At 45.1% G+C, this 57,671-nt stretch carries 52 protein-coding genes, 16 tRNA genes, 4 rRNA genes and 1 other RNA gene (2 of these 73 cut by a window edge); 31 read left to right on the top strand and 42 right to left on the bottom strand.

The annotated features are described in order from the left end of the window. The 9 genes from L0992_13940 to L0992_13900 all read left to right on the top strand — a co-directional run. Positions 1–648 (top strand): 16S ribosomal RNA (locus L0992_13940) (it extends 907 nt beyond the left edge of the window). A gap of 67 nt (positions 649–715) precedes the next feature. Then, positions 716–792: transfer RNA gene (locus L0992_13935), tRNA-Ile, on the top strand. Between the two features lie 14 nt (positions 793–806). After that, positions 807–882 (top strand) — tRNA-Ala (locus tag L0992_13930). Positions 883–1,190: 308 nt separating this feature from the next. Then, positions 1,191–4,082, top strand: a 23S ribosomal RNA gene (locus tag L0992_13925). A gap of 135 nt (positions 4,083–4,217) precedes the next feature. Continuing rightward, positions 4,218–4,333: ribosomal RNA gene (gene rrf, locus L0992_13920) — 5S ribosomal RNA — on the top strand. 74 nt (positions 4,334–4,407) lie between these two features. Beyond that, positions 4,408–4,484, top strand: a tRNA-Thr gene (locus tag L0992_13915). Between the two features lie 42 nt (positions 4,485–4,526). Next, positions 4,527–4,642: ribosomal RNA gene (gene rrf, locus L0992_13910) — 5S ribosomal RNA — on the top strand. The 16S, 23S and 5S rRNA genes sit together here with 4 tRNA genes alongside, the layout of an rRNA operon. Before the next feature lie 30 nt (positions 4,643–4,672). Then, positions 4,673–4,749 (top strand) — tRNA-Asp (locus L0992_13905). A 1,015-nt stretch (positions 4,750–5,764) separates the two neighbouring features. Further along, on the top strand, positions 5,765–6,160 hold the full coding sequence (locus L0992_13900) for a DUF2391 family protein (protein ID XGB66780.1): 396 nt from the start codon (positions 5,765–5,767) through the stop codon (positions 6,158–6,160). Positions 6,161–6,484: 324 nt separating this feature from the next. On the opposite strand, the gene L0992_13895 is transcribed toward L0992_13900, so the two are convergent. The 16 genes from L0992_13895 to mutY form a co-directional block, all read right to left on the bottom strand. Further along, a tRNA-Asn gene (locus L0992_13895) sits at positions 6,485–6,560 on the bottom strand. Between the two features lie 29 nt (positions 6,561–6,589). Next, a tRNA-Thr gene (locus tag L0992_13890) sits at positions 6,590–6,665 on the bottom strand. 36 nt (positions 6,666–6,701) lie between these two features. Further along, positions 6,702–6,777 (bottom strand) — tRNA-Asn (locus L0992_13885). A 24-nt stretch (positions 6,778–6,801) separates the two neighbouring features. Next, positions 6,802–6,877: transfer RNA gene (locus L0992_13880), tRNA-Thr, on the bottom strand. Positions 6,878–6,933: 56 nt separating this feature from the next. Continuing rightward, a tRNA-Phe gene (locus L0992_13875) sits at positions 6,934–7,009 on the bottom strand. Positions 7,010–7,245: 236 nt separating this feature from the next. Further along, positions 7,246–8,871: a methyl-accepting chemotaxis protein gene (locus L0992_13870; protein XGB66779.1), complete on the bottom strand. Its 1,626-nt coding sequence runs from the start codon at positions 8,869–8,871 to the stop codon at positions 7,246–7,248. A 368-nt stretch (positions 8,872–9,239) separates the two neighbouring features. Then, positions 9,240–9,315, bottom strand: a tRNA-Asn gene (locus L0992_13865). Positions 9,316–9,371: 56 nt separating this feature from the next. Continuing rightward, positions 9,372–9,447, bottom strand: a tRNA-Phe gene (locus tag L0992_13860). A 7-nt stretch (positions 9,448–9,454) separates the two neighbouring features. After that, a tRNA-Thr gene (locus tag L0992_13855) sits at positions 9,455–9,530 on the bottom strand. 67 nt (positions 9,531–9,597) lie between these two features. Next, positions 9,598–9,673: transfer RNA gene (locus L0992_13850), tRNA-Asn, on the bottom strand. A 56-nt stretch (positions 9,674–9,729) separates the two neighbouring features. Then, a tRNA-Phe gene (locus L0992_13845) sits at positions 9,730–9,805 on the bottom strand. A gap of 7 nt (positions 9,806–9,812) precedes the next feature. Next, positions 9,813–9,888, bottom strand: a tRNA-Thr gene (locus tag L0992_13840). A 74-nt stretch (positions 9,889–9,962) separates the two neighbouring features. Next, positions 9,963–10,038, bottom strand: a tRNA-Phe gene (locus L0992_13835). Positions 10,039–10,141: 103 nt separating this feature from the next. After that, complete coding sequence (gene mltC, locus L0992_13830; GenBank protein ID XGB66778.1) at positions 10,142–11,275, bottom strand: membrane-bound lytic murein transglycosylase MltC; 1,134 nt, start codon at positions 11,273–11,275, stop codon at positions 10,142–10,144. A 69-nt stretch (positions 11,276–11,344) separates the two neighbouring features. Continuing rightward, entirely contained in the window at positions 11,345–11,617 is a 273-nt protein-coding gene (locus L0992_13825; GenBank protein XGB66777.1) for an oxidative damage protection protein, read from the bottom strand. Between the two features lie 28 nt (positions 11,618–11,645). Continuing rightward, the gene (gene mutY / locus L0992_13820; GenBank protein XGB66776.1) at positions 11,646–12,707 is read right to left on the bottom strand and encodes an A/G-specific adenine glycosylase; all 1,062 of its coding nucleotides are present in this window, start codon (positions 12,705–12,707) and stop codon (positions 11,646–11,648) included. A gap of 165 nt (positions 12,708–12,872) precedes the next feature. Here mutY and trmB point away from each other — a divergent pair, with 165 nt between their 5' ends. Both trmB and glsB read left to right on the top strand, forming a co-directional pair. Next, positions 12,873–13,592: a tRNA (guanosine(46)-N7)-methyltransferase TrmB gene (gene trmB, locus L0992_13815; protein ID XGB66775.1), complete on the top strand. Its 720-nt coding sequence runs from the start codon at positions 12,873–12,875 to the stop codon at positions 13,590–13,592. Positions 13,593–13,779: 187 nt separating this feature from the next. Continuing rightward, positions 13,780–14,700, top strand: coding sequence for a glutaminase B (gene glsB, locus L0992_13810; protein XGB66774.1), 921 nt, complete (start codon positions 13,780–13,782; stop codon positions 14,698–14,700). Between the two features lie 118 nt (positions 14,701–14,818). Here glsB and hemW read toward each other — a convergent pair whose 3' ends face one another. From hemW to L0992_13775, 7 genes are all read right to left on the bottom strand, one after another. Next, complete coding sequence (hemW, locus tag L0992_13805; GenBank protein XGB66773.1) at positions 14,819–16,006, bottom strand: radical SAM family heme chaperone HemW; 1,188 nt, start codon at positions 16,004–16,006, stop codon at positions 14,819–14,821. Beyond that, the gene (locus L0992_13800) at positions 16,006–16,605 is read right to left on the bottom strand and encodes an XTP/dITP diphosphatase (GenBank protein XGB66772.1); all 600 of its coding nucleotides are present in this window, start codon (positions 16,603–16,605) and stop codon (positions 16,006–16,008) included. The genes hemW and L0992_13800 overlap by 1 nt, the downstream gene beginning before the upstream one ends. A gap of 46 nt (positions 16,606–16,651) precedes the next feature. After that, positions 16,652–17,083 carry a DUF4426 domain-containing protein gene (locus L0992_13795; GenBank protein ID XGB66771.1) on the bottom strand — a complete coding sequence of 144 codons (432 nt, stop codon included), beginning with the start codon at positions 17,081–17,083 and terminating at the stop codon, positions 16,652–16,654. 28 nt (positions 17,084–17,111) lie between these two features. Next, a complete protein-coding gene (gene yggU / locus L0992_13790) occupies positions 17,112–17,402 on the bottom strand; it encodes a DUF167 family protein YggU (protein ID XGB66770.1) in 291 nt (96 codons plus the stop codon). 29 nt (positions 17,403–17,431) lie between these two features. Beyond that, on the bottom strand, positions 17,432–17,989 hold the full coding sequence (locus tag L0992_13785) for a YggT family protein (protein XGB66769.1): 558 nt from the start codon (positions 17,987–17,989) through the stop codon (positions 17,432–17,434). A gap of 58 nt (positions 17,990–18,047) precedes the next feature. Continuing rightward, positions 18,048–18,866, bottom strand: a complete 819-nt coding sequence (gene proC / locus L0992_13780) for a pyrroline-5-carboxylate reductase (protein XGB66768.1) — start codon at positions 18,864–18,866, stop codon at positions 18,048–18,050. Positions 18,867–18,950: 84 nt separating this feature from the next. Continuing rightward, the gene (locus L0992_13775) at positions 18,951–19,655 is read right to left on the bottom strand and encodes a YggS family pyridoxal phosphate-dependent enzyme (GenBank protein ID XGB66767.1); all 705 of its coding nucleotides are present in this window, start codon (positions 19,653–19,655) and stop codon (positions 18,951–18,953) included. A gap of 26 nt (positions 19,656–19,681) precedes the next feature. Between L0992_13775 and L0992_13770 the strand changes: the two genes are divergently transcribed. Further along, positions 19,682–20,719, top strand: coding sequence for a type IV pilus twitching motility protein PilT (locus L0992_13770; protein XGB66766.1), 1,038 nt, complete (start codon positions 19,682–19,684; stop codon positions 20,717–20,719). 14 nt (positions 20,720–20,733) lie between these two features. After that, positions 20,734–21,843, top strand: coding sequence for a PilT/PilU family type 4a pilus ATPase (locus L0992_13765; protein XGB66765.1), 1,110 nt, complete (start codon positions 20,734–20,736; stop codon positions 21,841–21,843). Between the two features lie 89 nt (positions 21,844–21,932). Here the strand turns inward: L0992_13765 and L0992_13760 are convergent, their stop codons facing one another. The 9 genes from L0992_13760 to metK form a co-directional block, all read right to left on the bottom strand. After that, positions 21,933–22,094: a hypothetical protein gene (locus tag L0992_13760; GenBank protein XGB66764.1), complete on the bottom strand. Its 162-nt coding sequence runs from the start codon at positions 22,092–22,094 to the stop codon at positions 21,933–21,935. Positions 22,095–22,192: 98 nt separating this feature from the next. After that, positions 22,193–22,615, bottom strand: a complete 423-nt coding sequence (gene ruvX, locus L0992_13755; GenBank protein ID XGB66763.1) for a Holliday junction resolvase RuvX — start codon at positions 22,613–22,615, stop codon at positions 22,193–22,195. A gap of 54 nt (positions 22,616–22,669) precedes the next feature. Beyond that, the gene (locus L0992_13750) at positions 22,670–23,233 is read right to left on the bottom strand and encodes a YqgE/AlgH family protein (protein XGB66762.1); all 564 of its coding nucleotides are present in this window, start codon (positions 23,231–23,233) and stop codon (positions 22,670–22,672) included. Positions 23,234–23,342: 109 nt separating this feature from the next. Beyond that, a complete protein-coding gene (gshB, locus tag L0992_13745) occupies positions 23,343–24,293 on the bottom strand; it encodes a glutathione synthase (GenBank protein ID XGB66761.1) in 951 nt (316 codons plus the stop codon). Between the two features lie 9 nt (positions 24,294–24,302). Further along, positions 24,303–25,034 (bottom strand): 16S rRNA (uracil(1498)-N(3))-methyltransferase, encoded by a 732-nt coding sequence (gene rsmE, locus L0992_13740; protein ID XGB66760.1) that lies wholly within the window; start codon positions 25,032–25,034, stop codon positions 24,303–24,305. A gap of 153 nt (positions 25,035–25,187) precedes the next feature. After that, positions 25,188–25,919: an endonuclease gene (locus tag L0992_13735; GenBank protein XGB66759.1), complete on the bottom strand. Its 732-nt coding sequence runs from the start codon at positions 25,917–25,919 to the stop codon at positions 25,188–25,190. A 151-nt stretch (positions 25,920–26,070) separates the two neighbouring features. Beyond that, entirely contained in the window at positions 26,071–26,571 is a 501-nt protein-coding gene (locus L0992_13730) for a SprT family zinc-dependent metalloprotease (GenBank protein XGB66758.1), read from the bottom strand. Between the two features lie 79 nt (positions 26,572–26,650). Next, positions 26,651–27,448, bottom strand: a complete 798-nt coding sequence (locus L0992_13725) for a DUF2189 domain-containing protein (GenBank protein ID XGB66757.1) — start codon at positions 27,446–27,448, stop codon at positions 26,651–26,653. Positions 27,449–27,816: 368 nt separating this feature from the next. Beyond that, a complete protein-coding gene (gene metK, locus L0992_13720; GenBank protein XGB66756.1) occupies positions 27,817–28,971 on the bottom strand; it encodes a methionine adenosyltransferase in 1,155 nt (384 codons plus the stop codon). 358 nt (positions 28,972–29,329) lie between these two features. Here metK and tkt point away from each other — a divergent pair, with 358 nt between their 5' ends. The 6 genes from tkt (at position 29,330) to L0992_13690 (ending at position 37,384) form a co-directional block, all read left to right on the top strand. Continuing rightward, a complete protein-coding gene (gene tkt, locus L0992_13715; protein ID XGB66755.1) occupies positions 29,330–31,324 on the top strand; it encodes a transketolase in 1,995 nt (664 codons plus the stop codon). A 214-nt stretch (positions 31,325–31,538) separates the two neighbouring features. Next, the gene (epd, locus tag L0992_13710; protein XGB66754.1) at positions 31,539–32,588 is read left to right on the top strand and encodes an erythrose-4-phosphate dehydrogenase; all 1,050 of its coding nucleotides are present in this window, start codon (positions 31,539–31,541) and stop codon (positions 32,586–32,588) included. Between the two features lie 166 nt (positions 32,589–32,754). Beyond that, entirely contained in the window at positions 32,755–33,918 is a 1,164-nt protein-coding gene (locus tag L0992_13705; GenBank protein XGB66753.1) for a phosphoglycerate kinase, read from the top strand. Positions 33,919–34,073: 155 nt separating this feature from the next. Beyond that, a complete protein-coding gene (gene fbaA / locus L0992_13700) occupies positions 34,074–35,150 on the top strand; it encodes a class II fructose-bisphosphate aldolase (protein ID XGB66752.1) in 1,077 nt (358 codons plus the stop codon). Positions 35,151–35,528: 378 nt separating this feature from the next. Further along, on the top strand, positions 35,529–36,395 hold the full coding sequence (mscS, locus tag L0992_13695; protein XGB66751.1) for a small-conductance mechanosensitive channel MscS: 867 nt from the start codon (positions 35,529–35,531) through the stop codon (positions 36,393–36,395). A gap of 467 nt (positions 36,396–36,862) precedes the next feature. Continuing rightward, positions 36,863–37,384: a TetR/AcrR family transcriptional regulator gene (locus tag L0992_13690; protein ID XGB66750.1), complete on the top strand. Its 522-nt coding sequence runs from the start codon at positions 36,863–36,865 to the stop codon at positions 37,382–37,384. A 66-nt stretch (positions 37,385–37,450) separates the two neighbouring features. Here the strand turns inward: L0992_13690 and L0992_13685 are convergent, their stop codons facing one another. Beyond that, entirely contained in the window at positions 37,451–38,080 is a 630-nt protein-coding gene (locus tag L0992_13685) for a LysE/ArgO family amino acid transporter (GenBank protein XGB66749.1), read from the bottom strand. A gap of 142 nt (positions 38,081–38,222) precedes the next feature. On the opposite strand from L0992_13685, the gene L0992_13680 reads away from it, so the two are divergent. Beyond that, on the top strand, positions 38,223–39,119 hold the full coding sequence (locus L0992_13680; GenBank protein ID XGB66748.1) for a LysR family transcriptional regulator ArgP: 897 nt from the start codon (positions 38,223–38,225) through the stop codon (positions 39,117–39,119). A 110-nt stretch (positions 39,120–39,229) separates the two neighbouring features. Next, positions 39,230–39,943 (top strand): oxidative stress defense protein, encoded by a 714-nt coding sequence (locus L0992_13675; GenBank protein XGB66747.1) that lies wholly within the window; start codon positions 39,230–39,232, stop codon positions 39,941–39,943. Between the two features lie 117 nt (positions 39,944–40,060). Here the strand turns inward: L0992_13675 and serA are convergent, their stop codons facing one another. The 5 genes from serA to zapA all read right to left on the bottom strand — a co-directional run bounded on the left by serA (position 40,061) and on the right by zapA (position 43,418). After that, a complete protein-coding gene (gene serA / locus L0992_13670) occupies positions 40,061–41,290 on the bottom strand; it encodes a phosphoglycerate dehydrogenase (protein XGB66746.1) in 1,230 nt (409 codons plus the stop codon). Positions 41,291–41,551: 261 nt separating this feature from the next. Then, positions 41,552–42,208, bottom strand: coding sequence for a ribose-5-phosphate isomerase RpiA (gene rpiA / locus L0992_13665; protein XGB66745.1), 657 nt, complete (start codon positions 42,206–42,208; stop codon positions 41,552–41,554). 101 nt (positions 42,209–42,309) lie between these two features. Next, the gene (locus L0992_13660; GenBank protein ID XGB66744.1) at positions 42,310–42,909 is read right to left on the bottom strand and encodes a 5-formyltetrahydrofolate cyclo-ligase; all 600 of its coding nucleotides are present in this window, start codon (positions 42,907–42,909) and stop codon (positions 42,310–42,312) included. A 6-nt stretch (positions 42,910–42,915) separates the two neighbouring features. Then, positions 42,916–43,098: non-coding RNA, 6S RNA (ssrS, locus tag L0992_13655), on the bottom strand. 11 nt (positions 43,099–43,109) lie between these two features. Then, positions 43,110–43,418, bottom strand: coding sequence for a cell division protein ZapA (gene zapA, locus L0992_13650; GenBank protein ID XGB66743.1), 309 nt, complete (start codon positions 43,416–43,418; stop codon positions 43,110–43,112). Positions 43,419–43,726: 308 nt separating this feature from the next. Between zapA and L0992_13645 the strand changes: the two genes are divergently transcribed. Genes L0992_13645 through L0992_13635 form a run of 3 tightly spaced genes read left to right on the top strand, consistent with a single transcriptional unit; the run spans position 43,727 to position 46,740 of the window. Then, positions 43,727–44,302: a YecA family protein gene (locus tag L0992_13645; GenBank protein XGB66742.1), complete on the top strand. Its 576-nt coding sequence runs from the start codon at positions 43,727–43,729 to the stop codon at positions 44,300–44,302. A 24-nt stretch (positions 44,303–44,326) separates the two neighbouring features. Further along, entirely contained in the window at positions 44,327–45,505 is a 1,179-nt protein-coding gene (gene ubiH, locus L0992_13640; protein XGB68739.1) for a 2-octaprenyl-6-methoxyphenyl hydroxylase, read from the top strand. Between the two features lie 11 nt (positions 45,506–45,516). Beyond that, positions 45,517–46,740 carry an FAD-dependent 2-octaprenylphenol hydroxylase gene (locus L0992_13635; GenBank protein XGB66741.1) on the top strand — a complete coding sequence of 408 codons (1,224 nt, stop codon included), beginning with the start codon at positions 45,517–45,519 and terminating at the stop codon, positions 46,738–46,740. Positions 46,741–46,839: 99 nt separating this feature from the next. Here L0992_13635 and L0992_13630 read toward each other — a convergent pair whose 3' ends face one another. The 3 genes from L0992_13630 to ygfZ form a co-directional block, all read right to left on the bottom strand. Beyond that, positions 46,840–47,046 (bottom strand): DUF1107 domain-containing protein, encoded by a 207-nt coding sequence (locus L0992_13630; GenBank protein XGB66740.1) that lies wholly within the window; start codon positions 47,044–47,046, stop codon positions 46,840–46,842. Between the two features lie 562 nt (positions 47,047–47,608). Further along, positions 47,609–48,070 (bottom strand): YbaK/EbsC family protein, encoded by a 462-nt coding sequence (locus L0992_13625; protein ID XGB66739.1) that lies wholly within the window; start codon positions 48,068–48,070, stop codon positions 47,609–47,611. A gap of 4 nt (positions 48,071–48,074) precedes the next feature. Then, positions 48,075–49,046, bottom strand: coding sequence for a tRNA-modifying protein YgfZ (gene ygfZ / locus L0992_13620; protein ID XGB66738.1), 972 nt, complete (start codon positions 49,044–49,046; stop codon positions 48,075–48,077). 166 nt (positions 49,047–49,212) lie between these two features. On the opposite strand from ygfZ, the gene L0992_13615 reads away from it, so the two are divergent. After that, a complete protein-coding gene (locus L0992_13615) occupies positions 49,213–49,473 on the top strand; it encodes a succinate dehydrogenase assembly factor 2 (protein ID XGB66737.1) in 261 nt (86 codons plus the stop codon). Positions 49,474–49,953: 480 nt separating this feature from the next. Here the strand turns inward: L0992_13615 and nadB are convergent, their stop codons facing one another. Next, on the bottom strand, positions 49,954–51,570 hold the full coding sequence (gene nadB, locus L0992_13610) for an L-aspartate oxidase (protein XGB66736.1): 1,617 nt from the start codon (positions 51,568–51,570) through the stop codon (positions 49,954–49,956). A 390-nt stretch (positions 51,571–51,960) separates the two neighbouring features. Here nadB and rpoE point away from each other — a divergent pair, with 390 nt between their 5' ends. From rpoE to lepB, 6 genes are all read left to right on the top strand, one after another. Further along, on the top strand, positions 51,961–52,539 hold the full coding sequence (gene rpoE / locus L0992_13605; GenBank protein ID XGB66735.1) for an RNA polymerase sigma factor RpoE: 579 nt from the start codon (positions 51,961–51,963) through the stop codon (positions 52,537–52,539). A 26-nt stretch (positions 52,540–52,565) separates the two neighbouring features. Then, positions 52,566–53,189, top strand: a complete 624-nt coding sequence (locus L0992_13600; GenBank protein XGB66734.1) for an anti-sigma E factor — start codon at positions 52,566–52,568, stop codon at positions 53,187–53,189. Then, positions 53,186–54,148 carry a sigma-E factor regulatory protein RseB gene (rseB, locus tag L0992_13595; protein ID XGB66733.1) on the top strand — a complete coding sequence of 321 codons (963 nt, stop codon included), beginning with the start codon at positions 53,186–53,188 and terminating at the stop codon, positions 54,146–54,148. Before L0992_13600 ends, rseB begins: the two co-directional genes overlap by 4 nt. Further along, positions 54,145–54,615, top strand: coding sequence for a SoxR reducing system RseC family protein (locus L0992_13590; GenBank protein XGB66732.1), 471 nt, complete (start codon positions 54,145–54,147; stop codon positions 54,613–54,615). The genes rseB and L0992_13590 overlap by 4 nt, the downstream gene beginning before the upstream one ends. Positions 54,616–54,752: 137 nt before the next feature. Beyond that, positions 54,753–56,546 (top strand): translation elongation factor 4, encoded by a 1,794-nt coding sequence (lepA, locus tag L0992_13585; protein XGB66731.1) that lies wholly within the window; start codon positions 54,753–54,755, stop codon positions 56,544–56,546. Between the two features lie 245 nt (positions 56,547–56,791). Further along, a protein-coding gene (gene lepB, locus L0992_13580; GenBank protein ID XGB66730.1) for a signal peptidase I crosses the window boundary here: on the top strand, positions 56,792–57,671 show its 5' portion. 17 nt of this gene lie beyond the right edge of the window; 880 of the gene's 897 nt are visible here — the first part of the coding sequence; the start codon lies at positions 56,792–56,794; its stop codon lies off the right edge, out of view.

The following is a 57,671-nucleotide window of genomic DNA, read 5'->3' as shown; positions in this document are numbered from 1 at the left end:
GCAAGATTAAAACTCAAATGAATTGACGGGGGCCCGCACAAGCGGTGGAGCATGTGGTTTAATTCGATGCAACGCGAAGAACCTTACCTACTCTTGACATCCAGAGAAGCCAGCGGAGACGCAGGTGTGCCTTCGGGAGCTCTGAGACAGGTGCTGCATGGCTGTCGTCAGCTCGTGTTGTGAAATGTTGGGTTAAGTCCCGCAACGAGCGCAACCCTTATCCTTGTTTGCCAGCGAGTAATGTCGGGAACTCCAGGGAGACTGCCGGTGATAAACCGGAGGAAGGTGGGGACGACGTCAAGTCATCATGGCCCTTACGAGTAGGGCTACACACGTGCTACAATGGCGCATACAGAGGGCAGCAAGCCAGCGATGGTAAGCGAATCCCAAAAAGTGCGTCGTAGTCCGGATTGGAGTCTGCAACTCGACTCCATGAAGTCGGAATCGCTAGTAATCGTAGATCAGAATGCTACGGTGAATACGTTCCCGGGCCTTGTACACACCGCCCGTCACACCATGGGAGTGGGCTGCAAAAGAAGTGGGTAGTTTAACCTTTCGGGGAGGACGCTCACCACTTTGTGGTTCATGACTGGGGTGAAGTCGTAACAAGGTAGCCCTAGGGGAACCTGGGGCTGGATCACCTCCTTATACGAAGATACTTACGACGAGTGTCCACACAGATTGATTAGGTTTAGAAAAGTTAAGAGACGATATTGGGTCTGTAGCTCAGCTGGTTAGAGCGCTCGCCTGATAAGCGGGAGGTCGGTGGTTCAAGTCCACTCAGACCCACCAATATCGACCTAGATGGGGCTATAGCTCAGCTGGGAGAGCGCCTGCCTTGCACGCAGGAGGTCTGCGGTTCGATCCCGCATAGCTCCACCATCTTTAAGCGTTCTTGTTTGACAAAAAGTCTTACGAGAGTCTTTAAAAATGGTTTCGAAAGAAATCAAGCTCTTTAACAATTTGGAAAGCTGACTGATTGATTGCTTACGAGTAATTCAATCAAATTTAAAAGTTCTCAATGTTTATCTTTTGATAAACATAACAAACACATTCAAGTGTCTTGTATTCGATTCAAATTCGTTTGAATCACATTGAGTCCGGCAAACAGTCATTGAGAATTAACCCTTCTTAATGACAACCAAAAACCTTGGTTAGTTGCCATACACTAAGACCCTTTCGGGTTGTATGGTTAAGTGACTAAGCGTACACGGTGGATGCCTTGGCAGTCAGAGGCGATGAAAGGCGTAATAACTTGCGATAAGCCCAGATTAGGTAGTAATAACCTTTAAGTCTGGGATTCCTGAATGGGGAAACCCACTTACATAAGTAAGTATCCTGTTGTGAATACATAGCAACAGGAGGCAAACCGGGGGAACTGAAACATCTAAGTACCCCGAGGAAGAGAAATCAACCGAGATTCCGAAAGTAGCGGCGAGCGAAATTGGATTAGCCCTTAAGCTTTTAATGAGACAGATGAAGGCTCTGGAAAGTGCCGCAATAAAGGGTGATAGCCCCGTAATCGACATCTCATCATCAGTGAAAACGAGTAGGGCGGGACACGTGATATCCTGTCTGAATATGGGGGGACCATCCTCCAAGGCTAAATACTACTGACTGACCGATAGTGAACCAGTACCGTGAGGGAAAGGCGAAAAGAACCCCTGTGAGGGGAGTGAAATAGAACCTGAAACCGTGTACGTACAAGCAGTAGGAGCACCTTCGTGGTGTGACTGCGTACCTTTTGTATAATGGGTCAGCGACTTAATTTTAGTAGCAAGGTTAACCGTTTAGGGGAGCCGTAGGGAAACCGAGTCTTAACTGGGCGTACAGTTGCTAGGATTAGACCCGAAACCAGGTGATCTAGCCATGGGCAGGTTGAAGGTTGAGTAACATCAACTGGAGGACCGAACCGACTAATGTTGAAAAATTAGCGGATGACTTGTGGCTAGGGGTGAAAGGCCAATCAAACCTGGAGATAGCTGGTTCTCCCCGAAAGCTATTTAGGTAGCGCCTCGGACGAATACTACTGGGGGTAGAGCACTGTTAAGGCTAGGGGGTCATCCCGACTTACCAACCCTTTGCAAACTCCGAATACCAGTAAGTACTATCCGGGAGACACACGGCGGGTGCTAACGTCCGTCGTGGAGAGGGAAACAACCCAGACCGCCAGCTAAGGTCCCAAAGTATAGCTAAGTGGGAAACGATGTGGGAAGGCTCAGACAGCCAGGATGTTGGCTTAGAAGCAGCCATCATTTAAAGAAAGCGTAATAGCTCACTGGTCGAGTCGGCCTGCGCGGAAGATGTAACGGGGCTAAGCTATACACCGAAGCTGCGGCTACGTACCTTAGGGTGCGTGGGGTAGGGGAGCGTTCTGTAAGCCGTTGAAGGTGGTCTGTAAGGGCTGCTGGAGGTATCAGAAGTGCGAATGCTGACATGAGTAACGATAAAGGGAGTGAAAAACTCCCTCGCCGGAAGACCAAGGGTTCCTGTCCAACGTTAATCGGGGCAGGGTAAGTCGACTCCTAAGGCGAGGCCGAAAGGCGTAGTCGATGGGAAACGGGTTAATATTCCCGTACTTCTTACAATTGCGATGGGGGGACGGAGAAGGCTAGGTGGGCCTGGCGACGGTTGTCCAGGTTCAAGTATGTAGGCGGAAAGTTTAGGTAAATCCGGACTTTCTTAACGCTGAGATACGATGTCGAGCTACTACGGTAGTGAAGTCATTGATGCCATGCTTCCAGGAAAAGCCTCTAAGCTTCAGATTGTAAGGAATCGTACCCCAAACCGACACAGGTGGTCGGGTAGAGAATACCAAGGCGCTTGAGAGAACTCGGGTGAAGGAACTAGGCAAAATGGTACCGTAACTTCGGGAGAAGGTACGCTCTTATCAGTGAAGTCCCTTGCGGATGGAGCAGACGAGAGTCGCAGATACCAGGTGGCTGCAACTGTTTATTAAAAACACAGCACTGTGCAAAATCGTAAGATGACGTATACGGTGTGACGCCTGCCCGGTGCCGGAAGGTTAATTGATGGGGTTAGACTTCGGTCGAAGCTCTTGATCGAAGCCCCGGTAAACGGCGGCCGTAACTATAACGGTCCTAAGGTAGCGAAATTCCTTGTCGGGTAAGTTCCGACCTGCACGAATGGCGTAATGATGGCCACGCTGTCTCCACCCGAGACTCAGTGAAATTGAAATCGCTGTGAAGATGCAGTGTACCCGCGGCTAGACGGAAAGACCCCGTGAACCTTTACTACAGCTTGGCACTGAACATTGAACCTACATGTGTAGGATAGGTGGGAGACTATGAAACCGCGTCGCTAGATGTGGTGGAGTCGTCCTTGAAATACCACCCTTGTAGTTTTGATGTTCTAACGTTGGTCCCTGAATCGGGATTACGGACAGTGCCTGGTGGGTAGTTTGACTGGGGCGGTCTCCTCCCAAAGAGTAACGGAGGAGCACGAAGGTGGGCTAAACACGGTTGGACATCGTGTGGTTAGTGCAATGGCATAAGCCCGCTTGACTGCGAGAATGACAATTCGAGCAGGTGCGAAAGCAGGTCATAGTGATCCGGTGGTTCTGAATGGAAGGGCCATCGCTCAACGGATAAAAGGTACTCCGGGGATAACAGGCTGATACCGCCCAAGAGTTCATATCGACGGCGGTGTTTGGCACCTCGATGTCGGCTCATCACATCCTGGGGCTGAAGTCGGTCCCAAGGGTATGGCTGTTCGCCATTTAAAGTGGTACGCGAGCTGGGTTTAGAACGTCGTGAGACAGTTCGGTCCCTATCTGCCGTGGGCGTTGGAAAATTGAAAGGGGCTGCTCCTAGTACGAGAGGACCGGAGTGGACGAACCTCTGGTGTTCGGGTTGTCATGCCAATGGCATTGCCCGGTAGCTAAGTTCGGAATCGATAACCGCTGAAAGCATCTAAGCGGGAAGCGAGCCTTGAGATGAGTTTTCCCTGGCGCTATAAGCGTCCTAAAGGGTTGTCGTAGACTACGACGTTGATAGGCAGGGTGTGTAAGTGCTGCGAGGCATTGAGCTAACCTGTACTAATTGCCCGTGAGGCTTAACCATACAACACCCAAGGGGTTTTGTGGACTCAATAGAAATACCAAACGCTTGAATGAGTTTGAAGAGAGACTTTTAAATACAGTTTTCCAGATTATTTTGCCTTCAGTTTTAAAAAACTGAAAGTAAAAGCAAAATTTGCTTGGCGACCATAGCATTGTGGACCCACCTGATTCCATGCCGAACTCAGAAGTGAAACACAATAGCGCCGATGGTAGTGTGGGGCTTCCCCATGTGAGAGTAGGACATCGCCAGGCTTTAAATTTATTTTCACTTTTAAAAAAGTGAAAACAAAAAGTTTTCAGAATCGTTTTTAAATGATTTTTGAACTGCTGATATAGCTCAGCCCGGTAGAGCGCACCCTTGGTAAGGGTGAGGTCCCCAGTTCGAGTCTGGGTATCAGCACCACTATTTAGTTGATTTGATTCATCAAGTTAACAACAGAATTTGTTTGACGACCATAGCATTGTGGACCCACCTGATTCCATGCCGAACTCAGAAGTGAAACACAATAGCGCCGATGGTAGTGTGGGGTTTCCCCATGTGAGAGTAGGACATCGTCAGGCTTAAATTGCATTATGCTGAATAGACACTGCGGAGTGGTAGTTCAGTTGGTTAGAATACCGGCCTGTCACGCCGGGGGTCGCGGGTTCGAGTCCCGTCCACTCCGCCATTTATTTAGAAGCCTCGCTAGAAATAGCGGGGCTTTTTTTACATCTAAATTATAGTGCTTCGCCCTTCCATCTAATGAATTCCACATAAGGCTTCCCGTCCCCCATAACTCTTAGCCAACGCGTCCCCACTATTCCGTCATTTATCAGAAACCCCAATCCTACGACTAGAATCACATCATTTCTGATTCCAATTGTGGTTTGACACAAGAAAGACTTCAAACGCATGCAGCTCTTTAAGCTTACTGATCCAATACTCGAACCATACGACGTTGTAAGTTAGGTTAATGAGACTGTTCTGACTCAGTGCCCCCATTCAATACCTGAAACTATACGAGCATTACAACTCATCCTGCTTGCTCAGTGCTTGGAGTCTTCCTCGAGTACTAGCTAGCAGCCCTTCGTCTAGGGAACGTGACGAAGTGCCTATCAGTGAATCTAGAGGATAGCCTGATGTGTAATTAGGACTCCATCATGGAGGATTTTGCTAAGAACGTTAGAATCCTTAATGAGTCGACTTAATAGATCTTGTTATGCATTAATCTTAAACCACTCTCTATAGCATTAAGCACTTGGTTCGAAGTATTTCAAAGGGTGAAAGCGGACTAAATTTAGTTTGAAGGTGAGAGTCGCTAGGTTGAGCTCCCCAAGTGATGCCGGAAGAATATATAAACTAAGAAGTAGAGTATCCCTCGATCCGTGCCGTGATATTTATCACCCAACTGATTGAGATTATCGGGTTCTAGGCGCTGGTATCTTAGGATGTCTACCAGTCTCTCTTCGATTTCGATGTGTTTTTGACTCGATATTAAATTAGTTGTTCGACCGCTTTGTTCTGAACATATTGATTTCTTGCTGGTTAGTTCAAGCTATGTTTTGGTTATTGCGACTACTATGAAACTAAGAAATGTTATTGCTGTTTGCTTGGTAAGAATAGAAAATCCCCCAAGCCATCTGCGGATAGTTTTGTGATTATTTTAAGATATAGATAAAGCCTTAAACCTAGTGAGTAGAACTATGAAATTAAGTTTTAACTTTGAAGATGCGAGCCAAATCTTTGTGGGATCTTTTGCTTTGGCCGTGCCGATTTCTTTTTCTGAAGAGGCCTGGAAACTAGGGGAAACCTTGCCCACAGCTAACTTATTATTGTTGTTCCTGTTGTCTGCGGTGTTCCTTGGCTTTTATACCTATGAGAGTGTCTTTCAGAAAGATATTGTTGCTCGCCTGCCGGTCTTTATTTTTCGAATCGTTATTGCTTATGTGATGACAGCGTTGGTTGTTGCACTGGTACTGACTTGTTTGGACAAGCTACCTTTACTAAGCGATCCAATTGTATCGATCAAAAGGGTGATTGTAATTTCGATGCCTGCATCTATGGGAGCGATTGTAGTGGATAGTTTTGATAAAGAGTGACTCTGATGTCATTTCAATTTGAACAATCGACATAGCCTTTCTAGAGCCTATTTGATTCGCTCTAAAGCTTGTTCATTCCTATAGAACTAATCAACAGTAACGTAACTAACGAGTCCATTATGACTGGCTCTTTGTACAAATGGATAATCTGTTGTTAGTGGATCTAAAACGGAATTAAAGAGTAAAGCGTGATTAGCTTTGAAGGGGATTTAAAACTGTTGGTTTCTGGATTTAATGAGGCATCAGAAAGAGGAAGGGAAGCCATTGAAAAATCAAGATCTCCAGATGCAAGAAAGCCGCATCAGTGATGCGGCTTTCTTTAATTGGCTCCCCTTGCAAGACTTGAACTTGCGACATACGGATTAACAGTCCGCCGTTCTACCAACTGAACTAAAGGGGAATTGATTGTTTAGTCTCTAATCAAGAGAATGGTGCCGACTACCGGAATCGAACTGGTGACCTACTGATTACAAGTCAGTTGCTCTACCTACTGAGCTAAGTCGGCATCATGAATCAAAAAGCTTATGCTTGATGATTAACTTGGCTCCCCTTGCAAGACTTGAACTTGCGACATACGGATTAACAGTCCGCCGTTCTACCAACTGAACTAAAGGGGAATTATTCTTAAAGCTTTAAAGAAATGGTGCCGACTACCGGAATCGAACTGGTGACCTACTGATTACAAGTCAGTTGCTCTACCTACTGAGCTAAGTCGGCACGTAATATTTCTTTGTGCTTTACTGTTGTTGTCTAAGACACCAACAAATAAATTGTGGTGCCCGGAGGCGGAATCGAACCACCGACACGAGGATTTTCAATCCTCTGCTCTACCGACTGAGCTATCCGGGCGACGAGGTGTATTAAACGTGTTTTCGCGTTCTGGGTCAACATTAAATTGCAAAAAAAGTATTGTTTGATGTTTTTCTATACTTAGTGGGTTGTTTTTGTTCATTTGGCACGAAAAACCTAGGTCTAGCATGCCTTAAAAGAGAGCAAAACTTAGGTTAACTACACTGAATGGGTGCCGAAATAAAAAAAAGCACGTATGAAAACGTGCTTTTTTACTTAAGAATTTTATCGAGAGTTTAGTGTTTTACTTCAAACCTATTAACCCAAGCTTCTAATTCGTTAGAAAGAGAGGCGAGGGTTTGGGTGCTGTTGTGACTTTCTGTCACGACATTACTCAGTTGGTTGCCACTTTCTTCGATCATGTTGATACGTTTTGAAATATCATCGCTCACCTGAGTTTGCTCAGCCGCTGCTGTCGCGATTTGATGACTCATCGAGGAAATAGACTCCAGAGCGATAACAATCTGTTGTAGCGCTTCAGAGGCATTTTGAGACTCGGTTACGGTGCTCTCACTGGTTGCTGCACACACTTCCATGGTTTGAATAGCGTTACGAGAGCCTTCTTGAAGGTTATTAATCATCAATTGGATTTCTTTGGTGCTTGATTGCGTTCTACCTGCAAGGTTACGAACTTCGTCAGCAACAACTGCAAACCCACGACCTTGTTCGCCAGCTCGAGCGGCTTCAATCGCTGCATTCAGTGCCAATAGGTTAGTTTGTTCTGCAATGTCACCGATAACGTCGAGTACTTTCACAATGTTGTTTACATCGTTATCTAGGTTAGCGACAGCTTCACTTGCTGTACCTAGTTGGCCTGCTAGCCCTTGAATGTTGTCTACTGTGTTGTGAATAAGACGTTGGGTATGTTGGCTCTGTTTGTCTGCTTCATCAGTATTACGCGCCGTATCGCCCGCTGAATCGGCAACATTGTTAGCAGAAGAGGCCATTTCGGTCATTGCTGTCGCGATCATCTCAGTTGATTGCTGCTGAGTTTCAGTTAGTTGGGCAATAGAACCGGCACGATCTTCTACGCGTTGTAATTCGCCTCTTAATGCCAACATAGAAGCATTTAGGTTTGATACTAGCTCAGCTAACGATTTACTCATTTGCTGAACAGCGTGATAGATACTGCCGTTTATCGCTTGAGTTTCGAAAGAGGTTTGAATACGACCTTCAGCGACGGCTTGTACCGCTTCTCTTACATCTTTAGGCTCGCCACCAAGAAGCGCTAGCATGCGTTTAATGGAGACGATTAAGCTCGATAGGATAAGGCCAGCAATCACGACGCAAAGGAATAGCTGCCATTGAGCGGTAGACCAGAAACGAGCGTTAACTTCGTTGAAGCCAATACCAGTGCCCACAACCCAACCCCAATGCGGAGTCTTTTCTGCAATAGACAGCTTTTCTTCAATGGTTCCGTCTGGCAGCTTTTGCGTCCAGGTGTATTCAACGATCTGTCCAGTACGATTGCCAAGCACTCTTTGTATAAGCAGGCCAACGCTATTTCCATCACCGTCTTTAAAGTCATTGAAGCTGGTTCCATGCAGCTGTGGATCTAGCGGTGTCGCGACAAACGTCATGTTTTCATCTGCAACGTAGACGTATTCATTGTCTTTATAGATGTTGTTACGCAGTAGGCGAGTAGCAAGTTGTTTCGCTTGTTGCTCTTCTAGAGTGCCATCAATAGCCATTTTCTCGACTTCAGTAAGAATGCTGTATGCGCTCTTAAATAGCTCTGTAACGCGAGCTTTGTTGTCCATGTTGCTAGCGACTCTCAAGGTCCATAAACCAGTAGCAGTCAGCGCTAGCAGAGCGATCAAGATGATGCCCGATAATAAGTAAGCTTGCGTTTTTAATTTCATATTTCCCCGCGCAGCGATTCAATAATAAGTATTAGGTATATTTCATCGAATCTTAATCTAAGTCGTGTAGGGCAGATATCAGAAAGATATCAAAACATGATGAAGATTAAATTTACGAAGAAAAAAAAGTAACAGAACAAGAGCTTGTTTATTTTTGTGTGACTATGAACGAGTTTAAAAGTGTTGGTTTGCTGAATTGACGGAGTTTGGGGAGCAAGTTCGTGGGAAGTTAATTAAGAAGAAGATATTGTCGTGAGTGTGAAGAGGGGCTTTATAGGGATTATTAAGGTTAGATGCTGTGATCGAATAGATTTAGCTTTCGTTCGAAAGAAAAAAAGCCAAGTCTTTCGACTTGGCTTTCTTGAATGTGGCTCCCCTTGCAAGACTTGAACTTGCGACATACGGATTAACAGTCCGCCGTTCTACCAACTGAACTAAAGGGGAATTACTTGTCTCAACATCAGGTCTATTAAGACCATTATTTGTTAAGTATCAAATAATGGTGCCTCGAGGCGGAATCGAACCACCGACACGCGGATTTTCAATCCGCTGCTCTACCGACTGAGCTATCGAGGCAAAAGAATGGTGCCGACTACCGGAGTCGAACTGGTGACCTACTGATTACAAGTCAGTTGCTCTACCTACTGAGCTAAGTCGGCACACTAAATTCTTTGCTTGAAGAGTAAACTCTTCGTTAGAACCTCATTTAAATGAAGCCCTTTAAAATGGCTCCCCCTGCGGGACTCGAACCTGCGACATACGGATTAACAGTCCGCCGTTCTACCAACTGAACTAAGGGGGAATTACTTGTCTCAACATCAGGTCTATTAAGACCATTATTTGTTGAGTACCAAATAATGGTGCCTCGAGGCGGAATCGAACCACCGACACGCGGATTTTCAATCCGCTGCTCTACCGACTGAGCTATCGAGGCAAAAGAATGGTGCCGACTACCGGAGTCGAACTGGTGACCTACTGATTACAAGTCAGTTGCTCTACCTACTGAGCTAAGTCGGCACACTAAATTCTTTATGCTTTTGTCCGTGTTGCTACTCCCTGTTAAAGAGTGTTGACACCAACAAATCAAATCGTGGTGCCCGGAGGCGGAATCGAACCACCGACACGAGGATTTTCAATCCTCTGCTCTACCGACTGAGCTATCCGGGCAACGGAGCGCTATTAAACGGATTTTCTGCATAACCGTCAACACCTTTTTTGAAAATAATTAAAAAAAACGTTCGTTAGTTGTTTTTTTATTCAAAAGTGAGGCTTACGTTTTACCTTGGTTAAAATCTTTCTTGAATTTTGTTACTTTTTCTAGGTATCGGCGCGACTCTTTATTTGGGTGCTTCTTGGTAAGCGCCCAGTACGCTTGGCTAGGTTGCAGCGAGTTTAGGTCTCGCATTGCTCGCTTTCTGTCCTTACTGAAGGTATTGAGTACGCCACCAGTACCGCCGTTGTATGCAGAAATCATACTGTACTCAAGCGTTGTTGGGTGTTGCACGTCTTTCAAATAGCGATTTTTAAGGATGTAAAAGTACGCCGTGCCAGCATCAATGTTGTTTTCTGGATTGAATAAATACTCAGGAGTCGGCTCTCCAGGCTTGTTCTTTACCAGCTTAAATACGTCTCGACCTGCCGTTTTTGGTACGACTTGCATAAGACCATATGCATTTGCCCAACTCACCGCATATGGGTTAAAACTACTTTCTGTTTTGATGATGGCGTAAATCAAGTCTTCAGGAATGTCATAACGCTGAGACGCTCTGCGGACGATATCAGCATATTGATAACTACGCTGACTTGCGTGATCGGCCACCATAGGGATCTCAACGTAGTAGGCTTTTTTAAAGTCGACTTCTTTGGTTTTGAGGTTATTAGCGATCAGGTAATCAGCGAATTGGTTAGCGCGCCATGTCCATTGAATAGGCTTTTTCTCTTGGTCGACGACCTGATTGTAGAGGAAAGGTTTACCTTCTAATTTAATGCTTTTTGAAGAGAATAGGTCGACATGCGCCGGATCATCTGGCGTCAAAAGCGTCGTCATTATCGCATTCTTGAGGTGTTTTTTAGGCTCAGTTGAGGACACAGTTTCTACTGTGATCAGGCCTTCGCTAAAGTTTACTTCTGAACGACTCAAGTAATTGTCTATGTATTTCACATAGTTACTCTTACCTGCCATTTTTACTTCACTGCTGCCCCAGCGCTTTTGGATATTGCCAGAAAAGCTATTAATCAACGCATCCAGTGCTCCGGTGTCTTTTTCAAACTGACCAGGTAGCTCTGCCAAGTTGCTTACGAATCGGTTGGTCGGTTCGTAATTAACATCATAAATGCTTTCGACAAATTCACGGCTGCAGCCTGTTAACAACATTGCTGTTAGGAAGTAACTTAGCTTTTTCATAGTTCCTCATACAAAAATGACATCGCAGCGTTAACCATGATGTCATTAAAATTTGCTTAAATAAATGTCTTATTCGCTTGGTGGAGTATAGCCATCAATTACGACATCTTTACCTTCGAAAAGGAAGTTAACCATCTCAGTTTCAAGAAGTTTACGATGCTCAGGATCCATCATATTTAGCTTCTTTTCATTGATCAGCATTGTTTGCTTGCTTTGCCATTGTCCCCAAGCTTCTTTAGAGATGTTGTCAAAGATACGCTTACCTAAGTCACCTGGGTAAAGTTGAAAATCTAAGCCTTCAGCGTCTTTCTGGAGGCGAGCACAAAATACAGTGCGGCTCATAGTGGTTCCTCTTATCGCGTTCGTTGATTCAAACGTCGTCGTTCAGTTCAAAGGGTAGGCTCTCAATAAGCTGCTTCACAGGAGCGGCTAGGCCAATTTCTTCCGGTTTTGATAAGTTATACCAGAGACCTTTGGTCCCTTCCATTATCAAATCTGGTTGTTTATCTAATTTTACTAATACAGGTGTGATATCTAAGTGGTAGTGGCTGAAAGTGTGCCTAAACGCAATCATGGTCTTGATTGAATCTGTTTCAGTGTCTTTGATCGAGCGAAGATCTAACTGATGTTCGATCTCTGCGTTTTCATTTTGAGGGAAACAGAATAAGCCTCCCCAGATACCAGACTGAGGACGCTGTTCAAGCCACACTTGATTGTCGTGATAAAGAATCACAAACCATGTTTCTTTTACTGGTTTTTCTTTCTTAGGTTTCTTGCCTGGGAAGTCGAGTTGTCTATCAAGCTTCTTGGCTTCACACATGCTTTCAATCGGGCACAGAGTACATTTAGGCTTGCTACGAGTGCAAACCATGGCACCCATGTCCATCATCGCTTGATTGTACTTATCGACATCTTTCTTCGGAGTATGAGCTTCTGCATGCTCCCAAAGTTGGTTTTCAACCTTCTTTTGTCCTGGCCAACCTTCAACGGCAAAGCTTCTTGCAAGCGTTCGCTTCACATTGCCATCAAGAATCACATGAGGAAGCTTATGAACGGAAGACAGCACTGCAGCTGCAGTAGAGCGACCGATGCCCGGTAGCGCGTTCATCTCTTCGATAGACAGCGGAAAATCACCGCCATATTGTTCTGCGACGATCTTCGCTGCTTTATGTAGATTGCGAGCTCGTGCGTAATAACCAAGCCCAGTCCATAAGTGCAGCACCTCATCTTGTTCGGCGTTCGCTAGGTCAATAACCGTTGGAAAGCGTTCTAAGAAGCGCTGGTAGTATGGAATCACCGTAGCAACCTGAGTCTGCTGAAGCATGATTTCAGATAGCCAAACGGTGTAGGCGGTTTTGTTTTGTTGCCAAGGTAATTCTTTACGCCCGTAGGCGTCATACCACTTTAATATGGCGGTTGCGAAAGGAGTCACGACATGCTCTATGCTTTGCTATTATTAGAAGCGAAATTGCACCACACTTAACGTTGGATGTAAAACAGACAAATTGTGTGGGAATTTATCCACGGAAAGACTTGCACCGAAGGCAATTCTTTGGATAATCCCCGCTTTGATTAATCAATGTGCAGGCAAAAATCAATGAGTGAAGTGACCACTAACGAATATACTGAAGACGGCAAACTGGTTCGTAAGATCCGTAGTTTTGTTCGCCGCGAAGGCCGCTTAACAAAAGGCCAAGAGAACGCGATGAACGAATGTTGGCCAACAATGGGTATCGACTACAACCCAGAGCTTCTTAACTGGAAAGAAGTATTTGGCAACGATAACCCGGTTGTACTAGAGATTGGCTTCGGTATGGGTGCATCACTGGTTGAAATGGCAAAGAACGCACCTGAGAAAAATTTCTTAGGTATTGAAGTTCATAGCCCGGGTGTTGGTGCGTGTTTAGGTACAGCTCGCGATGCTGGCGTAACTAACCTGCGTGTAATGTGTCACGATGCTGTAGAAGTATTTGAACACATGATTCCAGATAGCAGCCTGCATACACTGCAACTGTTCTTCCCTGACCCATGGCACAAGGCTCGTCACCATAAACGTCGTATCGTTAAGGCTGAGTTTGCAGAGATGGTTCGCGGTAAGCTTCAACTTGATACTGGTATTTTCCACATGGCAACAGACTGGGAAAACTACGCAGAACATATGATTGAAGTGATGAACGTAGCTCCAGGCTTCGAGAACATCGCTGAAGATGGTGATTACATTCCTCGTCCGGATGAGCGCCCACTAACTAAGTTTGAAGCGCGTGGCCACCGTTTAGGCCATGGTGTTTGGGACATTAAGTTCAAGCGTACTAAGTAACTCCGAATCAAATTAAGTGAAGGGCAGTCCGACTTAGGATTTAACCCCTACACTTTATGGGATTGATTAAAGCCAACATTATTGTAATGTTGGCTTTTTTGTCCTTAGGCTTTTATTGCTATAAAGGCTTAAGGACAGAAAGTAACGTTACACCCCTACAAAAATAACAATATAGAAGTAAGCGCACATGAAACCAACTCAAGCTATTTTGGCCGAGATCTTAGACGAAGTTCGTCCCTTAATTGGTCAGGGAAAGGTCGCTGATTATATCCCTGCATTGGCACGCGTATCGAACCAGAAACTGGCGATTGCAGTATACACAAACGAAGGTGAGGTGATTCAAGCGGGTGATGCAGAGGAAGCCTTTTCTGTGCAATCCATCTCTAAAGCCTTGAGCCTGACCTTAGCTATGGTGTTATATAAGCCTGAAGAAATTTGGCAACGCGTAGGCAAAGAGCCTTCTGGCCAAGCCTTTAACTCTATGATTCAGCTTGAGATGGAGCATGGTATCCCCCGTAACCCGTTCATCAATGCGGGTGCTATTGTCGTAGCTGATCTACTACAAAGCCGCCTGTCAGCACCGAGACATCGTTTGTTAGAGTTTGTGCGTCAGCTATCGGGTGATACTCATATTGTGTATGACAAGGTGGTAGCGGCGTCAGAAATGATGCACAGCGATCGTAATGCTGCCATTGCTTATTTGATGCGTTCATTTGGTAACTTTGAGAATGATGTTATCCCAGTACTGAATAACTACTTCCATGCTTGTGCTCTTAAAATGACGTGTGTGGATTTGGCGAAAACCTTTAGCTATTTGGCGAACAAAGGTGTGTCGGTTCAAACCAAGAAAGAGATTATCACGCCAGTTCAAACTAAGCAGTTGAATGCTTTGCTTGCAACTTGTGGTTTGTACGATGGAGCTGGTGAGTTTGCTTATCGTGTTGGTATGCCGGGTAAGTCGGGTGTGGGTGGCGGTATTATCGCTATCGTTCCGGGAGAGATGACAATTGCTGTATGGTCTCCAGAGCTTGATCCTTCTGGTAACTCTCTTGCTGGTACTAAAGCGTTGGAATTGCTTTCAGAGCGAATTGGTCGTTCTATTTTCTAGAAGAAAGGTGCGAGATGCGAGTACAGATTTCGTCCTATAGAGCGCTTCGTTTCGAGAGGGGTTCATAAAACAAAAAGGGTTGACTCTAAAGCCAACCCTTACACAATAAATCTCGAATCTATTCGTCTTCTTCTGCCATAAAGGCTTCCAGCAAATCGTTGAGGAATAGCTTCCCTTTTTCTGTGATCTGCCAGTGCGTGTCGGTTTCATTCAAGTAACCTAGCTCTTTTGCCCACTCAATCGTTGAATGGACAGCGTCAAAATCAAGCCCCGTTGTATCAACGAAATCTTGTTTTGGACACGCTTCCATTAACCTAAAGCGGTTCATAAAGAATTCAAAAGGGCGGTCTTCATTTGGCACTTCAAACTCATCAGATAGGTAAGGCTTCACCATGTTCTGGTAAGCCGCTAAATAGCCTCTAGGGTGTTTAATCTTAGTCGTGCGAACAATGCGACCATCAGCAAAGCTTAGCTTGCCATGAGAGCCACAGCCAATACCTAGGTAGTCGCCAAAGCGCCAATAGTTAAGGTTATGCTGACACTGATAGCCGGGCTTGCTGTAGCCTGAAATTTCGTACTGCACATAGCCTGCGTCTGCGAGTTTCTTATGACCCAAGTCGAAAATATCCCAAAGGTCATCATCGTCAGGTAGCTTTGGCGTTTTGTAATAGAACATGGTGTTAGGTTCTATTGTTAGCTGATACCAAGATAAGTGTGGAGGATCGAGCTCGATCGCTTTGTCCAAATCAGCCAAGGCCTGATCAATGCTTTGATCGGGTAAGCCGTGCATTAGATCTAGGTTGAAGCTATTTAATTCGATTTTATGTGCTAAATGAGCGGCGTTAACCGCTTCATCTTGCCCATGAATACGGCCAAGTCTTTCCAGTTTCTCTTGCTCAAAACTTTGCACGCCCACCGAGATTCGACTAACCCCTGCTTTTTGATAACCGGCAAAACGCTCAGCTTCGATAGTTCCCGGGTTAGCTTCCATGGTAATTTCTATTTCAGGTTTGAACGGGATGCGCTGTTCAATACCTTGCAGCAATCGACCTATTCCTTCTGGAGAAAATAGACTCGGCGTGCCGCCACCAATAAAGATTGAGTGCAGTGGACGAGGTGCGCCATTGAGTTGGTATTTTTCGATATCGGTATCGAGATCCTCAAGCAGAGCATCGATGTACTCTTTTTCTGGAATCTCGGCTTTTAGAGCGTGTGAGTTGAAATCACAATACGGACACTTTTGTACACACCATGGGATGTGTACATAGAGACTAAGTGCTGGTGGTATAAGTGCTGTATCGTGCATTACAGAGCTTGCTCTTTGATTGCTTCGAATAGTGAAGCAAGGGCTTTACCGCGGTGTGAAAGCTGCTTTTTACGTGTAGATTCGAGTTCAGCAGATGCGCAGTTATCTTCTGGTACAAAGAATACAGGATCATAGCCAAAGCCATTCTCACCGTGCTCTTCAGTCAGAATGCGACCTTCCCATTTACCGTGACACACCAATGGTGTTGGATCGTTTTCGTGACGCATGAGTACTAACACACAGTGGAAACGAGCGGTACGCTTTTCAGTTTCCACACCTTGCATGGCATTAAGCAGTTTTTCAATGTTTTGCTTATCCGTAGCCCCTTCACCTGAGTAGCGCGCTGAGTAGATGCCCGGAGCACCCTTAAGGAAATCAACCTCTAAACCTGAGTCGTCAGCAATCGCTGGCAGCCCTGTCTCTTTCGCAGCATGGCGAGCCTTGATGATGGCATTTTCAATGAAAGTTGTCCCCGTTTCAGCGACTTCTGAAACGTTCAATTCACTTTGTGCGACCACGTCAAAACCAAACTCAGACAGAATGCCTGCCATCTCGCGAACTTTACCTTGGTTGCCTGTTGCTAAAACAATCTTGCTCATGGGAATGTGACTCTAATAAGTGAATAAATGAAAAGTAAGGGATAGCTTACTCTTCTATATAGAATTTCTGTGTGAAGCGCAGTGGGCCTGTGCCTTTCAAGCCTGCGTTAACATCGATGTTAAAGGTGATGTTCTCTTCGTGAGTTACAGGGAACTCAGCAAGGTAATAAATCGCATCACCTTCTTTGATTTCTCGAAACTTCAAAGTTCGGGTGTTTCCAACGAGGTTCTTCGCTGTTCCCGTAATTTTAGCCGTTGTAGCAGGCTTGCCTAGGGAAGCCTTGTCTAACACGCTGATGTTGAGGATTGCTGAGTATCCATTTCGCTTAAGTTTGTATTGCTTAGCGACTTGCGCAGTTAAAAACGTAGAATTAAAAGCCGAGTAATGAACCTCGACATCCTTAATGTTCTTAAACTGTCCTGCTGAGCTCGGTAAGGCAACAAGAGCGGTGAGTAGTGCTGTAATCCATAGACGCATAGTGACTCCAATAAATAGCAAAAAGCCATCATAGGATGGCTTTGACTTCAGTTGGGATTTGGCTTGGCGAGCATATTCGAACTTGCTTATGCCTACCTAGCTCTCCCTTCTCTATCTTAATTTGCCCTTTGGCGACCTTAAACTGTTTCGCAAGGTATTTCGCTAAATGGGCATTGGCTTTGCCATCAACCGGTGGTGCAGTAATGGCAATTTTCAGTTCTTCACCGTGCAAGCCGACAATTTTGTCTCGGCTTGCTTTGGGTTGGATATAGAGCCTAAGAAGAATATCGTCTTCCTCGGCCCAAACCGCTTTTGGCATCGTCAAAGTACCTAATGTTCGTACTTGAATTATAGCTGATACCAAATAGGACCAATCATGTCGCCCATTAGGAAGTTCGCAAATTGCAGAACAATGAACAGAACCAACACGCTTAGGTCGAAACCACCCATGTCTGGAAGGATACGGCGGATAGGTACTAGCATTGGCTCAGTCAGTTGATGGAACACGTACTCGATTGGGCTACGACCTTGGCTTACCCAACTTAGGATTGCACGGATAAGTAGAACCCAGAAAATTAAACCACCAGCCGCTTTGAGCAGAGAAAGTGCGCCAAAGATAAGGAAGCTAATATCGAAAACGGCAGCGCCGCCAGAGATAATAAGGTTTAGAGCAACGAACTTAAGTACACACAGCACATAAGCAAAAACAACCGTCGCCAGATCAAGGCTGCCAATTGATGGAATAACTCGGCGTAGTGGGGCAACAACCGGTTGTGTCGCTTTTACGATGAATTGTGAGAATGGGTTGTAGAAATCTGCACGTGATGCTTGTAGCCAGATACGCAAGATCACAACCATGATGTAAAGATCAAAAACGGTCGAGATCAGAAAGCTCATCGAGTTCATATTGTTTCCTTTTTCGGATTTACTTGTCGCTTAGGTATAAATTGAAGCGACAAAATGCTTAAAACAGTTTTTCCATCTCTTCAGCTCGAGCAACCGCCGCTTGCATGGCTTTTGCTACGATGTCTGATAGTTGATGTTCGTTAAACGTGCGCAGTGCTTCTGCGGTCGTGCCGCCTTTTGATGTCACTTGTTCACGCAGTGTAGATAATTCAGTATTTGGATTCGCTACCACCATCTCTGCCGCGCCTAATGCAGACTGCTGAACTAATTTACGAGCGGTTTCTTGGTCGAAACCTTGGTTGATTGCTTCTGCTTGCATCGCTTCCATAAACAGGAAAAAGTAAGCCGGAGCACTCCCCGCTGCCGCAATGATGTTATTGATACCAGACTCTTGCTCAACCCAGCTCACTTCACCTACAGCTTGCATCAGCTGAGATGCGAAGTCTTTATCATTTTGGCTGACTGTTGAATCGGCATAAAGACCGCTCATCCCTTTACCAAGCAGTGATGGTGTGTTTGGCATCACACGTACAAGGTTCAGTTGGCAGTTTAACATCTCATTGAGTCGATTCGCATTAATACCCGCGGCAATTGAGATAACCAGTTTGTTGCTAAAGTCGATGCTTTGTAAGGGTTTACATACATCAGCCATCATCTGTGGTTTCACTGATAACACAATAACGTCTGCTTGCTCAGCTGCGGCAATATTATCGCTGGTGGTATTGATGCCGTATTCTTGTTCTAACGGCAGCCTTCTGGTGTCTGAAGGCGCTGTCGCAGTAATCTTTTGCGCTGGGTAACCACTTACTATTAAGCCCGCTACAATTGAGCGAACCATGTTTCCCGCCCCAATAAAGGCGATGTTCTTATGTTCCATATATAAAATCCTGAGCGTGTCGCTGCGCGGTTCAAGCGAAGCGGTATCAATACTTATCGTCGATTTCTGGTTACTAACTAATTGCTACTTTGCGTAATCACGAGCACCAAATATGGCCGTTCCAATGCGAACCATGGTACTACCTGCCTCAACTGCTGCGTCCATATCACCACTCATGCCCATAGACAGGGTATCGATATCTGGATACTTCGCGGATAACTTATCTTTAAGCTCTGCCAGTTGAGAGAATGCATTAAGCTGTGATTGATAGTCAGAGACGTTTGCAGGAATCGACATCAATCCTCTTAAAGTGAGGTTAGGGAGCGACGAAATCAACTCCGCCAGTGCAAAAACTGTCTCTTCAGAAGTACCAGACTTGGACTCTTCGCCACTGGTATTCACTTGAATCAGCACCTGTAGAGGTGGAAGTTCGCTTGGACGTTGATCATTAAGTCTTTGCGCGATCTTATCGCGATCGACGGAATGTACCCATTGGAAGCTTTCCGCAATTGGGCGCGTTTTATTGGACTGAATTGGACCAATAAAGTGCCACTCTAAATTTAGGTTAGAATGTTGTTCTGAAAAGTGTTTTACTTTATCGACACCTTCTTGAACATAGTTTTCACCAAAGGCAACTTGGCCTCCGAGTGCGGCTTCTAGAATCGCATCAATAGGTTTAGTTTTGCTGACTGCTAAAAGTTGCACGGACTCTGGAGCTCGTCCGCACTTTTGCTCAGCACTACGAATCTGTGAGGTGATTTGTTCGATATTTTGTTGAATACTACTCATAGCTGACTTTACTTAAGGGAAAATAAATGGATATCACTGAGTTACTAGATTTTAGTGTAAAGCATAACGCGTCAGATCTACATCTTTCTGCGGGTGTATCTCCAATGGTACGTATAGATGGTGAAGTAAGGAAGCTTGGAATACCAGCTTTGAGTCATGCTGATGTGCATCGTTTAGTTTTTGAGATCATGAGCGATTCGCAGCGTGGTGAGTTTGAAGAAAAATTGGAAGTCGACTTCTCTTTTGAATTACCCAATGTTGGTCGTTTCCGTGTGAATGCTTTTAACCAAGCACGTGGTTGCTCAGCTGTCTTTCGAACTATCCCTGTAGAGATCCCTACTTTAGATCAGCTTGGTGCGCCTGAAATATTTGAAAAGATTGCGAACTACGAAAAAGGTTTAGTGCTCGTCACTGGCCCTACGGGTTCTGGTAAATCTACGACGCTCGCTGCGATGGTGGATTACGTAAACCGTAACCACAACAAACACATCCTGACGATCGAAGACCCAATTGAATTCGTTCATACCAACAATAAATGCCTTGTTAACCAGCGTGAAGTTCACCGTGATACTCACAGCTTTAAAGCGGCGCTGCGCAGCGCATTACGTGAAGACCCAGACGTTATCCTTGTTGGTGAGCTTCGTGACCAAGAGACGATCAGCTTGGCGCTAACCGCAGCGGAAACCGGGCACTTGGTTTTTGGTACTTTGCATACCAGCTCTGCTGCTAAAACTATCGACCGTATTATCGATGTATTCCCGGGTAGCGACAAAGATATGGTGCGTTCAATGCTGTCTGAATCGTTGCGTTCGGTCATCGCTCAGAAGTTGTTGAAGCGTGTTGGTGGCGGTCGTGTGGCTTGTCATGAAATCATGATGGCGACACCAGCGATCAGAAACCTGATTCGTGAAGACAAGGTTGCTCAGATGTATTCGATCATTCAAACGGGCGCAGCACATGGTATGCAGACCATGGAGCAAAATGCGAAGCAGCTAATGGCTCAAGGCTTGGTTGACTCGGAAGAGGTCGAGAGAAAGATCGAAATTGAAACCTCAATGTTTTAATCAAGGTGAACAAAATGGAATTGAATCAAATCCTTGAAGGGATGCTGTCTCAAAAAGCATCGGATCTTTATATCACTGTTGATGCACCTATCCTGTTCCGTGTGGATGGTGAATTACGACCTCAAGGCGATAAGCTGAATGCGGCTCAGGTTGCTCAATTACTTGATGCGATGATGGATCAAGACCGACGTGATGAATATCAGCAAACACGTGAAGCAAACTTTGCCATTGTGCGTGAGTTTGGTCGCTTTCGTGTCAGTGCATTCTTTCAACGAGAACTGCCTGGAGCGGTCATTCGACGCATCGAGACTAACATCCCAACCTTTGAGCAATTAAAGCTTCCTGATGTATTACAAGACCTTTCAATCGCCAAGCGTGGGCTTGTGCTGGTGGTTGGTGCAACTGGCTCTGGTAAATCGACCTCGATGGCTGCGATGACAGGCTATCGCAATACCAATCGTTCAGGTCATATCTTAACAGTTGAAGACCCGATTGAGTTCGTCCATGAACATAAAAAATGTATTGTGACTCAGCGTGAGGTAGGGCTCGACACCGAGAGTTATGAAGTCGCACTTAAGAACTCTTTGCGCCAAGCACCAGATATGATTTTGATTGGCGAAATCCGTAGCCGTGAAACCATGGAATACGCGATGACCTTTGCTGAAACGGGTCACTTGTGTATGGCGACACTGCACGCGAATAATGCCAACCAAGCGTTAGAGCGTATTCTCCACTTGGTGCCGAAAGAGCAGAAAGAACAGTTCCTGTTTGATCTGTCGATGAATCTGCGTGGTGTCGTCGCTCAGCAGTTAATCCGAGATAAGAATGGCAGCGGTCGTCATGGTGTGTTTGAGATTTTACTCAACAGCCCACGAGTGTCTGACTTGATTCGTCGCGGTGAACTGCACGAGCTAAAAGCAACAATGGCGAAATCGAAAGAGATTGGGATGCAGACCTTTGACCAAGCTTTGTATGATTTAGTTGTAGGAGGCAAGATCAGCGAAGAGGATGCGTTCCACAGTGCTGACTCCGCTAACGACTTACGCTTGATGCTAAAAACTAGACGTGGCGATGATGACTATGGGACTGGTGCTTTGGCTGGTGTGAAGATCGATATGGGGTAGATTCAGAGCTTAGAGCTTAGAGCTTAGAGCTAAATCTTAATACCAATAAAAAACCCGCTCCAAGGCGGGTTTTTTGTGAAGCGAATAAATTAGTGGTTTGCAAAACTGTTGTTATCGTTCGAGTAACCGCGTTCTTTTTCTAATTTAATTTTAGTTGGATATTGCTCGCCAGTATAACCAGCCGAACCACCACCCATTGAACTACATGCTGTTATTGCTAGAGCGGCGAAGATTGCTAGAATAATTTTCATGTGAACTCCCACGTTCTTATTTTGAATTGCATCGACATTACGATATGAAATTCGAGTGGGATCACAAGTTAGCTCACATTTTGCTCACTTATTTTTCGTTATGAATATTGTGCTTCAAACCAACTTTCCAAAATAACCACAGCTGATTGATTATCAACGTTGCCTTTGCTTAGTGCTTTGTAGCCACCCATGTCAAAAAGATCGGCTCTTGCTTCCGCGGTCGATAGCCTCTCATCATGCAGTTCAACATCGACACCAAAGCGTCCTTTGAGGCGGTTAGCGAACTTCTTTGCTCTAGGTGTGATGGTTGCTAGATCTTTACCGTGCAGGTCGGTAGGAAGGCCAACCACAATCAGATTTGGTTGCCATTCCTTAATTTGCTTTTCGATATCGTCCCAGTTTGGGATGCCATCTTTGGCTTTAAAGGCTTTCAGAGGGCTTGCTGTGCCTGTTATTTCTTGTCCAATCGCACTGCCGATACTTTTTGTACCGTAGTCAAATGCCATAATTGTTCGTGACATGGGGCTTCCAAATTAATCTGTGTTTGAGTGTTTATTTTATTGAGCTGAGTAGGGCTAGGCGTGGCCTGCATCTGCTGAAAGCTGAGCGGCATTAATACCTAACATTTGCACCGCGACTTTCCAGCGGTCTGAGATTGGTGTGTCGAAGATGACCTTTGGATCGGCTTCAACGGTTAGCCATGAGTTCTCGGTCAGTTCTATCTCCAGCTGGCCTGGCTCCCACCCAGAGTAGCCAAGTGCAACCAGATAATTGATCGGTTCATCTTCGGTTCCTAATACCATCAAGATATCTTTTGAGGTTGTTACCGAGATTTGGTCCGTCATGTTGATGCTGGATTGATAGCTGCCTTTGGGCTTGTGCAAAATAAACCCGCGGTCTTCTGCTACAGGTCCACCATTTAAAACAGGTTTATCAAGACTTGCTTGATTGGATTTGGGTTGTTCAGAATCAACCTCAACTTGTTTGAGCATGCTGCCGACAGTGACATCGATAGGAGCGTTGATCATCAGACCCATTGCACCTTCGTCATTGTGCTCACAAAGGTAGATCACCGAGTTTTGAAAGTATGGGTCTTTCATTCCGGGCATTGCGACCAGAAAGTGGTTCGTTAAATTCATAGAGCCTCCTGCCAGTGTGTTCCCAGTAAAGGAAGAAGAGCGGCGTAAAGCCGCTCATCGATTCTGTGTCTAAATGTGTGCGAATAGCTAAGACTTTCTTAAGTTTAGGCTATTTAGCGTTAACGCGACGCTCGATTGCATCCATTAATTTACCCGTCACTGAAATATCAAAAGCAGCTTCAATTTCACGGATACACGTTGGGCTCGTCACGTTAATTTCAGTCAGCTTGTCACCGATAACGTCAAGTCCTACGAAGATTAAGCCTTTCTCTTTTAGTGATGGAGCAACCGCTCGTGCGATAGCCCAATCGGTTTCACTTAGAGGGCGAGCTTCACCAGTACCACCAGCAGCTAGGTTGCCTCGAGTTTCCCCTTTAGCAGGAATACGCGCTAGGCAGTAAGGCATTGGCTCACCATCAACCACAAGAATACGCTTGTCACCGTTGCTGATATCTGGAACAAAGGTCTGTGCCATTGCGTAGTTTTGACCGTGGTTAGTCAAGGTTTCAATGATCACTGATACGTTTGGATCGCCTTCTTTAACACGGAAGATCGATGCGCCACCCATGCCATCAAGTGGCTTAAGAATTACGTCACCGTGCTTCTCGCGGAACTCTTTAATCTTTTCTGCTTTACGAGTCACGATAGTAGTTGGCGTTAGCTCTGGGAACCAAGCTGTGAATAATTTCTCGTTACAGTCACGTAGGCTTTGCGGTTTGTTTACGATCAGCGCGCCGTTCTCTTCAGCACGTTCAAGAATGTAGGTTGCATAGATGTACTCAGTGTCAAACGGAGGATCTTTACGCATCAGCACAGCATCTAAATCTGATAGCGCGATAGTCTGTTCTGACTTGAATTCGTACCAACCGTTTGGATCTTCTTTGAGTTCTACAATCTTTGTGTCAGCAATGGCTACGCCTTGATCTAAGTGTAGATCATCCATTTCCATGTAATGGATTTCGTAACCACGACGCTGAGCTTCAAGCATCATGGCAAAGCTAGAGTCTTTTTTGATGTTAATGGATGAAATTGGATCCATTACGATGCCAAGTTTGATCATTTTTTTCTCCTAGCCTAGATCGCCAAAACGGACTTGTAAGGCAGTAATTGCGGTTAGAGCTGCTGTTTCGGTACGAAGTACACGTGGGCCGAGTAGCGTCTCTTCAAATTTGTATTGTTCTGTCATGCCGATTTCTTCAGCTGACAAGCCACCTTCAGGACCGATCAATAGACGTACCTTGCTGATGGGTTCTGGAAGGGTATTAATTGAGTATTTTGCGCGAGGGTGCAGGTTCAGCTTTAATGCTTCACTCGGTTCGCTACACCATTCTTCAAGTTGCATGATTGGGCGAATGACTGGAACCGTGTTACGGCCACACTGTTCACACGCTGCTATAGCAATCTTTTGCCACTGCGCGAGTTTTTTCTCGAATCGCTTAGTATCGAGTTTAACGCCACAGCGCTCTGAAATCAGTGGGGTAATGGTGTTTACACCAAGCTCAACCGATTTCTGAATCGTGAATTCCATTTTGTCGCCACGTGAAATCACTTGGCCTAAATGTAAGTCTAACGGAGATTCACTGCTGCGTTCGATTCGCTCAGTAACATTAACCGTCACATTCTTCTTTGATACCTCAGCAATTGTCGCAGGGAATTCAGCGCCACTGCCATCAAATAGAAGAACCTCTTGACCTTCTTTCATGCGAAGGACACGACCAACATGACCCGCGGCATCTTCGCCTAAAGCGAGAGAACCTAACTGGTGAATGCGTTCTGGGTGATGGATACGAGGGATTCTCATGCTGGTAAACCTATAAATATGATCATTTGGGTATTTTGTCTCTGCCTAACATGGATGCTTTTAGTTGAAAAAACAAGGGTAGAGCAAGAGTTTCAGGGGCAATTCTGAAACTCTTGTTTGAGACGGTTAGGAATGTGGGGTACGCGAGTGGCGTTATTTACAAGCTGGGTAAACAAATGGGTTGTGATTACCTTGGATGGCATAGATACGCTCATCACGAGTACATTCCCACTCATCGACAGGAAACTGCTTGTTCCACGCCATCATCAGATTGGTTTGCTGCTTAGATAGCTTGAAGCCATACTCTTGGCTCATGTAAAGATAGGTACGAGCGATAGAGCCTTTTGCTCTGTCTGGTGGCATAACCTTACGCTGCTTGAAGTTGACCTGCATTTCACACTGACCATAGCTCACCCCATCCATACCATTCCACTGACTGAAATTGTAGTTAGAGCGATCACCGTTAACCTCGCCAATGGCCGGAGTTAGGTTATGAAGGTCGGCTTCCATGGATTTGAATATTTTGTCATTACGAGTGCAATTCTTGCGCCCACCGTCTTGCCAACACTGGCGCTGGTGGCCAAATTGCCAAGCGGGAACAACGTGTTCCCACTCAATTCGACTCGCCCGTTTTTGCTGCTTTCGTACTTGATAACCACAGCCATCAAGGTCTGGAATGCCTTTCTTTTTGTCTTTCCAAGTAATGTCACAGCCACAATAGAATGAAGTCGGGTGATCAAGGTAAATCTTCACGGCTTCTTTTTTTGCTTTGGAGAAGGAACTCGGTGGAGCGGCGAAAACGCTTTGAGTTACCAGTAGGCAAAATACTATCGATAAGTAAAAAGACACCGATAGGCCAAATGCTTTTGGAGTGGTTTTGTGCATAGAAAAAGACTGATAAAAGTATGATAAATATCAGTCTAGCACTCAAGTGATAGATTTCTCCATTACATTTCAATCGTCTACTCAATGGAGTGCAATTCTCTGAAGAGAAGTGGGCTAGTCACTCAATTGAACACGAGCGAGTGATCAGATGTTAGCTGAGTTGCTTGCCAGTAAAGGCCAAGGTTTGACTGCACTGTTGGCAACGATAGCTTGATTGGTTACGTAATACCTTGTTGTGACGTCTAATCGAAAGTGGGTAAACCGTGCAGTCGCAGCGGTACTCAAAGGTCTTACCTTGCACTGAGGTTATCTCAAAACTGTGGGTTGTTTTGGCTGGTACATTGAATACCTTTTCCATCACGTATTTCCACTCATTCCCGTGAGGTCTCACTCGTCCAAATACTTGATGGGTGATCAGATGTGCCAGTTCATGAGGCACCACCTCGTTAATGAAGGCATCTTCATTCTCGGCGAAGAGTACATGGTTGAGCTTAATTTCATTGAGCTGCAGGTAGGCCTTTCCCGCAGCTTTGCCTCTTAACTTGTAAGTGATGGTTGGGCATGGGAATTCACGAGAGAAATGTTGATTAGCGATAGCTAGGCACTCAGCCAATTTCTTATTTGCTCGATGTTGTTGTGGCGTGTAAGACAAACGTTGTTAACTCCAAAAAAAGGCCTCAGCGTTTAAGCTAAGGCCTAATCATAACATTGCTCGTTATTCTGGCGATAATTTATAGGTGGTGATTCTTCTTGATTATTTCGTGGTAGGCATGCCATGTACCGTAACCAAGTAGCGGCATGGTGACGATCATACCAATGCCGTAGGTCGCGAAGCCCACCAGAATACCGGCACAAATAATACTTGCCCACACCACCATTGCAGGGATGTTGGATTTCACTGCATTGAAGCTAGTGAAGATTGCGCTCATCACATCCACGCGTCTCTCCATCATCAATGGGATAGAAAACGCTGAGATGCTGAATATTAGGCTAGCGATAACGAATCCAATCACAGAACCCGTGATCAGGAAGGGAGCAAATTCAGCTAATGGAGCACCTTGTACAGATGGATACAAAGCATGCAACAGAGCGGCGATACGCATCCAAAATATCATCGCGACCATTAATACAATCGCAAAGGCCCATTGGTGGGTTGAGTTACGAGTGATGGCTTTCATGGAGTGCAGTAGGCTGGCGTTGTGTCCTTTTTCTCTTTCCCAGGCTGCGTCATACAGGCCCAGAGCAAGGAAAGGCCCTATAAGCATGTACACAATCAAGCTCGGCATCACCACCAAGTGTGTTCCTTGCCATTGGACAAGTTGAACTATGGCGATTGCCGCTCCCATAAAGCACAAACCGTAAAATGCACTGATTAATGGCATTCTTACTAAGTCATGCAGAGCAAGCGACAACCAATGAAAGGGTGCGGAAATACTGATTTGGTTGCAAGGAATGGTGCGAGCGTAATCCTTATCGCTGACCTTGTGTTTTTTATCGTTCAGTTCGGATGGGTGCGCGGTACGAGGCATAGATCCCCCTAGTTAAATAACGTCCTAGTTATAATTCCATAAGGCTCATCGGTGTGACTTGTGTGAGAGTTATGGTGTTGAGCTAAATTGCTCTTTGTCATCCCAGTTTTTGTTCTAGCGTGCATTTAACGAGCGTTATCAGACTGAATTAATTTAAGTTAAATGTGAGCTTGATCGCCTAGGAGTTACCTTAACTATTGTCAGTAGTGTTAGAAAACACAAATTATCGGCGGCTTTTTATACTTAGTGGTTAACGGTAAAGAAGGGCGTTAGAGAAAGGAGTAGCGAGTGAAAGTTCGGTAAGTACATAAAAATAAAGCCCTTACTAAGCAGTAAGGGCTTTAAAGAAACAAATCGCAGTGGCTAAATTATTTTAGGCCAGCGAAGTTTGCAAGGATTGCTGCTTTGTCAGTCGCTTCCCAAGGGAATTCTTCACGACCGAAGTGGCCGTATGCTGCAGTCTGCTTGTAGATAGGCTGAAGAAGATTTAGCATTTCTTGAAGACCGTATGGACGTAGGTCGAAGTTTTGACGAACTGCTTCAATGATGATTTCGTGAGCTACTTTTTCAGTACCAAACGTTTCAACCATGATAGATGTTGGATCTGCAACACCGATAGCGTAAGACAGTTGAATCTCACAACGGTCAGCCATGCCAGCAGCAACGATGTTTTTCGCCACGTAACGTGCTGCGTAAGCTGCAGAACGGTCAACTTTTGATGGATCTTTACCAGAGAATGCACCGCCACCGTGACGAGCTGCGCCGCCGTAGGTATCAACGATGATCTTACGACCTGTTAGACCACAGTCACCCATTGGGCCACCGATTACGAAACGGCCTGTTGGGTTGATGAAGAAGTTAGTGTCTTTGTTGATCCACTCAGAAGGAAGTACTGGCTTGATGATCTCTTCCATTACCGCTTCACGTAGATCCGGAGTTGTTACTGAATCACAGTGTTGAGTAGAAAGAACAACAGCATCGATACCAACGATCTTGCCTTGGTCGTACTGGAATGTTACTTGAGATTTCGCATCTGGACGAAGGAAGTCAAGCTTACCGCTCTTACGTACTTCAGCTTGCTTCTTAACAAGAAGGTGAGAGTAAGTAATTGGAGCAGGCATTAGGATCGGTGTTTCGTTAGTCGCGTAACCAAACATGATGCCTTGGTCGCCAGCGCCTTGCTCTTTAGGGTCTGCTTTATCAACACCTTGGTTGATGTCTGGAGACTGCTTACCAATTGTGTTTAGAACGGCACAAGAGTCAGCGTCAAAGCCCATATCAGAATGAACGTAACCAATTTCACGTACTGTTTCACGAGTGATTTCTTCGATATCAACCCATGCAGACGTTGTTACTTCACCGCCAACCATAACCATGCCGGTTTTTACGTAAGTCTCACAAGCAACACGTGCTTTTGGATCTTGTTCCAAGATGGCATCAAGAACAGCATCAGAGATTTGGTCTGCAATTTTATCTGGATGGCCTTCTGAAACAGATTCAGAAGTGAATAGGTGCTTAGCCATGAGAGCTCCACTTTTAGGTTTTGGTGTAAATAGTTTTATGGCGTCGCAAGCTAGGAAGCGCCGCCATTAAATACAGTATATTTTGTAGGTGTTTCTACATCTAGACGGCTATTCTAAATTCCAGCGGTCGAATTACAAGCTCTTTTTTATGATATGTCATAACTAAACGTTTGCGTATCGTTTGAGATGAGCCGTTGCTAAGTGATGTAAATGTTCGAAAATTGCGAAAAATGACCGTTAAAATGCCAGTAAAACGTTTGCAGTCGCTATAGTCGTTTGAGAGAATACCCGCGCTAATAAAAATGAAAACTTTAGCATCAATCTCTTTTTTAAATCGCTTATGTATCCAGGAGCAGACATGCCTTCTCGTAAAGATCTAGCCAATGCAATCCGCGCACTTAGCATGGACGGTGTTCAACAAGCAAATTCAGGCCACCCAGGCGCACCTATGGGCATGGCTGACATCGCTGAAGTTCTTTGGCGTGGCCACTTGAACCACAACCCAGCAAACCCAGAGTGGGCTGACCGCGACCGTTTTATCCTGTCTAACGGCCATGGTTCAATGCTGATTTACTCTCTGCTTCACCTTGCAGGTTACGAGCTTTCAATTGAAGACCTTAAAAACTTCCGTCAACTGCACTCTAAGACTCCTGGTCACCCAGAGTACGGTTACGCTCCTGGTATCGAGACAACGACCGGTCCTCTAGGTCAAGGCATCACTAACGCTGTTGGTATGGCAATGGCTGAGAAAGCACTGGCTGCACAGTTCAACAAAGAAGGCCACGACATCGTAGACCACTACACTTATGCATTCATGGGTGATGGCTGTCTGATGGAAGGTATCTCTCACGAAGCATGTTCTCTAGCAGGTACGCTAGGTCTTGGTAAGCTGGTTGCTTTCTGGGATGACAACGGCATCTCTATCGATGGTGAAGTTGAAGGTTGGTTCTCTGACGATACACCTAAGCGTTTTGAAGCATACGGCTGGCACGTAATCCCAGCGGTAGATGGTCACGATTCTGATGCTATCAACGCTGCAATTGAAGCGGCTAAAGCGGATCCTCGTCCAACGCTTATTTGTACTAAAACTATCATCGGTTTTGGTTCTCCAAACAAAGCAGGTACACACGACTGTCACGGTGCTCCACTAGGCGCTGATGAAATCACAGCAACTAAAGCAGCATTGGGTTGGGAACACGGTCCTTTCGAAATCCCGGCTGATATCGCAGCTGAGTGGAATGCGAAAGAAGCAGGCGCAGCAAAAGAAGCTGCTTGGAATGCTAAGTTTGACGCATACGCAGCGGCTTACCCTGAGCTAGCTGTAGAATTCAAACGTCGTACTAACGGTGAACTTCCAGCTGAGTGGGAAGAGAAAGCAAACGCAATCATTGCTGATCTTCAAGCTAACCCAGCAAACATCGCTTCACGTAAAGCATCTCAAAACGCACTAGAAGCGTTTGGTCAAATGCTTCCAGAATTCATGGGCGGCTCTGCTGACCTTGCGCCTTCTAACCTAACTATGTGGTCTGGTTCTAAGTCTCTTGAAGCAACTGACTTCTCTGGCAACTACATCCACTACGGTGTACGTGAATTCGGTATGACGGCTATCATGAACGGTATCGCTTTGCACGGTGGTTTCGTACCATACGGCGCAACGTTCCTAATGTTCATGGAATACGCTCGTAACGCAATGCGCATGGCTGCTCTGATGAAAGTTCAGAACATCCAAGTTTACACGCACGACTCTATCGGCCTAGGCGAAGATGGTCCTACTCACCAACCGGTTGAGCAAATCGCTTCTCTACGTCTGACTCCAAACATGAGCACATGGCGTCCATGTGACCAAGTTGAATCTGCAGTGGCTTGGAAACTGGCTATTGAACGTAAAGATGGTCCTTCATCGCTAATCTTCTCTCGTCAAAACCTTGCACAACAAGATCGTGACGCTGAGCAAGTCGCTAACATCGCTAAGGGTGGTTACATCCTGAAAGATTGTGAAGGCAAGCCAGAGCTAATCATCATTGCAACAGGTTCTGAAGTTGAACTTGCAGTTGAAGCTGCTGCTGAACTAACAGCTGAAGGCAAGAAAGTACGTGTAGTATCTATGCCTGCAACTGACGCGTTTGACAAGCAAGACGCTGAATACCGTGAGTCTGTACTTCCATCTGACGTGACTGCGCGTATCGCAGTAGAAGCTGGGATCGCTGACTTCTGGTACAAGTACGTTGGTTTCGGTGGCAAGATCATTGGCATGACAACATTCGGCGAATCTGCACCAGCAGGCGAGCTATTCAAGATGTTCGGTTTCACTACTGAAAACGTAGTAAACACAGCGAAAGAGCTTCTTGCTTAATCATTGACTGATGGCCTTGTGCTAACTGTTAAATGAAAGAAAAAACCGAGCGCTGAGCTCGGTTTTTTGTATCTGGGGTTTGTTTTCTCCTAGACTCATCTTTATACGCAGCAGATCAATCTGTCCTAAGTAGGCTGAGTTATTCAAGTAATGCCTTTTGGGTAGGATTCAGTTATCATCTGTTGCACGAAATTTTGGTTAGATGTACGGAACTATGCTAAAAGTCGCGATAAACGGATTTGGAAGAATAGGGCGTAATGTGTTACGCGCTGTTTATGAAAGTGGCAAAAGCCAACAAATCAAAGTAGTAGCTGTCAATGAGCTTGCTCAGCCTGACGCTATGGCTCACCTATTGCAGTACGACACCAGTCACGGCCGCTTCGGTAAGAAGATCTCCAACGACCAAGAGCACATCTATGTCCATCACGGCATTGGTGCGGAAGATAAAGGTGATTTTGACACGATTCGTATCTTGCACCTTGCTGATATCGAGTTGTTGCCTTGGCGTGATCTTGAGGTGGATATTGTACTCGACTGTACCGGTGTTTACGGTTGCCGAGCTGACGGCCTAGCGCACATAGCTGCTGGGGCGAAAAAGGTACTGTTTTCACATCCTGGTGCTAATGATCTTGATAACACCATTATCTATGGCGTGAATCACGATACCATCGAGGCAGACCATCGAATCGTTTCCAACGGTTCATGCACCACCAACTGTATTGTTCCTATCATTAAGGTTCTTGATGACGCCTTTGGCATCGAGTCCGGTACTATCACAACGATTCACTCTTCAATGAATGATCAACAAGTGATTGATGCGTACCACAGCGACCTTCGCCGTACTCGAGCTGCGAGCCAATCCATCATTCCTGTCGATACCAAATTGCATAAAGGTATTGAAAGAATCTTCCCGAAATTTTCTAACAAGTTCGAAGCGATATCTGTGCGTGTACCAACGGTAAACGTAACAGCGATGGATTTAAGTGTCACAATTAATACAAATGTGAAAGTTAATGACGTAAATCAAACCATTGTTAATGCGTCCCAGTGTACATTACACAATATAGTTGACTATACTGAAGCGCCGCTCGTTTCCATCGACTTTAATCACGATCCCCATAGCGCAATCGTCGATGGTTCACAAACTCGAGTGAGCAACGGCCACTTAGTAAAAATGCTAGTGTGGTGTGACAATGAATGGGGCTTTGCGAACCGAATGCTGGATACGGTTCTCGCAATGCAAGCTTCTGAAGGCAAGAAGTAAGACCTAGAAGCAAATGTGCGGATTATTTATTTTTTAGCTTGAAATAAATGCTAAGTGTCCACATATTACGAGTAGTTAAAGAATTACCAGTTGAATAATTTATAGGCTTAGCAGGGTTGCTGAGTTTCCAAAACTTTATTTTTATTTAAATTTGAGAGGACAAATCATGTCTGTGATCAAGATGACTGACCTGGAACTTGCAGGTAAACGCGTATTTATCCGTGCTGACCTAAACGTACCAGTAAAAGACGGTAAAGTAACTTCAGATGCACGTATCCTAGCATCTCTACCAACTATCAAGCTTTGCCTAGAAGCTGGTGCAAAAGTAATGGTTACTTCTCACCTTGGTCGTCCTACTGAAGGCGAATACAACGAAGAGTTCTCTCTAGCTCCTGTAGTTAACTACCTAAACGACGCACTAGACTGCGAAGTTAAACTAGCTAAAGATTACCTAAACGGCCTAGAGCTAAACGCTGGTGAACTAGTTGTTCTTGAAAATGTTCGTTTCAACGAAGGTGAGAAGAAGAACGAAGAAGCACTTTCTAAGCAGTACGCTGCGCTATGTGACATCTTCGTGATGGACGCATTCGGTACAGCTCACCGTGCACAAGCATCTACTCACGGTGTTGGTACTCACGCTCCTGTAGCATGTGCAGGTCCTCTTCTTGCTGCTGAGCTTGAAGCTCTTGGCAAAGCAATGGATAACCCAGAGCGTCCGCTAGTTGCTATCGTTGGTGGTTCTAAAGTATCGACTAAGCTAACAGTTCTTGAGTCTCTATCTAAAATCGCTGACCAACTTGTTGTTGGTGGTGGTATCGCGAACACATTCATCGCAGCTGAAGGCCACAACGTAGGTAAGTCTCTATACGAAGCTGACCTAGTTGAAACGGCTCAGAAGCTAATGAAAGAGTGTGCTATTCCAGTAGCGACTGACGTTGCATGTGCTAAAGCATTCGACGAAAACGCAGAAGCTGAAATCAAGCACGTTTCTGAAGTACAAGACGACGACATGATCTTCGACCTTGGCCCAGATTCAACTGCTGCACTAGCTGAAATCATCGGCAACGCAAAAACTATCCTTTGGAACGGCCCTGTAGGCGTATTCGAATTCAAAAACTTCGAAGCGGGTACAGCGGGTATCTCTAAAGCAATCGCTGAGTCTGCAGGTTTCTCAGTAGCAGGTGGTGGTGACACGCTAGCAGCTATCGACAAGTTCGGTATCAAAGCTGACGTTTCTTACATCTCTACTGGCGGCGGCGCTTTCCTTGAGTTCGTTGAAGGTAAAGTACTTCCTGCAGTAGCAATGCTTGAAGAGCGTGCTAAAGCATAATTGATTTAGAAAGGCGAGATGCGAATCTCGCCTTTTAACGTTTGCTGCATATCACACTTTTTTGCTAGAATGGCATAAGTTGTGAGCAAACGATTGCAAGTTTTTGAACTTAAGTTTTTTAATCTTAAAACGATAGAATAAATAGGACTATTTCCATGTCTAAGATCTTCGATTTTGTAAAACCTGGTGTGATTTCTGGCGATGACGTACAGAAAGTATTTGAAGTAGCAAAAGAAAACAAATTTGCTCTTCCTGCTGTAAACGTTGTTGGTACTGACTCTGTAAACGCAGTACTAGAAGCAGCTGCTAAAGTTAAAGCTCCAGTAGTTGTTCAGTTCTCTAACGGTGGCGCTGCATTCTTCGCAGGTAAAGGCGTTAAACTTGAAGGTCAAGGCGCACAAGTTCTTGGCGCTGTAGCTGGTGCAAAATACGTACACGCTGTAGCTGAAGCTTACGGTGTTCCAGTTATTCTACATACTGACCACGCTGCTAAGAAACTTCTTCCATGGATCGACGGTCTACTAGACGCTGGTGAAGAGTTCTTCGCACAAACTGGTAAGCCTCTATTCTCTTCTCACATGCTAGACCTTTCTGAAGAGTCTCTAGAAGAGAACATCGAAACATGTGCTAAGTACCTAGAGCGCATGGCTAAAATGAACATGACAATCGAGATCGAACTTGGTTGTACTGGTGGTGAAGAAGACGGCGTAGATAACTCTGATATGGACGCATCTGAGCTTTACACTTCTCCAGAAGACGTAGCATACGCATACGAGAAACTAATGGCTGTTAGCCCACGTTTCACTATCGCTGCTTCTTTCGGTAACGTACACGGTGTTTACCAAGCTGGTAACGTTGTACTTACTCCAACTATCCTACGTGATTCTCAAGCATACTGTGCAGAGAAGTTCGGTATCGCACCTAACGCTCTAAACTTCGTATTCCACGGTGGTTCTGGTTCTTCTGAAGCAGAAATCCAAGAGTCTATCGGCTACGGTGTTATCAAAATGAACATCGATACTGATACACAATGGGCAACTTGGGACGGTATCCGTCAGTACTCTGCTGACAACTTCGATTTCCTACAAGGTCAAATCGGCAACCCAACTGGCGAAGCTGCTCCAAACAAGAAGTACTACGATCCACGCGTATGGCTACGTGCTGGTCAAGCTTCAATGGTTGCTCGTCTAGAGAAAGCATTTGCTGACCTTAACGCTGTAGACGTACTATAATTCTTTGAATTAAGTACTCTTTAAGTTTTAAAAACCCGCTCATTGAGCGGGTTTTTTTATGTCTGATAAAAACTTGTATTAATTATGTGAAAAACCTAGCGTGCGGTGAATAAATTTCGTAGTCTTTTAGTTATCGGTATTTGTGTTTATCAGTAAGTTTTATTATTTCAAAAGCTTACATAAATATGACTTTGCAATCTGTCAAAGATAGGATATCGTGCCGAAAAACTGGACTTGGTTCAGTTTATAAAAAAGGACTTGGCTTGAATTTACTTTTAACACAATGACTTAACAGAAATTAAACTGTTTGCTTTGTTGTTTGGTAGGTTTGGCTTAAGGCAGTTTAGCTCATAGCATATTACATAGAGGATGCACATTATGGCTGAGAGTTCTACAACGATTGAGACCCCGCTTGTGGATGGTCTTTCAAATGCAGAACAATGGTTAACGGATAACTCAGATTTGTTTATTCAATACGGTGTAAACATTATTTCTGCGCTCGTTATTCTATTTATTGGTAACTTAATCGTTAAAGCAGTAGCGAATAGCGTGTCTAAGGTTCTTCAGAAGAAGAAAATGGACCGAGCGGTTGTCGAGTTTATCCATGGCTTAGTTCGTTACTTGTTATTTGTTATTGTTCTAATTGCAGCTCTTGGTCGCTTAGGTGTTCAAACAGCATCTGTCGTTGCTGTAATTGGTGCGGCTGGTTTAGCTATCGGTCTGGCTCTACAAGGCTCACTATCTAACTTTGCTGCTGGTGTACTTATTGTTGCGTTCCGTCCATTCAAGTCTGGCGACTACGTGGAAATCGGTGGTGTAGCGGGTTCAGTTGATTCAATTCAAATCTTCCAAACTGTTCTAACAACACCTGACAACAAAATGGTTGTGGTACCAAACGGCAGCGTTATCGGTAGCCCAATCACGAACTACTCACGTCATGACACACGTCGTATCGACCTAATGATCGGTGTTTCTTACGGTGCTGATCTACAAAAGACCAAAGAACTTCTGACTAAGATCTGTGAATCTGATGAGCGCGTATTGAAAGAACCAGGCGTTCAAGTGGGTGTTCACACACTTGCTGACTCTTCAGTTAACTTCGTGGTTCGCCCATGGGTTAGCACTGCAGAGTACTGGAATGTTTACTTCGACCTGATGCAAGCAATAAAAGAAGGCTTGGATAAAGAAGGTATCGAAATTCCATTCCCACAAATGGATGTGCACATGAATAAAGTAGAAGCTTAATTCTTTAATCGGCTTTTACAGCGGTAAGCTTTTATAACGAAAGGCGGATAACTTAGGTTTTCCGCCTTTTTTGTTATTTTCAATATCACTAATCCTGTTCGTTGTTATCACTGTTTAGCTTCTTTTCTTTGTATCTCCTTATTTCGCGTTCTACTCGACGTTGGCCACAACGATGCTTTCAACATCGCATATAAGGGCTTTCTTACTTCTTGTCCTCCCAAAATAGCCAATAAACATAAACCGCCAGGAATCAAAATCATCATCAGTAGTGGTCGAAGTAGGTAAGAGAAGCAAAATATCGTGGGCAGAAAAATCAGCACTTGTCCCAGTCGGTTTAATATCTTCATCATGTCCGTATCTCCAAAGTTAAAATGAGCATGCTCATTTTTTATAATTGAGCGCGCTCAATTTGTCAAATTAGAGCACTAAGAGTATGATCAAGCTTGATTTGAGAAGGGTGTATTTTCGTGAGTAAGAGAGAGATAACGAAACAGAAGATCTTAGCGTCTGCTTGGGAGTTGTTTGGGGAAAATGGTTATGACAACACCACAACTCGCCAGATCGCTCGTCACGCGGGTGTGGCAGATGGCACGGTGTTTAGTCATTTTGAAACCAAGCTGACGATTCTTCGAGAAGGGATGCTATCGCAGTTGGAAAAGATTGGTCAGGAGGTGTTAGCGGCTGAGCAAGATAAACGTGCTGTGGATGTAGGTATCTCGCTGATTGAACACTACTATCGCTATTATTTTGATAATGTTGAGTTAAGTCGAGCGTTACTCAAAGAGGTCATTTGGGATTTAGACTATTATCGTACCTTTGATCAGGCACTCTTTCAGACGGTTAATGTCGATGCTTCTATTTCTGAAAAAATGCCATTGATTATGGATAGCTATTTCATGACCTTGATAAATCACTTGAGCCAACCTGAACCAAGCCTTGAAGCTGCGTTGAGTGAACTGAACAACAAAATTCGGGTCATTCTAGCTTAATTCATTATATCAATGAGTCACTCATGGCATCTCTGGCTTGGTTGGTAGCCTCTGTTCTTTAAGTGATTACCAGTATTGCTCGATCAGTCCATTGGTAAGCACAGCAGCAATAGCGAACATCATGGTCGCTACTGCGATATCAATGCCTTTCTTAACCTTCGGTTTAGATAGCGTTGGGCCTAGCTTTGCTGCGCCCAGTGACAGAGAGTAAAACCAAACAAATGAAGCCAAGATGGTTCCCATAGCAAAAGCAATTCTGTCGTTACCTTCAAACTGTCCGCCAATCGAACCAAGAATCACCACCGTATCCAAATATAGGTGTGGGTTTAATACTGTCACCGCCAAGGCGCCCAAAATAACGGTGCGCTTACCACGAGCCAGTATCTCTCCTTTTGACTCCTCGCTTGAGCGCGCTTTAAAGGCACTGCGCAGTGATAACAAACCATACACGGTTAGAAAAGCGATACCGCCTAACGTCACTGAGGTGAGTAGCAATTCATTTTGCGACAGAATCGCACCGCCACCAAAAATACCCAATGAGATAAACAGAGTGTCGAGCAGGCTACAAATTGTCGCTGTGGTTAAATGGTGGTTGCGCTTTATTCCTTGATTTAGGACGTACGCATTCTGAGCGCCAATAGGGATAATCATGCTTGCCCCTAGACCAAAACCTTGTAATAAAACCCAAAAACTCATTTTAACCTCCACTTATTTAACGATATTTACGTGCTATATGGCGAAGATACTCCGACCCTTAGAATAAGTATAATTAATGATTTTAATCTATTATTAGAGTTGCTAATGTAGGGTTAAGTTAGCTTAAAAAGGAATCGAATTGATGCGTGGATTGGATTATAAATGGATAGAAGCACTGGATGCTGTGGTGAAACAACGTAGCTTCGAAAGGGCTGCGGAGCAGTTATACATCTCCCAGTCTGCGGTGTCTCAACGCATCAAACAGCTAGAAAAGTGGTTAGCTCAGCCTGCTTTGGTGAGAGAAAACCCGCCTAGGCCGACTCCTGCAGGGAAAAAGTTATTGGGTTTGTATCGCCGGGTTCGTTTGTTAGAGCATGAACTGGTGCCAGAGTTGATGAACGAAGATAGCGCCCAACCTTTATCAATCTCTATTGCTACCAATGCAGATAGCTTAGCGACATGGTTGTTGCCTGCATTATCGGATGTGATGAAGTCTCGCCAAGTGGAACTGAACCTCGCGATTCATGGTGAAGCGAGAACCATTGATAAGATTAAAAGTGGTGAGGTTGCTGGTGCAATCAGTTTAGAGTCTCAAGCGATCCCCGGTTGCAGTGCTGACTATCTTGGCAGGATGGATTATGTGTGTGTGGCGAGCCCTGACTTCCATCAGCGATATTTTTCTGAAGGCGTAAACTATGCCACATTAAGCAAGGCACCGGCGGTTTCTTATGACCAATACGATGATCTGCATAAGAAGTTTCTGCACGATCACTTTAACGTACCAAGGGACAGCGTAATCAATCACACAGTCGGCAGCTCGGAAGCATTTGTGCGTTTAGCGTTGTCAGGTGTTGCCTATTGCTTGATCCCTCGGTTGCAGATCATCGATGAGCTAGAGTCCGGTGTATTGATCGATATTACGCCCGGTTTTTTGTTGTCTTATCGTATCTATTGGCACCACTGGCAGCTTGAAAGTGGGGTACTCAAAGAGATATCTCAAGCGATATTAGGTTTTGCTCACAACCACTTACCTCAGTAAATTGTTGGTTTTTTCAGCGTCAAAGTTCTGTTAGAAGTTCGGCACCAGGATTGGCTAAACGGCAAATTGCTCTATGATGAAAGTACATTTGTTTAGCACAGGTCTACCTAATGAAGTTTGCACCAAAGATGTTAGCAACGTCTCTTACTCTTACTGCAGCGTTGAGTGCTGTGAGTTTTCCATCATTGGCTGACTCTCCATCCTTCCCGCATATTTCAACGACGGGCTACGGTGAAGTGATCGCAACACCAGATATGGCGACATTCTCTGTTAGAGTCGTGGAATCGACGATGACTGCTGAACAAGCTAAAAATACCGTTGATAAAGTAGTGACTGGCTTTCTCAATAAACTGCATCAAGCCGGTGTCGATGAGACGAGCGTACACAGCTCTAACCTGTACCTATCTCCTCAATATCACTATCCAAAAGATGGTAAACCAGAATTGGTAGGCTACCGCGCTTCACGTAATGTGACCGTTCAAGTGAATGAGCTAGCTAATCTTAATGAGTACATGGATATTGCGATTGGAGAAGGCATTAATCAGATCGACAACATTCAGCTTCAAGTTCGTGATCAAGCTAAGTATCAAGAACAAGCGCGTTTAGAAGCCATCAAGGATGCGCGCTCGAAAGCGAAATCATTAGCGAGTGGTTTTGAGCGTGAGCTAGGTGATGTTTGGCGTGTCGATTACAACGCACAATCTTCTCAGCCTGTGCTAATGCGTTCAATGGCGATGGATGCGAGAACAGAGTCGAACTCTTATGAAGACTCAACGATCACCATTCGCGATCGCGTTAATGTGATCTACCAGATCGAAGAGTAATGACAGTGCTATAGAGGCTTTTGGATCATGATGATCTAATTACCTACGATAGGCCAAATACTAAAAAGGCTCTCATCATGAGAGCCCTTTTGTTTTTACTAATATCGAGTTCGATGATTAGTGAAGTAGACGAGCACGGATTGTGCCTTCGATCTCTTTCAGTTTAAGCAGTGCTTCTTCTGAACGATCTGCTTCTACATCGATAACTACATAACCCATATCAGCTGCAGTCTGTAGGTACTGACCCGCGATGTTGATGCCTTCTTCAGCGAAGATGGTGTTAATCTGAGTTAGGATACCAGGGCGGTTTTCGTGAATGTGCAGCAAACGAGACGTGCCCGTGTGTAGCGGTAGAGATACCTCTGGGAAGTTAACACTTGATAGCGTAGAACCGTTATCTGAGTATTTCGCTAGCTTGCCAGCCACTTCAACACCGATGTTCTCTTGCGCTTCCTGAGTTGAACCACCTACGTGAGGCGTAAGAATCACGTTGTCGAACTGCATCAATGGCGACTCAAACGGGTCTGCATTGGTTTTTGGTTCTGTTGGGAAAACGTCGATCGCTGCACCTGCAAGGTGACCAGAATCTAGAGCGCCACACAGAGCTGGAATGTCTACCACTGTGCCACGCGCTGCGTTGATAAAGATAGAACCAGGCTTCATGCGCTCGAACTCTTCTTTATCCATCATGTTCTTAGTTTCGTTGGTTTCAGGGACGTGTAAAGAGATCACATCACACTTATTCAACAGTTCAGTCATGGTATGAACTTGTGTTGCGTTACCCAAAGATAGCTTGTTTTCGATGTCGTAGAAGTAAACGCGCATACCAAGGTTTTCCGCAATAATACCCAGTTGAGTACCAATGTGACCGTAACCAATAATACCTAAACGCTTACCACGAGCCTCGTAAGAGTTGTCTGCACTCTTTTTCCAAATGCCACGGTGCGCAAGAGCGTTCTTTTCTGGAATGCCACGAAGTAGCAATAGAACCTGACCAAGAACTAGCTCAGCAACACTTCGAGTGTTTGAGAATGGTGCATTGAACACAGGGATGCCGCGCTTTGCTGCTGCTTGAAGGTTGACTTGGTTAGTACCAATACAGAAACAACCAACCGCAACCAGCTTTTCAGCCGCATCAATCACTTCTTGGGAGATGTTTGTGCGAGAACGGATACCAATGAAGTGAGCATCTTTAACTGCTTCAAGAAGTTCATCTTCCGGTAGCGAGCCTTTGTGGTACTCAATATTTGTGTAACCAGCAGCTTGCAGTACTTCTACAGAAGAAGGGTGAAGACCTTCTAGAAGTAGAATTTTTATTTTTTCTTTTTCCAGTGAAACTTTGGCCATTGTTCTCGTCCTTAAAATGGAAAGGTTGGGCAAATGCGGCGCACGTGCTACAAAATGGCTGAAAGGGGAACAAATTCACCACTTTGTTAGGAGACAAACGTTTTCCCTGTGCGTCTTCTGAACAATAAAGTAACAAAAAAAAAATGTTTTGGGTAAGAAAATTACGGAATAAGACATAATTTTACAGGTATAAAGCAAAAAAAACGGCGCCCTTGAGCACCGTATGTAATGAAGTAACAGAAAAACTCAATCTTCTATTATTTATTCTTCGATTTTTGCACCTTCTGGTGTGCCAGTGATAACCACATCAGCACCACGGTGAGCGAACAGACCAACCGTTACCACACCAGCGATACCATTGATGATATCTTCTAGTTGTTTCGGGTTTTCGATCGCCATGCCGTACACGTCTAGGATCATGTTGCCGTTATCAGTTGTGCAACCTTCGCGGTAAACTGGGTCACCACCAAGCTTTACTAGTTCACGTGCAACGTATGAACGCGCCATTGGAATCACTTCAACAGGCAGTGGGAATTTACCCAACACATCGACTGCTTTAGTGCCGTCAACAATACACACAAACTTATCAGAGATAGCCGCTACGATTTTTTCACGAGTCAGAGCAGCACCGCCGCCTTTGATCATGTCGCGAGTTGGGTTGATTTCATCTGCGCCATCAACATAGATGTCTAGCTTAGCGACATCGTTACACTCATACACTTTGATTTCTAGTGCTTCTAGTTTTTCAGTAGAGGCTACAGAGCTTGAAACCGCACCTTTGATTTTGTCTTTCATTGTGCCAAGTGCGTCGATGAAGTGATTTACTGTTGAGCCAGTACCTACACCTACAATGCTGCCTTCTTCAACATATTGAAGTGCTGCCCAGCCAGCTGCTTTTTTCATTTCATCTTGAGTCATGCCATTCTCCTGAATAAGGTCTTGCGCTTTGAATTAATCGTTCGCGTATTGAAGTTAACGTTTGGTATCGAGGTTAACGTTTGCGGCGCGATTATAGCGCTTTAATGGTTGTTTTCCCATTGCCAAGTTTTACTCGGAGTCACGATTTTAGGCAACGGAATGTCCCAACCTTCAATTGGTAAGCGATCGACATGTTGGCAATCGTGAGCAAGGCCAATAGGTGTTGCGCCATTGCCCGTCTCGAACCACTTCGCCAAGGTGCGATCGTAATATCCGCCGCCCATGCCTAAGCGATGCCCTTGAGAGTCAAAGCCGACAAGGGGCGTAAGAATAAGGTCGAGTTGCTGGCAAGGTTTAACCAGCATCTGATTGAGCTGAGGTTCGACAATACCGTATTTATTCAAGACCGTCGGTGTTGTTGGCGAGTAGTGCAGAAATAGCAGGTGTCCGGCAGAGAAGGGGTGCAATACTGGTAAATAAGTTTGCTTACCTTGCGCCCATAACCATTCGATTAAAGGCTGGGTATCGAGTTCGCCATCAATGGAAATATAAAGAGCGATATGCTGAGCAGACTGAATCTCATTGAGTTGAGAACACTGCTTAACTAAGTCTATACCGGATTGAGTTTGTTGGTCGCCAGATAAGGCATTGCGCTTGATACGGATCTGTTTGCGAAATTCGCTGCGTGTGAGCGTCTTCATAAGAAGGGATACCCCAAAGTGCCGTTGAGAATAGATGGCCCTTGAACCAGCGAGTTCAAGGCGGATCAGCAATGATTACCGTAGGCTTCTCGGCGGACCGAGCATGCTCAATAGCACTCAAGTACTAACCCTTAGGGATTGCTTATCGGCTCGGGGACGTGAATCCTCTGACAAACACTCCAGGGTAAATTTTGTGTACGCTATTGCTGTCCGTGCTTAACTTTACTGAGGACATCTGAAAGTGATGTCGTGAGCTGTTCCATTCGCTCGGTCAGTGCGTTTTGTTCGTCGTTTGCTTCAAACTTCTTGGTTTGTAGCTCATAACAAATATTCAGAGCTGCGATCGTTAGCAGCTTCACTTCATTGGTTACCTTAGTACGTTCAGCCATCTCTTTCAATCGATTATCAAGATCGGCCGCCGCTGCAATCAATGACTCTTCTTGCCCTGGTGGACAATTCACTCGAGTCAGTTTTCCTAATATTTCAACGTCTACCGCTTGATTACTCATGATGGATGAACTCTTTAACGCGCTATTTTAAGGCTGTTGCCCTTCGCCATTTTTTGAGAAAGAAAAAGTGCAAGTACCGATGAGGAAGCAATCTCCTCTGAGGGAGAAACTATAGGTAAACCGCTATTAAGATTCAAGCTTTTCAGAGTGACTGTTTGTAAATGAGAGCTTGAGCACACAGTAATTCAGCAAATTGAACAATTGATAGTCAGTCATCCTTCAATTGCTGGGGATCGATGCTTACCAGAATTGGGGTGAAGTGTTACGATTATACTATCGATATAAAGAATAACTGAGCGAGCTATCTGATGAGCGAAACTACTTTACCTGACTACCTAACGGTTGCGACTGAACTTCAATCGGCAAGTCTAGCCGTAACCCCTGCTGAGATGCATGGTTTATTAACGGGTATGTTAAGCGGAGGCTTAAACCTTGCAGATAAAAGCTGGCAACCACTGATCTTCGATTACACCAATGAAGGCATGGGCTGGCCAGATCGCGCGCTAACGCTAGCGGAAGCAACATTGAAAGTTACAACCAGTGAAATCACAGGCTCAGGTATGGAACTGTCTATGTTACTGCCGGATGAAGATGCAAGCGCGAGCGTGTTTGATCTTGCTGATGGTGTGTCTGATTGGATTAACCATTTCATTTCTGGTTTGGGGCTTGTTGGGGCTCAATTGAACAAAGCGTCTGAAGGCACCAAAGAAGCGTTGGCGGATCTTGAAGAGATGGCGAAGCTAGGCATTGATGAAGAAGATGATCTGGAAGAGCAAGCACAACTTCTAGAACACGTTATTGAGCACGTAAAAGCGTGTGCACTAACGATTCATGCTGAATTCGGTGCACGCCCATCTGAAGATGCGGCGCCAACCATTCATTAATTAGTTGGCCGGTTTGAGGTTATGATGGCTCAGTATGATGTTGTAATTGCTGGTGGCGCAATGGCAGGGGCAACCTTAGCCCTTGCTTTGAATCACCTAAGCCAAGGTTCATTGTCGATTGCGGTAGTGGAGCCTTATCAGGTTGATCATCAAGCTCATCCAGGGTTTGATTCTCGTTCGATTGCTTTGTCCTATGGCACGGTGCAGATCCTGGATTCTTTGCAGTTGTGGCAATCTATCGCTCCAGTAGCGACCCCGATTAAAGATATCCATGTTTCGGATAGAGGACATGCCGGAATGACAGACATCTACAGTGAAGAGCTTGCTGTAGATGCGCTTGGCTACGTGGTCGAGTTAGCCGATGTGGGGCGAATCTATCAACAGAAACTTGAATCAGAAGCGGCAATTACCATGCTTTGCCCTGAGTCTGTCAGTAAAGTTGAACGTGAAGAAGCGTTGACGACGATTGAACTGACAAGTGGGCAAACCATAACGACTAAGTTATTGGTTGCTGCCGATGGCGCTATCTCAACCTGTTGCCAACAGCTCAATATCTCATTGAGTGAGCACGACTTTGAGCAAGTCGCTGTGATTGCCAATATCGTGGCGAGTGAACCTCACCAAGGTCGCGCATTTGAGCGTTTTACTCACCATGGGCCAGTTGCTCTATTACCGATGAGTGACAACCGTTTATCGCTGGTTTGGTGTTTGACACCAGAGCAAGCACAAAAAGTGATGACGCTAAACGACAACGAATTTCTTGAGCAGCTGCAGAACGATTTTGGCTGGCGATTGGGTCGACTAGAGAAAGTCGGCAAGCGTGCTAGTTACCCACTGATTCTTCGTCATCGACAGCAAAATATCTCTCATCGATTTGCTATTGTTGGCAATGCCGCTCAAACGCTCCACCCAATTGCGGGGCAAGGCTTTAACCTTGGTATCCGAGATGTGGCTTCCTTGGCAGAAGAGTTATGTCACCAGTTGGATGATGTGGGTCGTTACAATGGTCTTGTTAACTTTAGAAAGCGTAGAGAACAAGACAGAGACGCAACGATCACGCTGACTTCAAGCTTAGTTCATCTGTTCTCAAACGATTTTATGACCGCTCGCATTGGGCGTAATCTTGGGTTAGCCGTAATAGATAACCTTCCACCACTTAAAGGTCCACTTTTGCGTCATACGCTTGGCCTAGTAGAAAGATAAGGTAATAAATAATGATGCAAAGTGTTGATATCGCGATTGTTGGTGGTGGCATGGTTGGCCTAGCGCTTGCTGCTGCCTTGAAAGACAGTGACCTAAGAATTGCTGTCATTGAAGGCAGAGCGCCTAGTGAAGGGCTGAGCGAGCTGCCTGATGTACGCGTGTCTGCATTGAGTCGTTCTAGTGAAGTTATTCTTCGTAACCTAGGGGCATGGCAAGGCATTGAACAAAGACGAGCTGCACCATATCAAGCGATGGAAGTGTGGGAGCAAGACAGCTTCGCTCGTATTGAGTTTGACTCGACACGCTTGGCTCAGCCGAACTTGGGTCATATCGTTGAAAATCGTGTGGTTCAATTAGCGCTGCTTGATCAGGTTAAGAAGCAAGACAATGTCAGCCTGTATATGCCCGCAACGTGTAAAACGATGGCGATTGGTGAAAGTGAAGCTTGGTTAACATTGGACAATGGTCAAGCTCTGACTGCTAAGCTGGTTGTTGGAGCAGATGGCGCAAACTCTTGGGTTCGTAAGCAGCAAGATATCCCATTAACACATTGGGATTACGGCCACAGTGCGATTGTCGCGAACATCAAAACCACAGAGCCGCACCACAGCGTTGCTCGTCAAATATTCACACCTCAAGGCCCATTGGCATTCCTACCAATGCAACCAAGCCACATGAGCTCGATTGTTTGGTCTACGGAGCCTAATCGTGCCGAGAAGCTTGTATCAATGTCAGATGCTGATTTTAATAAACAGCTAACGTCAGAGTTCGACTCAAAGCTCGGACTGTGCGAAGTGGTTGGTGAGCGTTTTGCCTTCCCACTACGCATGCGTTATGCGCGTGACTTTGCGGTAGAGCGTGTGGCTTTGGTTGGTGATGCTGCTCATACCATTCATCCATTAGCAGGGCAGGGCGTTAACCTTGGCTTATTAGACGCAGCAAGCTTAGCACAAGAGCTGTTAAAGCTATGGTCTGCGGGTGAGGACATTGGCACCAAGCGTAATCTTCGCGGCTACGAGCGCTGGAGAAAAGCAGAGGCTGCGAAGATGATAGCTTCAATGCAGGGCTTTAAAGATCTGTTTGAAGGCGATAACCCAGCTAAGAAGCTGATTCGTGGTATCGGTATGAAGCTTGCTGGCCAATTACCGGGTGCGAAAGATGAGATCATGAAGCGCGCACTGGGTTTGTCAGGTAATCTTCCTGACTTAGCTAAGCGACCAGTGACTCATAGATAGTGACATAGTGTTCTGGTGATTTATCGAATCATCATTGATACGAAAAAAGGGTTGGCATTATGCCAACCCTTTTTGTTTTTAATTCTGTAGGTAATCAGGTCATGCGTACGCGCAGCGCAGTTTCATGATTTCACTATTTATTTCTTTCACTGTTTGAAAGTGACGTTTTTCTGCTCGGTCTGGTAGTACTAGCTTACCGTTATCAAACTCAAATTTTCCTACGCCGTAAATGTAGATTCGTCCTTTGAAAAGTCGACTTACATGTTTAGCAATCATACTCGGTGTATAGCGCTTAAACAGTCTCATTCTTAATTATCCTTATATTTACCTAGCCTGCATATTATAGAAAAACTCCGAGATAATAATTGTGATAAGCATGGAGTAATATGCAGTAGAGTTGACGTTAATTAGATATTTGTGCTGTTCTAAGCACTTTCTTCAGTAAATATCTATTTTTACGTGAGCTCCTCCCCAAAATAATACTGAGTAGTGAACTGCCGTGAACTTTCCTGTTCGGTATTAAGCAGTGATAATGTTACAAGTATAAGAATAGGCGGGATTTTTTTGTTTGTGTAATCAAATTGTAAATTTTGGACAAAAAAAAGCCCGTCTAAAACGGGCGAATAGTCACAGATGCATTACACAAAAGTGGATACTGATGTTACTCAGTGGATTCACTTGTACTGATTTGCTTAATAGCTAGTCAGTAAATTCACAATAACGCAAATTTAACTTTGTGACTACTTATGCTTTTATTTTGATTAACTATTTAATGTTGGCGTGTTTTTCTTATGACGAGCTTCACACTAAATATGTATCTAATGAAAAATTTAAAGAAGGTTTGCGATCAATTACGTCTTAGAATGGATCATCGACTGATCTCTGCAACGATTGGCGCGCATAACGCCATAAGATCCTCGAGATCAAGTGCAACACCTGCCATTCGATCACCAGAGCTAATGGTCACGGTTGAGTTGTTCTGAATGGAAGGATCAAAAATGATCGGCATGTGCCTCTTTAGAGCAAGCGGACCGACACAACCAACCTTAAAGCCGGTGATGGATTCCACATCGGTGAGTGATACGCAGGTCATTCGACGGCAATTCAGCACTGAGCGTACTTTCTTGGGATCGACAGAGCGATCGCCTGCTGTACAGGCCAACGCATATTGGTTTCCCATATCCTTGAGCAGGATGCACTTCACCATTTGAGATGGGTCGATGCCTCGCTCTTGCGCGGTTTCTTCAATGTTAGTGGTTGGTTTGCTTTGCATCAGCAGGCGATAATCCACCTGCTGTTGATCTAGCCATTGTGTAATCAGTGTTTCCACGTGATTACTCGTCTTCGAGGCTGTAAGGCAGTGGCAGGATATTCCATACTTGATCAGGTTGCGCAGTCAATCGAAGCTGAACATCTTTATCAAGGTTGTTTGGCAATACCATCAAACCAATCGCTTTGTTATCAGCAAATTGATATACGTTTAATAATCGACCTGCACCACGCCAGTTCTCACCCACGCTGCGCTCTAGTTCAATAGGGTTCTCTAGAGACAATACTTCTGCTGTTGTTCCTGAAACAATGCGCATCTCACGCTTGTTCATGCCACGGTATTTAGCACGAGCTACTGTTTCTTGACCTGTGTAACAGCCTTTTGAAAAGCTGATACCGCCAATCGCTTGCAGATTAAGCGCTTGAGGAATGTGCTCGTTTTGCTCTGCTTTCGATAGGTTCGGTTGAGCATCAATAATTTCATGATATTGCCAAAGTGCTTCTGATACTTTTTCTGCTGAGCTACTCGAGATTATGGTTGCTGCAGCTTCTTCTGTAATAAGCAGCGCCCAACGATTGTCAGAGACTTTAACCGCGCTACCACCAGAGATAGTACGCACATTACCTTGGCTTTCTGAAATAGAATCAATGTATTGATCCGCAGACGCGCCCATCACACCGATAACAACATCTGTCGTTTGTTCAATATCAACCTTAGAAAACACAGCGTATTTTTTGATTTCAACGAGCTCGACTTCAATCGCAGATTTAGGCTGCATGAGTGCGTAACCGCCATTGTGATGGAACAGGCGGAAGATGCTCCATACCTTTCCTTTTGCATCACAGTGTGCGCCTAACGTGGATTCATCATTAGGAAGAGTGACGACATCGCACGTTACTTGACCCTGCAGGTACGACTTTCTGTCATCGCCTATCATGGTGATTGCGCTCCAGTCTGACACGTGTGTCATCATCAGTTCTGGAAGCGATTCATTTTGCGTATGAGCGAGTGGCTGAAATGTGTTTTTCCAATCCATTTTATCTTTCCTAAGAATTTTATTTGGCTCTATGTTAATCCGGTTCTGTTTCTTTGTCAGCCTAGGTTTTTTTGTGAGCTTAGATAGGGACTGTGACTCACATAGTAGTTGCAGGGCGTATGACTTGTTACACTCCGAGAAAGAAAATTATAGGTGAGGATAGCCAATGTACACTGCAGAGCAGAAAGCACGAATTAAATGGGGTTGCCGTCGCGGCATGTTAGAACTTGATGTAGTCATCATGCCATTTTTCGAAGAGTGTTTTGATTCATTGCAAGAGCAGGAGCAGCGCGAGTTTGTTTCTCTATTAGAGTGTGATGACCCAGATTTGTTTACTTGGGTAATGGGACACGGACGCAGTGAAAACCTAGGTCATGCATCAATGGTTGATAAAATTGTCGCACACAACCTCAGCAAGGTTCGTTAAGCTTCAGCTTAACCCTTCGTATTCCGCATTATTTGCAAAAGGCACTATTTTTGGGTGCCTTTTGTTTTTCATCGTCCTGTCTTCTATTCCACTTGCCGCCAGCCTTTATTGCTTAGCTTTAATGATCCGCTTGTTCAGAAACAACCATGTGACTCTAAACAGCGCCCATGGGAAGTTTGATTACAAAGAGGATGGTGATATTCGACTCAATGACCGAACTTACCGACTCAAGTCTGTTGATAAGATCTGGGCGCAGTTCTTTGTTAAATTGCAGTTTGAGTGCGGGCACTCGGTATTGCTTTGGCGGGATAGTTGTTGTGATCGAGAATATCGAAATTTCTTGGCGAACTTGCAACGAGCAGGTTAGAGAAATCAAAACTTCAGGCTGAAAGTAATGGCTGCAGATGAAAGAAAGGGAGCACTAGGCTCCCTTTTTTCGCATTTTATCTATCAATCTATCAATCTATCAATCTATCAAGATTAAGACTGGCTTTTCTCTGGTGTCAGAATGGTTGGGCCGCTGTCTTCAGCAAGCTCTGGGTAATCCAACGTGTAGTGAAGGCCGCGGCTCTCTTTACGTTGCATTGCACAGCGAACCATTAGCTCAGCAACTTGTAGCAAGTTACGCAGTTCTAACAGGTTATTTGAAACCTTAAAGTTGCTGTAATACTCGTGAGTCTCTTGCTGCAACATCTGGATACGGCGCATTGCGCGCTCAAGACGTTTATCAGTACGCACGATACCCATGTAATCCCACATGAATAGACGTAGCTCATGCCAGTTGTGTTGAATGATAACCTCTTCATCACTGTTGGTGACTTGGCTTTCATCCCATGCTGGCAGTTCAGCACACAGTTGAGACTGGTCGATGTTCTCAACGATGTCTTTGGCTGCAGCCCATGCGTAAACCACACATTCAAGCAGTGAATTTGAAGCCATACGGTTCGCACCGTGCAGGCCGGTGTAGCTCACTTCACCAATCGCATACAGATTCGCTAGGTCGGTTTGACCTTGTTTATTCACCATAACACCACCACAGGTGTAGTGGGCTGCTGGTACGATAGGAATCGGCTCTTTGGTCATGTCGATACCCAAGTCCATCAAACGAGTGTGAATCATTGGGAAGTGCGCAGTGATGAATTCTTCAGGCTTGTGACTGATATCAACGTACATGCAATCAGCACCTAAGCGCTTCATTTCAAAGTCAATGGCGCGAGCTACCACATCACGAGGAGCCAGTTCACCGCGCTCATCGAAGTCTTTCATGAAGCGAGAACCGTCTGGACGACGCAGGTACGCACCTTCACCACGAAGTGCTTCCGTTAATAGGAAGTTACGCGCTTCTGGGTGGAACAAGCAAGTCGGGTGGAATTGGTTGAACTCAAGGTTCGCCACACGACAACCTGCACGCCAAGCGATAGCAATACCATCACCTGAAGAGACATCTGGGTTAGACGTGTATTGATAAACCTTTGAAGCGCCGCCAGTAGCTAACACTACAAATTTAGCGCGCACGGTTTCGACGTGTTCTTGGTTGCGGTTCCAAATGTAGGCACCGATAACCTTGTCTTTCGAACCACCAACTTTATCTTCAGTGATCAAATCCAACGCATTGTGGCGTTCGAAGATCTCGATGTTTGGGTGATTCTTTACGTTATCTTGCAGTGAGGTTTGCATCGCCATGCCAGTTGCATCGGCAGCGTGCAGAATTCTGCGGTGGCTGTGTCCACCCTCACGAGTAAGGTGATATTTTGGCTGACCTTCGGTGCTGTTCTCATCTTTATCAAATGGAACACCGCCATCAATTAGCCATTGCACACACTCTTTAGCATTTTCAGCAATGAATTGAACTGTATCTTCTTCACATAACCCAGCCCCAGCAATTTGAGTATCTTCTACATGAGACTCAATACTGTCCGACTCATCGAACACCGCGGCGATACCACCTTGTGCGTAATACGTCGATCCTTCGCTGCGTGGTCCTTTGCTTAATACAATTACTTTTGCATGTTCTGCTACGCGTAAGGCTAATGACAAGCCTGCCGCACCACTTCCTACCACTAATACATCACACTGATGTTCACGGTTTGCGTTCATAAAACTTATTAAATCCCGGGCTATAGTCGAGTTGTCCACTCTCAATTGACTTTGTCTTGTTTTAGGACTTGCGGTAAGACTGTTATAATCTCCCCAGAGTCATCCTAAAACGCTACGCAAAATCAATATATAGACAGCTATCTAGAAATATTTAATTGCTCAATACCATTGCTTTTGCTCAAGGTTTCCCCAAATTGATAGGGATAACTATTTTTATTACATCACATTGTGAAACAATAATGGCAAATAATTTTAAGAAAGTTGGAACTTTCGGTATTTGGCTTAGTCACAATAGTGCTCTTGTAGACGGTGGTGTCAATACTACATTTCGCATAATTAGTACCCATATCTGTGAAGGTGAGGGTTATAACAATAGGAGTACCCGCTCGAATGAACGAGCAGCTAACCGATCAAGTGTTGATTGAGCGAGTTCAGAGTGGAGATAAGCAGGCATTTAACTTACTAGTGGTTAAGTATCAAAACAAAGTTTGTAATCTTATCTCTCGATACGTGAATAATTCCGGTGATGTACCTGATGTAGCACAAGAAGCTTTTATTAAAGCTTACCGCGCGATACCTAACTTTCGCGGCGAGAGTGCCTTCTATACATGGTTATACCGAATTGCCGTGAACACCGCTAAAAATCATATTGTTGCCCAGAGCCGTAGGCCGCCAGCAACAGATGTAGATGCAGAAGATGCTGAATATTACGAAACAGGCAGCGCGTTAAAAGAAATATCGAACCCTGAGAACTTAACGCTGTCAAAAGAATTGAAACAAGTCGTTTTTGGAGCGATTGAAGCGCTGCCAGAAGACTTAAAAACTGCAATGACGCTGCGTGAGCTTGAAGGTTTGAGCTACGAAGAGATTGCAGAAGTAATGGATTGCCCTGTAGGAACCGTACGTTCGCGTATTTTCCGAGCTCGTGAAGCAGTGGAAAAGAAAATTAAACCTCTTTTGCAACGCTAGAACTTGTAATAATTATGGTGAAAATAATGGCTGATAAAGAAAAGCTTTCGGCACTCATGGATGGTGAAACGATCGATAAAGCTCTCATTGTAGACCTTGAATCTGATCAAGAAAGCATGAATACCTGGCAGAGTTACCATTTGATTGGTGACGTAATGCGTGGGGATGCGCCAGAAACTCAAGATTGGAACATTGCTGACAGTGTGGCAGCGGCGCTTGAAGCCGAGCCTGCACATAGTGCAATACCGAACCTGCACCAAGTGAATGTTGAACCTACTGTTGCTCCAATTGAAGAGCAGCCGAAACCTCAGCAAGCGAAGCGTCAGCTTCCTGCGTGGTTACAGCAGTTTGGACAAGTTGCCGTGGCAGCGTGTGTATCGTTAGCCGTTGTACTCGGTGTTCAGCAATATGGTGGCAGCGACCCTGCAGCACCTGAGCAATTGCCTGTACTACAGACGATTCCATTTGCGGGTTCTGCGGAACCAGTAAGCTTAACGCGCGACTCTGTTGAGAAACCGGCATCTGAAGCTAACTTGCAAGAGCAGCGCAAACGCGTTCATGCAATGTTAGAAGATTATGAGCTACAACTAAGATTAAACAGTGATGCATCGCCAATGCAAGATGCACATCTAGAATCGGACATTGAATGAAGAAAATCCTGGTCAGTGCACTGACACTGTTCAGCTTGATGTCTCCAGCAGCCTTTGCAGAGGAACCCACTGCAAAGGCCTTGTTGCATCAAATGAACGAGGCCAGTCAGCATCTAAATTATGAACTCTCCTACATATTGATAAAGAAGAGCAGTATTGAACCTCTGCTTTATCGTCATGCAGTTAACGACGACCAACAACTCGCACACCTTGTTTACCTGAGTGGCCCTGTTCGTGAAGTGATTCGTCGCGGTAATGAAGTGAGCTACATCGAACCGGGTACAGAGCCGTTTACGATCCAGTCAGGCAGCATGGTTGCTCCTGTTATTCCGATGATCAATCGAGATATCGAATCCCTAAATCAGTACTACGACTTTGTAAAAGTTGGCCGTTCTCGTGAAGCGGGCAGCACTACTCAAGTGTTACGCGTAGTGCCAAAAGATGGCCTTCGTTACTCTTACGTGGTTTGGGTAGACGAGAAAACCAGTCTTCCTCTACGTGCCGACCTATTAGATCGTGATGGTGAAATACTGGAACAGTACCGAACTATCTCTTATGTCGTGAACGATAAAATCGCTGAAGCCATGGGTGGCTTGAATCAAGCGAAATTGCCGAAGGTTTTATCACTACCAGAAGGCTTAGTGAGTGATACCAACTGGCAAGCGTCTTGGGTGCCAGAAGGGTTTAAGTCGAAAGAGCTTAGCCGTTACCAAATGGCAGCGACCGAAAAAATGGTCGAGAGTCAGCTTTTCAGTGATGGATTGTTTAGCTTTTCGGTGTACATCGCCGATAAAGATGAACATTCATTGAAAGGGCAATTGGTACGCCAAGGACGCAGAACCTTACACAGCTTAGTGATTGGCGACAGAGAAATCTCTGTAGTTGGCGATATTCCGCCAGCAACAGCCAAGCGCATTGCTCAGTCAGTTACGTTCAATAATCCGGTACCAGCGCAATGATGACCGCGCTGGCGACCGTTAGCTCAGTCGAACAAAAAGGTAAGCAATATTTTGTTCAACTGAGCTGTGAACAACAAACCAGTTGCAGCAGTTGCTCTTCTCAAAAAAGCTGTGGAACCGGTATCGTCACCAAGGCTGTAGGCAATAAATCTTTGTTTTGGCAGCTTAAAACCAAAAGCCTTGTTAAAGCCGGACAAATTGTAGAGATCGGCTTCCCAGAAAAAAGCCTGCTTCAGTCGGCAGCTATCGTTTACCTTATCCCACTTTTCATGTTGATGATTGGTGCTTGCGTTGGACAACTCTTGTTACAACCCTTACTCCAAGGGGGCGAGGGGATTGTTATACTCAGTGCTGCACTATTTACAGCTGGTGGTATTGCCTTAGCGAAGCGGCTAGCCAAACCTATGGAAGACAAATCCAAGCAAGAAGTCGTCTTGATTCGAATCCTAGGTGAGTCTCTCGTCTAATTTATGATGCTTATTGCCCTTAAATTGGGTAGAATCTGCCAACTTGATTGAAATGCCGCCACCAATGCTGATGCTAGATTGGAAGCATAGCGGCTTTCTTATTATCCCTATTCAAAGAGTTTAGTCACACCAAGCCTATGAAGCACATTCGTAATTTTTCGATTATCGCCCACATCGACCACGGTAAGTCGACCCTTTCTGACCGCTTAATCCAAGTTTGTGGAGGATTAAGTGAACGTGAGATGGCAGCTCAAGTCCTCGATTCTATGGATATAGAACGCGAGCGTGGTATTACAATTAAAGCGCAGAGTGTGACTTTAGATTACAAAGCTAAAGATGGTGAGACTTACCAACTTAACTTTATCGACACTCCTGGACACGTAGACTTCTCGTACGAAGTATCTCGTTCTCTAGCGGCTTGTGAAGGCGCACTACTTGTAGTGGATGCTGGCCAAGGTGTTGAAGCACAAACTCTAGCAAACTGTTACACAGCAATCGAAATGGAACTGGAAGTGGTGCCAATCTTGAACAAGATTGACCTACCAGCTGCTGAACCAGAGCGCGTTGCTGAAGAGATCGAAGAGATTGTTGGCATCGATGCGATGGAAGCGACTCGCTGTTCTGCGAAAACAGGTTTAGGCGTTGATGATGTTTTAGAAAACATCGTAACGGCTATCCCACCACCGGAAGGTGATCCTGAAGCGCCTCTTCAAGCGCTGATCATTGACTCTTGGTTCGATAACTACCTTGGCGTTGTTTCTTTGGTTCGTATCAAGAACGGTACACTGAAGAAAAACGACAAGATTCGAGTAATGTCGACAGATCAAGTTTGGGGTGTTGACCGTCTAGGTATCTTCACACCTAAGCAAATCGACACCACTGAGCTAAATACTGGCGAAGTAGGTTGGGTTGTTTGTGGTATTAAAGACATCCTAGGTGCACCGGTTGGTGATACGTTGACGCTTGCTAAAGGCGGCAGCACTGAACGTCTACCTGGTTTCCAAAAAGTGAAGCCTCAGGTATACGCAGGTCTGTTCCCTGTTTCATCTGATGACTACGAAAACTTCCGTGATGCACTAGGCAAACTAAGCCTGAACGATGCGTCACTGTTCTTCGAACCAGAAAGTTCGGCAGCACTTGGTTTTGGTTTCCGTTGTGGCTTCTTAGGAATGCTTCACATGGAGATCATCCAAGAGCGTCTAGAGCGTGAATACGACCTAGACCTAATCACAACTGCTCCAACAGTAGTGTATGAAGTTGTAAAAACAGATAAAACGGTTCTTTACGTTGATAGCCCGGCTAAACTGCCAGCGGTTAATGACCTAGAAGAAATTCGTGAGCCAATTGCACGTTGTAATATTTTGGTACCTTCGGATTACCTAGGTAACGTAATCACACTGTGTGTTGAGAAGCGTGGCGTACAAGTAGACATGGTTTACCACGGTAACCAAGTTGCTGTGACATACGATCTTCCTATGGCAGAAGTAGTTCTAGACTTCTTCGACCGTCTGAAATCAACGTCTCGCGGTTACGCATCATTGGATTACAACTTCCAACGTTACGAGCCATCAAACATGGTACGTGTAGACGTATTATTGAATGGCGAAACGGTTGATGCACTGGCTATCATTACGCACAAAGACATTGCTCAGTCTCGTGGTCGTCTACTGGTTGAGAAGATGAAAGAATTCATCCCTCGCCAGATGTTCGATATCGCGATTCAAGCAGCGATTGGTAACCACATCATTGCTCGTTCTACAGTGAAACAACTGCGTAAGAACGTAATCGCAAAATGTTACGGTGGTGATATCAGTCGTAAGAAGAAACTTCTTAAGAAACAAAAAGAAGGTAAGAAGCGTATGAAGCAGATCGGTAACGTTGAACTGCCTCAAGAAGCATTCTTAGCGATTCTTCATGTTGGTAAAGACTAGGTATCAATCGCACTAACTACCTGCTGAACATTACTGGTTAAAATCGTTTATTTCTTTGTTGCAAAGATTGCAATTAGGCCCACTAGTCACTGCACTTTGCGCCTCGAACTAAACGATTTTTCCTGCGTAATCTCCCCAGCATTTAGTCAGCATGATTGATACAGATTAGAAATATTAAGCAGAGTGAAAGGGTTATACTCTTTCACTTTCGTTATTTTTAAAGAAATGAAATTTAAGGGATATCAATGGCTAATACATTTTCGCTTATCTTAGTGATCGTAACTCTAGTGACTGGCATTGTATGGGCGTTGGAAAAGTTTGTGTGGGCGAAGAAGCGCCAACAAAAACTGGCTGACGTTGAAGCACAATCGAATGGCCTAGACGCTGAAACCAGCGCAAAAGTTACGGCTCAGCCTTGGTGGGTTGAGAACAGTGTTTCCATTTTCCCGGTAATTGCATTTGTTTTGGTTCTGCGTTCATTTATTTATGAACCGTTTCAAATCCCTTCTGGCTCGATGATGCCAACCCTTTTGGTGGGTGACTTCATCTTGGTAGAGAAGTACGCGTACGGTCTAAAAGATCCGGTATGGCGCACTCAACTGGTAGAAACGGGCAAGCCAGAGCGTGGTGATTCAATCGTATTTAAGTACCCACCTCAGCCTAATATCGACTACATCAAGCGTGTTGTTGGTATGCCGGGTGACACCATTCGTTACAGCAGTCGTAAAGAGATCTGTATTCAAGCGAAGGGTACAAGTAGCTGTGAACCAGTGAAACTAAGTAACGTTGAAGAAAGCCAATTTGTTCAAGATGGTGTGCCCCTGATTCAGCTGAATGAACAGCTTGGAGACGTAGAGCACCAAATTTTAGTTAACCCATTACGCCGCGACCGTGTGCAAGCATACCAGCCTCGCAATGGTGTTAACGAGTGGGTCGTTCCAGAAGGCCAGTACTTTGTGATGGGTGATAACCGTGACAACAGTGCTGACAGCCGTTACTGGGGCTTTGTCCCTGAAGCAAACCTTGTTGGTAAGGCCGTTGCTATTTGGATCAGCTTCGAGTTCGAACGTGGTTCTGACAGTGTACTTCCAACATGGATTCCTACTGGTGTGCGTTTTAATCGCA

Source organism: Vibrio pomeroyi, assembly GCA_041879425.1.
GTDB lineage: Bacteria > Pseudomonadota > Gammaproteobacteria > Enterobacterales > Vibrionaceae > Vibrio > Vibrio pomeroyi_A.
Note: the sequence above shows the minus strand (reverse complement) of the source record. Positions and strands in the feature narration are given on the sequence as shown.

Coding starts and splice junctions, on each gene's coding strand:
- L0992_13870 (XGB66779.1), bottom strand. CDS start 8,871: ATGAAATTAAAAACGCAAGCTTACTTATTATCGGGCATCATCTTGATC.
- L0992_13735 (XGB66759.1), bottom strand. CDS start 25,919: ATGCACAAAACCACTCCAAAAGCATTTGGCCTATCGGTGTCTTTTTAC.
- L0992_13775 (XGB66767.1), bottom strand. CDS start 19,655: ATGAGTAGTATTCAACAAAATATCGAACAAATCACCTCACAGATTCGT.
- L0992_13660 (XGB66744.1), bottom strand. CDS start 42,909: ATGAAGACGCTCACACGCAGCGAATTTCGCAAACAGATCCGTATCAAG.
- L0992_13760 (XGB66764.1), bottom strand. CDS start 22,094: ATGAAAATTATTCTAGCAATCTTCGCCGCTCTAGCAATAACAGCATGT.
- tkt (XGB66755.1), top strand. CDS start 29,330: ATGCCTTCTCGTAAAGATCTAGCCAATGCAATCCGCGCACTTAGCATG.
- L0992_13800 (XGB66772.1), bottom strand. CDS start 16,605: ATGAGCAAGATTGTTTTAGCAACAGGCAACCAAGGTAAAGTTCGCGAG.
- L0992_13900 (XGB66780.1), top strand. CDS start 5,765: ATGAAATTAAGTTTTAACTTTGAAGATGCGAGCCAAATCTTTGTGGGA.
- gshB (XGB66761.1), bottom strand. CDS start 24,293: ATGATCAAACTTGGCATCGTAATGGATCCAATTTCATCCATTAACATC.
- L0992_13750 (XGB66762.1), bottom strand. CDS start 23,233: ATGAATTTAACGAACCACTTTCTGGTCGCAATGCCCGGAATGAAAGAC.
- L0992_13785 (XGB66769.1), bottom strand. CDS start 17,989: ATGAACTCGATGAGCTTTCTGATCTCGACCGTTTTTGATCTTTACATC.
- L0992_13685 (XGB66749.1), bottom strand. CDS start 38,080: ATGAGTTTTTGGGTTTTATTACAAGGTTTTGGTCTAGGGGCAAGCATG.
- yggU (XGB66770.1), bottom strand. CDS start 17,402: ATGCCAAAAGCGGTTTGGGCCGAGGAAGACGATATTCTTCTTAGGCTC.
- L0992_13645 (XGB66742.1), top strand. CDS start 43,727: ATGAGCGAAACTACTTTACCTGACTACCTAACGGTTGCGACTGAACTT.
- ygfZ (XGB66738.1), bottom strand. CDS start 49,046: ATGGATTGGAAAAACACATTTCAGCCACTCGCTCATACGCAAAATGAA.
- L0992_13680 (XGB66748.1), top strand. CDS start 38,223: ATGCGTGGATTGGATTATAAATGGATAGAAGCACTGGATGCTGTGGTG.
- L0992_13770 (XGB66766.1), top strand. CDS start 19,682: ATGGATATCACTGAGTTACTAGATTTTAGTGTAAAGCATAACGCGTCA.
- L0992_13675 (XGB66747.1), top strand. CDS start 39,230: ATGAAGTTTGCACCAAAGATGTTAGCAACGTCTCTTACTCTTACTGCA.
- trmB (XGB66775.1), top strand. CDS start 12,873: ATGAGTGAAGTGACCACTAACGAATATACTGAAGACGGCAAACTGGTT.
- L0992_13825 (XGB66777.1), bottom strand. CDS start 11,617: ATGAGCCGCACTGTATTTTGTGCTCGCCTCCAGAAAGACGCTGAAGGC.
- L0992_13615 (XGB66737.1), top strand. CDS start 49,213: ATGTACACTGCAGAGCAGAAAGCACGAATTAAATGGGGTTGCCGTCGC.
- lepA (XGB66731.1), top strand. CDS start 54,753: ATGAAGCACATTCGTAATTTTTCGATTATCGCCCACATCGACCACGGT.
- mscS (XGB66751.1), top strand. CDS start 35,529: ATGGCTGAGAGTTCTACAACGATTGAGACCCCGCTTGTGGATGGTCTT.
- zapA (XGB66743.1), bottom strand. CDS start 43,418: ATGAGTAATCAAGCGGTAGACGTTGAAATATTAGGAAAACTGACTCGA.
- L0992_13725 (XGB66757.1), bottom strand. CDS start 27,448: ATGCCTCGTACCGCGCACCCATCCGAACTGAACGATAAAAAACACAAG.
- serA (XGB66746.1), bottom strand. CDS start 41,290: ATGGCCAAAGTTTCACTGGAAAAAGAAAAAATAAAAATTCTACTTCTA.
- ruvX (XGB66763.1), bottom strand. CDS start 22,615: ATGTCACGAACAATTATGGCATTTGACTACGGTACAAAAAGTATCGGC.
- L0992_13630 (XGB66740.1), bottom strand. CDS start 47,046: ATGAGACTGTTTAAGCGCTATACACCGAGTATGATTGCTAAACATGTA.
- rpoE (XGB66735.1), top strand. CDS start 51,961: ATGAACGAGCAGCTAACCGATCAAGTGTTGATTGAGCGAGTTCAGAGT.
- L0992_13795 (XGB66771.1), bottom strand. CDS start 17,083: ATGCGTCTATGGATTACAGCACTACTCACCGCTCTTGTTGCCTTACCG.
- nadB (XGB66736.1), bottom strand. CDS start 51,570: ATGAACGCAAACCGTGAACATCAGTGTGATGTATTAGTGGTAGGAAGT.
- glsB (XGB66774.1), top strand. CDS start 13,780: ATGAAACCAACTCAAGCTATTTTGGCCGAGATCTTAGACGAAGTTCGT.
- fbaA (XGB66752.1), top strand. CDS start 34,074: ATGTCTAAGATCTTCGATTTTGTAAAACCTGGTGTGATTTCTGGCGAT.
- mltC (XGB66778.1), bottom strand. CDS start 11,275: ATGAAAAAGCTAAGTTACTTCCTAACAGCAATGTTGTTAACAGGCTGC.
- hemW (XGB66773.1), bottom strand. CDS start 16,006: ATGCACGATACAGCACTTATACCACCAGCACTTAGTCTCTATGTACAC.
- L0992_13590 (XGB66732.1), top strand. CDS start 54,145: ATGATGACCGCGCTGGCGACCGTTAGCTCAGTCGAACAAAAAGGTAAG.
- L0992_13635 (XGB66741.1), top strand. CDS start 45,517: ATGATGCAAAGTGTTGATATCGCGATTGTTGGTGGTGGCATGGTTGGC.
- epd (XGB66754.1), top strand. CDS start 31,539: ATGCTAAAAGTCGCGATAAACGGATTTGGAAGAATAGGGCGTAATGTG.
- proC (XGB66768.1), bottom strand. CDS start 18,866: ATGGAACATAAGAACATCGCCTTTATTGGGGCGGGAAACATGGTTCGC.
- rsmE (XGB66760.1), bottom strand. CDS start 25,034: ATGAGAATCCCTCGTATCCATCACCCAGAACGCATTCACCAGTTAGGT.
- ubiH (XGB68739.1), top strand. CDS start 44,327: ATGGCTCAGTATGATGTTGTAATTGCTGGTGGCGCAATGGCAGGGGCA.
- L0992_13600 (XGB66734.1), top strand. CDS start 52,566: ATGGCTGATAAAGAAAAGCTTTCGGCACTCATGGATGGTGAAACGATC.
- L0992_13765 (XGB66765.1), top strand. CDS start 20,734: ATGGAATTGAATCAAATCCTTGAAGGGATGCTGTCTCAAAAAGCATCG.
- L0992_13705 (XGB66753.1), top strand. CDS start 32,755: ATGTCTGTGATCAAGATGACTGACCTGGAACTTGCAGGTAAACGCGTA.
- rpiA (XGB66745.1), bottom strand. CDS start 42,208: ATGACTCAAGATGAAATGAAAAAAGCAGCTGGCTGGGCAGCACTTCAA.
- rseB (XGB66733.1), top strand. CDS start 53,186: ATGAAGAAAATCCTGGTCAGTGCACTGACACTGTTCAGCTTGATGTCT.
- metK (XGB66756.1), bottom strand. CDS start 28,971: ATGGCTAAGCACCTATTCACTTCTGAATCTGTTTCAGAAGGCCATCCA.